This window comes from Streptomyces sp. NPDC111744 (assembly GCF_055634995.1).
Window position 1 is genome coordinate 56,732 of record NZ_JBVKCG010000003.1, and the last position, 56,548, is coordinate 113,279.

Genomic DNA, 56,548 nt, shown 5'->3' on the forward strand with positions numbered 1-56,548 from the left:
CAGGAAGCGGCGTGCGGTCGCGCCGCCGATGCCCGCCCCGGCCGCGGCGGTGACGACGGCGGTGCGTCCCTCAAGGAGCCCGTGCCCGGGCACGTACTCCGGACTCTCGACGCCTGTCATAGGCCCACGCTAACCTACCAAACACTTGTTAGGGAAGGATGGTGACGACGGCCGTGGACCTGACCCACACCCCGGCGGACGAGGAGTTCCGCGCCGAGGCCCGCGCCTGGCTGGCGGAGCACGTACCCGACCCGCCGCTACCCTCCCTGGAGACCGCGGAGGGCTTCGCGGCGCACCGCGCGTGGGAGGCCGAACTGGCCGCGGACCGCTGGTCGGTGGTCTCCTGGCCGGAGCGGTACGGCGGCCGGGACGCGGGGCTGATCCGCTGGCTGGTCTTCGAGGAGGAGTACCACGCGGCGGGCGCGCCGGGCCGGGTCGGCCAGAACGGCATCAGCCTGCTCGCGCCGACCCTCTTCGACCACGGCACGGAGGAGCAACGCGCGCGTGTGCTGCCGCCGATGGCCACCGGCGAGGTGGTCTGGGCGCAGGCCTGGTCCGAACCCGGGGCCGGGTCCGATCTGGCCTCCCTGACCTCCAGGGCGGTGCGGACGGACGGCGGCTGGCTGATCGGCGGCCAGAAGACCTGGTCGTCCCGGGCCGCGTTCGCCGACCGCGCGTTCGGCCTGTTCCGCAGCGACCCGGACGCCCCCAAGCCGCATCAGGGGCTCACCTATCTGATGTTCGACCTGCGTGCGCCCGGTGTCACGGTCCGCCCGATCGGCCGCCTCGACGGAAAGCCGGCGTTCGCGGAGGTGTTCCTGGACGAGGTGTTCGTCCCCGACGAGGACGTGATCGGTGAGCCGGGCCAGGGCTGGCGGACAGCGATGTCGACCGCGGGCAACGAGCGGGGGCTGAAGCTGCGGCCGCCGGGCCGGTTCCTGGCCGCCGCCGGCCGACTGGCGGACCTCTGGCGGGACCAGGGCGCCCCGGAGTCCATGGCGGGCCGGGTGGCCGACGCCGTCATAGGCGCCCGCGCCTACCAGCTCTTCACGTACGCGGCCGCCTCCCGCTTCCTGGACGGCGAGTCGCTCGGCCCCGAGTCCAGCCTGAACAAGGTGTTCTGGTCCGAGCTGGACCTGGCCCTGCACGAGACGGCACTCGATCTGCTGGGCTTGAACGGCGAGTCGGCGGACACGGCGTGGTCCGAGGGGTACGTCTTCTCGCTCGCCGGTCCCATCTACGCGGGCACCAACGAGATCCAGCGCGACATCATCGCCGAGCGCCTGCTCGGCCTGCCGAAGGGACGACGCTGAAATGCGTTTCCTCCTCGACACCGAGCAGCTCGACTTCGCGGACTCGCTGCGGGCGCTGCTGACGGCGGCGGACACTCCGACGGTGATACGGGAGTGGAGCCGCGGCGAGCATGCGAGTGGGCGGGCGTTGTGGGGACGTATCGGCGCGGCGGGGGTGTTCGGTCTTGCGGTGCCCGAGGAGTACGGAGGGGAGGGGCGGCGGGCTGTGGAACTCGCGATCGCCTTTGCGGAGTTGGGGCGGTATGCGGTGCCCGGTCCGTTGGTGGAGACGGTGGCGGCCGCGGTGCTGCTCGGTGAGCGTGCCGACCTCGCGAAGCGGTTTCTGCCGGGGATCGCGTCGGGACAGACCCTGGCGACGGTGACGGTCGCCGAGCACGGGTACGGGTACGCGCTGGACGGGGACGCGGCGGATGTGCGGATCGCCGCGACGCCGGAGGGTTTGCGGATGTCCCCGGGTGCCGGTGCGGTACGGCGGTCCATGGACCCCGCGCGCCGGCTCACACCGCTCGCGCCGGTCGGTGAGCTGATCAGCGCGGAGCCGGCGTGGGCGGATGCGCTGACCTGGGCTCGGCTGGCGGTGGCCGCGCAGGCGCTGGGGGTGGGGCTTGCGTTGCTCGACAGAACGGTGACCTATGTCAAGCAGCGGAGTCAGTTCGGTGTGCCCGTCGGCTCGTTCCAGGCGGTGAAGCACCGGCTGGCCGATGTGAAGATCGCGCTGGAGTTCGCCCGGCCGGTGGTCTTCGGGGCGGCGGTGACGATGACTCCGTCGGATGTGGCCGCGGCGAAGCTCGCCGCGTGCGAGGCCGCGTACCTCAGCGCACGGGCCGCGCTCCAGTTGCACGGGGCGATTGGTTATACGGCGGAGTACGACTTGTCGCTCTGGTTGGCCAAGGCACGGGCATTGAGGGGCGCCTGGGGGACGCCTCAGGAGTGCAGAAACTCGGTTCTCTGTGGTCGTGCGTGAACTGCGGGCCGGTGGGGGCTCGTCGCGCAGTTCCCCGCGCCCCTTTCGGGGCGCTGTACCTCGGGGCGACTAGTGGTGATCCCCGCTCGTGACTTCCCGGTACTCCTCCTGCGTCGGCTTCGGGATGTGCGTGTCGGGGCCGAACATCGCCTTGGCCAGGCCTGCCCGGAGCCGCTGGGGGCCCGTGACCCTCCGGCGTACCCCGTTCGCGTCCTGAAGTGCGCCGAGTTCGTACGGCGGGTTCTGTTCGTGCTGGGTGAGGACGAACAGGCCTTCCTGGGTGAGGGGTTCGTGGACCTCGATGTACTCGCCGTGCGGAAGCATCTTGATGAGGCCGGTCTCCCTGCCGTGCAGCACCTTGTCGCGGTCGCGGCGCTGCAGGCCTAGGCAGATCCGCTTGGTGGTGATGAAAGCGAGGACGGGGACGACGAAGACGGAGATCCGCACGAACCAGGTGATCGAGTTGATGGAGAGATGGAGATGGGTGGCGACGATGTCGTTGCCGCCACCGATCAGCAGGACGAAGTACACGCTCAGCCAGGCCACGCCGAGGCCGGTACGGACGGGGACGTTGCGCGGCCGGTCGAGGATGTGATGCTCGCGCTTGTCGCCGGTGATCCACGCCTCGATGAACGGATAGACGCCGATGGCCAGCAGGAAGAGCGGGAAGAGCGAGAAGGGGATGAAGACACCCAGGTTCAGGGTGTGACCCCAGGCGTTGATCTCCCAGCCGGGCATCACCCGGATCAGCCCCTCGGAGAAGCCGAGATACCAGTCGGGCTGGGCGCCGGTGGTCACCAGGTCCGGGCGGTAGGGACCGAAGGCCCACACCGGGTTGACGGTGGCGATACCGCCGATGACCGCCAGAATGCCGAAGGTGAGGAAGAAGAAGCCGCCGGCCTTGGCCATGTAGACGGGCAGGAAGGGCATGCCGATGACGCTCTTCTGGTCGCGTCCGGGCCCGGGGTACTGGGTGTGCTTGTGGTAGAAGACCAGGATCAGATGGGCCACCACCAGCCCGAGCATGATCCCGGGGAGCAGCAGTACGTGGATCGGGAAGAACCGCGAGATGATGTCGTGGCCCGGGAACTCCCCGCCGAACAGGAACATCGAGATGTACGACCCGACGATCGGGATCGACAGGATCGCCCCGTCGGCGAACCGGACGCCGGTGCCGGAGAGCAGGTCGTCCGGGAGCGAGTAGCCGGTCAGTCCGGTGAGGATGGCCAGGAACAGCAGGGTCCAGCCGAACAGCCAGTTGACCTCGCGCGGCTTGCGGAAGGCGCCGGTGAAGAAGACCCGCATCATGTGGACGAGCATCCCGGCGACGAAGACCAGCGCCGCCCAGTGGTGGATCTGCCGGATCAGCAGTCCGCCGCGCACGTCGAAGCTTATGTGCAGCGTCGACTCGTACGCCTTGGTCATGATGATGCCGTTCAACGGCTCGTAGGAGCCGTGGTAGACGACCTCGGCACCGCTGGGCTCGAAGAAGAGGGTGAGGTAGATGCCCGTGAGGATCAGGATGAGGAAGCTGTAGAGACAGACCTCGCCCAGCATGAAGGACCAGTGGTCCGGGAACACCTTGCGCATGTTGGCCTTGGCCAGGGCGTAGATCCCGAGCCGCCCGTCGGCCCAGTCCGCGAGCTTCTCACCCTTGCCCGGCGGGTTCTCCCTGGCCGCCGAACTCCCAACCCGTGCCGTGCCGTTAACCGTTCGTGCCGCGTCGTCCATACGTCGCGTCGCCTCCCCGCCGGATCACCCCTCAGGGTGGCATGACAGGACCCCGACAGCCAACGGTGCCGCGTGAAGTCGATCGGCTCAGTCGGTCCGTACGATGCCCGCCGCCCGCGCCGCCGCCAGCCACTGCGGGAACTCGCCGACGAGACGGTCGTACAGCTGTCCGTCCGGCACCTTCAGCGGGTCCGAACCGGCGTGGAAGAAGCCCGCGTTGTCCACCGCCCGCTTGCCCGGCACCGCCAGCTCGTCGAGCTTGCGCAGAAAGTCGAACTGTTTGCTGTGCGGGTCGCCGAAGCCGACGAACTGCCAGAACAGCGGCAGCTTCGCCGCCTTGCACAGGTAGCGTTCGGCGGCGAGCTTGTTGATCGGGCCGCCGTCGGTCTGGAAGACGACCAGGGCGGGCGCGGTGGCGCCGCTGTCGAGGTAGTGGTCGATGACGGCGTCCATGGCCAGGTGGTAGCTGGTCTTGCCCATGTGCCCGAGCCCGGCCGCGATCTTCTCGATACGGCCCTGGTGCTCGGCGAGTTCGATGTCGATGACCGCGTCGATGCCGGTGGAGAAGAAGACGACGGGGACCCGGCCGTCGTCGTCCAGGTGCGCGGAGAGGCCCAGCACCCGGTCGGCGAGGGACTGCACACTGCCGTCGGCGTAGTACGGCTTCATGGAACCGGAGTAGTCGACGACCAGGTAGACGGCGGCCCGGAGTCCGTCGAGTCCGTGCTTGGTGAGGGAGATCCCGGCCGACCGGTAGGAGCCGACCAGCGCGGGCGCGGACTCCTGCACCTTGCTGAGACTGATCGCGGCCATCCCCTGCTCCCCCTCGATTCATGGTCAGGAGGCCGAGATTACTTGATCACGGAAATGCTGCGGCACCTGCCCAGTCGTCCGGTCGGGGACTGCGGGCAGGCGCCGCATCGGGGGGTCTGGGGGGATATCCCCCCAGATAACCCGCCCGTACGCCGTTGTACGGGACGTTCTTCGGGGTCGGTCAGACCATCAGCGAGCGGTCCGTCGGGCGGATCGGGGCCGGGAGTTCGCTCGCTCCGGTCAGGAAGCGGTCGACGCCCTTGGCGGCCGAGCGGCCCTCCGCGATCGCCCAGACGATCAGGGACTGGCCGCGGCCCGCGTCACCGGCGACGAAGACACCCGGCACATTGGTCTGGAAGTCGGCGTCGCGGGCGATGTTGCCCCGCTCGTCGAGGTCCAGGCCGAACTGCTCGACCAGGCCGTTGACCCGGTCGGTGCCCGTGAAGCCCATGGCCAGCGTCACCAGCTGGGCCGGGATCCTGCGCTCGGTGCCCGGCTTCGGGGTCAGCTTGCCGTCGACGAACTCCACCTCGGTGAGGTGCAGCCACTGGACGTTGCCGTCCTCGTCGCCCTCGAAGTGGGTGGTGGAGACGGAGTAGACCCGCTCACCGCCCTCCTCGTGCGCCGAGGTGACCTTGTAGAGCATGGGGAAGGTCGGCCACGGCTGGTGCGGCGCCCGGTCCTCGCCCGGCCTGGGCATGATCTCCAGCTGGGTGACCGAGGCCGCGCCCTGACGGTGGGCGGTGCCCACGCAGTCGGCGCCGGTGTCGCCACCGCCGATGACGACCACGTGCTTGCCCTCGGCCGAGATCGGGGAGGTGACGTAGTCGCCCTCCTGGACCTTGTTCGACAAGGGCAGGTACTCCATCGCCTGGTAGACGCCCTTCAACTCCCGCCCGGGAACGGGGAGATCACGGGCGGTCGTGGCGCCGGCGGCGATGACGATCGCGTCGTACCGCTTCTTCAGGTCGGTCGCCTTGAGGTCGCGGCCGATCTCGATACCGGTACGGAAGCGGGTGCCCTCCGCGCGCATCTGCTCGATACGGCGGTTGATGTGCCGCTTCTCCATCTTGAACTCGGGGATGCCGTAGCGGAGCAGGCCGCCGATGCGGTCGGCGCGCTCGTAGACGGCGACCGTGTGGCCGGCCCGGGTGAGCTGCTGGGCGGCGGCGAGGCCGGCCGGGCCCGAGCCGATCACGGCGACGGTCTTGCCGGACAGGCGCTCGGGGGCCTGCGGGGCGACGGTGCCCGCGTCCCACGCCTTGTCGATGATCGAGACCTCGACGTTCTTGATGGTGACGGCCGGCTGGTTGATGCCGAGCACACACGCCGACTCACAGGGAGCCGGGCACAACCGTCCCGTGAACTCCGGGAAGTTGTTGGTGGCGTGCAGGCGCTCCGAGGCCGCCGTCCAGTCCTCGCGGTAGGCGAAGTCGTTCCACTCGGGGATCAGGTTCCCGAGCGGACAGCCGTTGTGGCAGAACGGGATGCCGCAGTCCATGCACCGGCTGGCCTGCTTGCTGATGATCGGCAGCAGCGAGCCCGGGACGTAGACCTCGTTCCAGTCCTGGACGCGCTCGGTGACGGGACGGGTCTTGGCGACCTCACGGCCGTGGTTCAGGAAGCCCTTCGGGTCAGCCATTGATCGCCGCCTCCATCATCTTCTCGGTGATCTCGGTCTCGGAGAGACCCGCTCGCTCGGCGGCGTCCTTGGCGGCGAGCACTGCCTTGTACGTGCTGGGGATGATCTTGCTGAACCGCTGCACGGCCGCGTCCCAGTCGGCGAGCAGCTTCTCGGCGACCGTGGAGCCGGTCTCCTCGGCGTGGCGGCGCACCACGTCGTGCAGCCACTGCTTGTCCGCGTCGTCCAGGGCCTCGACGGCTTCGATGTTGCCGACGTTGACGTTGTCGCGGTTCAGGTCGATGACGTACGCGATGCCACCGGACATACCGGCCGCGAAGTTGCGGCCCGTCTCACCGAGGACCACCGCGTGACCGCCGGTCATGTACTCGCAGCCGTGGTCGCCCACGCCCTCCGCGACCACCAGCGCACCGGAGTTGCGGACACAGAACCGCTCGCCCGTACGACCGCGCAGGAACAGCTCGCCGCCGGTCGCACCGTAGGCGATGGTGTTGCCCGCGATCGTGGAGAACTCGGCGAGGTGGTCGGCGTTGCGGTCGGGACGCACGATGACACGGCCGCCGGAGAGGCCCTTGCCGACGTAGTCGTTGGCGTCGCCCTCGAGGCGCAGGGTGACACCGCGCGGCAGGAAGGCGCCGAAGGACTGGCCGGCCGAGCCGGTGAAGGTGATGTCGATGGTGTCGTCGGGCAGACCCGCGCCGCCGAACTTCTTCGTCACCTCGTGGCCGAGCATGGTGCCGACCGTGCGGTTGATGTTGCGCACCTTGATCTGGGCGCGGACCGGCTGGGCGTCGGTGGCGCTGGATGCGCCCAGGGCGTCCGAGGCGAGCTTGATCAGCTCGTTGTCCAGGGCCTTCTCCAGGCCGTGGTCCTGCGGGACGGTCTGGTGCAGCGCGGCGCCCTCGGGCAGCTCGGGCACATGGAAGAGCGGGGACAGGTCCAGGCCCTGTGCCTTCCAGTGGTCGACGGCACGGGTGACGTCGAGCGCCTCCGCGTGGCCGACGGCCTCCTCGATGGAGCGGAAGCCCAGCTCGGCGAGGATCTCGCGGACCTCCTCGGCGATGAACCGGAAGAAGTTCACGACGTACTCGGCCTTGCCGGTGAAGCGGTCGCGCAGCACCGGGTTCTGGGTGGCGACGCCGACCGGGCAGGTGTCGAGGTGGCAGACGCGCATCATGATGCAGCCGGAGACGACGAGCGGCGCGGTCGCGAAACCGAACTCCTCGGCGCCGAGCAGCGCGGCGACGACCACGTCACGGCCGGTCTTCAGCTGGCCGTCGGTCTGGACGACGATCCGGTCCCGCAGGCCGTTGAGCAACAGGGTCTGCTGGGTCTCGGCGAGGCCGAGCTCCCAGGGACCGCCCGCGTGCTTCAGCGAGGTGAGCGGGGAGGCGCCCGTACCGCCGTCGTGACCCGAGATGAGCACGACGTCCGCGTGCGCCTTGGACACACCGGCCGCGACCGTGCCGACGCCGACCTCCGAGACCAGCTTGACGTGAACCCGCGCCTGCGGGTTCGCGTTCTTGAGGTCGTGGATCAGCTGGGCCAGGTCCTCGATGGAGTAGATGTCGTGGTGCGGCGGCGGGGAGATCAGGCCGACGCCCGGGGTGGAGTGCCGGGTCCTGGCGATCCACGGGTAGACCTTGTGGCCGGGCAGCTGGCCGCCCTCGCCGGGCTTGGCGCCCTGGGCCATCTTGATCTGGATGTCGTCCGCGTTGACCAGGTACTCGGAGGTCACGCCGAACCGGCCGGACGCCACCTGCTTGACGGCGCTGCGCCGCGCCGGGTCGTAGAGACGGTCCGGGTCCTCGCCGCCCTCACCGGTGTTGGACTTGCCGCCCAGCTGGTTCATGGCGATGGCGAGGGTCTCGTGGGCCTCGCGCGAGATGGAGCCGTACGACATGGCGCCGGTGGAGAAGCGCTTGACGATCTCGGAGACGGGCTCGACCTCGTCGACGGAGATCGGCTGACGCCCCTCGACGCCGGACTTGAAGGCGAAGAGCCCGCGGAGCGTCATCAGGCGCTTGGACTGCTCGTTCACCCGGTCCGTGTACTTCTTGAAGATGTCGTAGCGGTTGGCACGCGTCGAGTGCTGGAGGCGGAAGACCGTCTCCGGGTCGAACAGGTGCGGCTCGCCCTCGCGGCGCCACTGGTACTCGCCGCCTATGTCGAGGGCGCGGTGGGCCGGCGCGATGCCGGAGGCCGGGTACGCCTTGGCGTGGCGGGCGGCGACCTCCTTGGCGATGACGTCGATGCCGACGCCCCCGATCTTGGAGGCGGTGCCGCTGAAGTACTTGTTGACGAAGCCCTCTTCGAGACCGACGGCCTCGAAGACCTGGGCGCCCCGGTAGGAGGCGACCGTCGAGATGCCCATCTTCGACATGACCTTGAGAACGCCCTTGCCGAGGGCGTAGATCAGGTTGCGGATGGCCTGCTCGGAGTCCATGCCCGGCAGGAAGGTGCCCGCGCGGGTGAGGTCCTCGACGGACTCCATGGCGAGGTACGGGTTGACCGCGGCGGCGCCGAAGCCGATCAGCAGAGCTACATGGTGGACCTCGCGGACGTCACCGGCCTCGACGAGGAGGCCCACCTGGGTGCGCTGCTTGGTGCGGATGAGGTGGTGGTGGACGGCCGCGGTGAGCAGCAGCGACGGGATCGGCGCGTGCTCGGCGTCCGAGTGCCGGTCCGACAGGACGATGAGGCGGGCGCCGTTCTCGATGGCCGCGTCGGCCTCGGCGCAGATCTCGTCGATCCGGGCGGCGAGGGCGTCACCGCCGCCGGAGACGCGGTACAGGCCGGACAGGGTCGCGGCCTTGAAGCCGGGCATGTCGCCGTCGGCGTTGATGTGGATGAGCTTGGCCAGCTCGTCGTTGTCGATCACCGGGAAGGGCAGCACGACGGAGCGGCAGGACGCGGCGTTCGGCTCCAGCAGGTTGCCGGACGGGCCGAGCGAGGAGCGCAGGGAGGTGACCAGCTCCTCGCGGATGGCGTCCAGCGGCGGGTTGGTGACCTGCGCGAACAGCTGGGTGAAGTAGTCGAAGAGCAGCCGCGGGCGCTCGGAGAGCGCGGCGATCGGCGAGTCGGTGCCCATGGAGCCGATCGGCTCGGCGCCGGCCTTGGCCATCGGCGCGAGGATGACGCGCAGCTCTTCCTCGGTGTAGCCGAAGGTCTGCTGGCGGCGGGTGACCGAGGCGTGGGTGTGGACGATGTGCTCGCGCTCGGGCAGATCGCTCAGCTCGATCTCGCCGGCCTCCAGCCACTCGGCGTAGGGCTGTGCGGCGGCGAGGGTCGCCTTGATCTCGTCGTCCTCGATGATCCGGTGCTCGACGGTGTCCACGAGGAACATCCGGCCGGGCTGCAGCCGGCCCTTGCGGACGACCCTTGCGGGGTCGATGTCGAGGACGCCGACCTCGGAGCCGAGGACGACCAGGCCGTCGTCGGTGACCCAGTAGCGGCCGGGGCGCAGACCGTTGCGGTCGAGAACGGCGCCGACCTGGGAGCCGTCGGTGAAGGTGACACAGGCCGGGCCGTCCCAGGGCTCCATCATCGTGGCGTGGTAGCCGTAGAAGGCGCGCCGGGCCGGGTCCATGGAGTCGTGGTTCTCCCACGCCTCCGGGATCATCATCAGCACGGAGTGCGGCAGCGAACGCCCGCCCAGGTGCAGGAGTTCCAGCACCTCGTCGAAGGACGCCGAGTCGGAGGCGTCGGGTGTGCAGATCGGGAAGACGCGGTCCAGCTTCTCCTGCGGGCCGAACAGGTCGGAGACCAGCTGGGACTCGCGGGCGACCATCCAGTTGCGGTTGCCCTTGACGGTGTTGATCTCACCGTTGTGCGCGACGAACCGGTACGGGTGCGCGAGCGGCCACGACGGGAAGGTGTTCGTGGAGAACCGGGAGTGCACGAGCGCGATCGCGGACGCGAAGCGGCGGTCGGACAGGTCCGGGAAGAAGGGCTCCAGCTGGCCGGTGGTCAGCATGCCCTTGTAGACGATGGTCCGGGCGGACAGCGAGGGGAAGTAGACGCCCACCTCGCGCTCGGCGCGCTTGCGCAGCACGAACGCCCTGCGGTCCAGCGCGATGCCCTCGCTGACGCCGTCGGTCACGAAGATCTGCCGGAAGACCGGCATGGTGGAGCGGGCGGTGGCGCCGAGCAGCTCCGGGGCGACCGGAACCTCGCGCCAGCCGAGGACGGTGAGGCCCTCCTCGCCCGCGATCGTCTCGATCCGCGAGACGGCGTCCTGGATGCCGTCCTCGGAGAGGAAGGCGGTACCGACGGCGTACGAGCCGGCCGCCGGCAGTTCGAATCCGGCCACCTCGCGGAGGAAGGCGTCGGGCACCTGGGAGAGGAGACCGGCGCCGTCGCCGGAGTCGGGCTCGGAGCCGGTCGCGCCGCGGTGCTCCAGGTTGCGCAGAACCGTGAGCGCCTGCTCGACCAGCGCGTGGCTCGCCTCGCCGGTGAGGGTGGCCACAAAGCCGACGCCACAGGCATCGTGCTCGTTGCGGGGGTCGTACATACCCTGGGCAGCAGGGCGAGCATCCATGAACGACCAGTTCTGGCCATTCGTGGAGTGCTGGGACGGCTGGCGCGGCGTACGCATCGGCTCTCCCGTCGTCGTCAGTGGCGTATAGCAGGTGCCGAGGGACGACGCTGGCCCTCTGCGTTATTGTTGCGAAATTTCACGCAGGTTACATGATGGAGCGGTTCTCGGGAACTGGATACACCGTTCCAACATGCGGACGCCGCAGGGGTGTACGGCGAGGTACCGCTGATGCGGTGAAGGTGGTGGGGGACCTATCCGGACAGATCCGTGTCCATCGGTCCGCAGGGGGCGAGGGTGAGCGTCGTCGTCACCCCACAGGTGCACGACAGGCGTCCTTGCCTGCGGTGCTTACGGCTCATGCCCAGTGGTTAAGCGTTCGAAACCAGTGAGTAACGGGTACTTATGCGGCCCAACGCATAGGTACCAGTCGCACTATCCTACGGCGGTTCCGAACAGGCTGCCCAGGGCGTACGTCACACCGGCCGCCGCGCCACCCAGCGCGAGCTGCCGCAGGCCGCTGAACCACCAGGTCCGCGCGGTGACCCTGGCCACCACGGCACCGCAGCCGAACAGTCCGAAGAGCGCGAGCAGCAGGGCGGGCCAGAGCGTGGTGGCGCCGAGCAGGTACGGCAGCACGGGCAGCAGCGCGCCCAGCGCGAACGAGCCGAAGGAGGACACGGCGGCGACCAGCGGCGAGGGCAGGTCACCGGGGTCGATACCCAGCTCCTCGCGGGCGTGTATCTCCAGCGCCCGCTCCGGGTCGACGGACAGCTGCCGGGCGACCTCCCGGGCGAGCGACGCCTCGACCCCTCTGGCCTCGTACAGTGCGGCAAGCTCGGCTTCCTCGTCCTGCGGGTGCCTGCGCAGCTCCCTCCGCTCCACGTCCAGCTCGGCCTCGACCAGCTCACGCTGCGAGGCGACGGAGGTGTACTCGCCGGCCGCCATGGAGAAGGCGCCGGCGGCGAGTCCCGCGAGCCCGGTGATGACGATGGTCTGGTGGCTGACGGCCCCGCCCGCGACACCGGTGATCAGGGCGAGGTTGGAGACGAGCCCGTCCATGGCGCCGAAGACGGCGGGCCGCAGCCACCCTCCGTTGACATCCCGGTGGGTGTGGTTGTCGCGGTGCGCCTCGTGCAGTGTCGCCCGGGTCTCGATGACGGCCATGTGGGTCCCCCAAGAGGTCTTGAACAAGCCCCGAATAAGCTGAGGCAAAGCTAAGTTTGGACTGATTCCATCTTTCGACAACATGGACACTACGCCCCGACATTCCCCGTCGCCAGCAAGGAAAGGCTGGGCTAACCTGCGGCTTTGCCTTTTTACGCTCACTTGTGCGATGCACTGCACAAATGTCGACCGGGTGATGTGGAGGCCACTCAGGCTGCGGTCAACCGCCGTTGGTGGGACACATCCGCAAACGGTTCCGCGCCCCGGCGTGAAACCCCTCCCGGAGAGGCCCGCCCATGTCATCGATCGTCTGTACGCCGTCGGTCCCCGCCCCCGACGAGCGCGCCTCCCAGCTGCACGACCGGGCGCGGGGCGCGCTGCTGGGCCTGGCCGTGGGCGACGCGCTCGGGGCGCCGGCGGAGAACATGAAGCCCTCCGAGATCCGCGCCCGCTGGGGCCGCATCACGGGGTACGTCACCGACACCCCGGCCGGCACGGACGACACCGAATACGCGATCTTCTCCGGCCTCCTCCTCGCCCGCCACGGCTCGGCACTCACCCCGGCCCATGTCGAGGCGGCCTGGCACGAGTGGATCGCCGACCGCGCCGAGGGCCCCTTCAAGGGCGCCGGTTTCAGCGAGCGCGGCACCCTGGAGAACCTCCGCCGGGGACTCGCCGCCCCCATCTCCGCCCAGCACCGGCACGCCTGGAGCGACGGCCTGGCCATGCGGGCGGCCCCCTTCGGCGTCTTCGCGGCGGGGCGGCCCGCCGAGGCGGCCCGGCTGGTCGCGATCGATGGCTCGGTGAGCCACGAGGGCGAGGGAATCTACGGCGGCCAGGCGGTGGCGGCGGGCGTGGCGGCGGCGATGGCGGGAGCGCCTCCGACGGCGGTGGTGGCGGCCGCGCTGGCGGTGGTACCGGACGACTCGTGGACGGCACGCTCCCTGCGCCGGGCGGTCGCGGTGGCTCACGGGGGCGAACGGGCGGTCCGCTCGGCGGTCGTCATCGGCGGATACCCGTGGACCGACCTGGCCCCGGAGGCGGTGGCCCTGGCCTTCGGGGCGTACGCGGCGGCGGACGGCGACTTCCGGGACGCGGTGCTGACGGCCGTCAACATGGGGCGCGACGCGGACACCACGGCCGCGGTGGCCGGCGCGCTGGCGGGGGCGACACAGGGAGAGGGGGCGATCCCGGCGGAGTGGGGCGCGGCGATCGGGCCGGCCCGGGGAAGCTGCCTGCCGTCGATGGCGGGCCAGCATGTACTGGAGGTGGCGGAGCTGCTGACGGGGGCGGTGACACGGACCCAGCCGCGACCCCCGACGCCGGCCCCTCTGCCGACCGAGCGGCTCTTCACCACGGCCGCCCTGCCGACCGAGCCGCGACGTTACAGCGAGGTCCAGCGGTGAACCGGCGTCGTATCGAGGGGCTTCTGCTCGGCCTCGCCGCGGGCGACGCCGCCGGCTGGCCCGCCGCCCGGCACCGCGCCGCCCGCATGCCGGAGTGGACCCGCCGTCTCACCCGGGAGCTCGACACCTTCGCCGAGCAGAACGCCACCACCACCCTCCCCGTCCCCATCGCCCTCAACCAGCCCCCCGAACCCCTCCGTCTCGGCCCCTCGGACGACGCCGAGTGGGCTGCCTTCGCCGCGGAAGCCGTCCTGCGCGCCGGCGACGACACCGCCCTCGCCGACCTCAGCCGTGAGCTCCGTACCCGCGCCGCCATCGACCTCACCTGGACCGCCGTCGCCTCCGAGGTCGCCGCCGCCGCGCAACGCGCCCCCGAGATCGAGTCGGCCGTCCTCCCCCTGCGCGCCCGTATCTCCGTCCGCGCCGGCCTCGGCAACCTCGCCACCGGTCTGCGCCCGCCCGCCACCGGCCACGACAACCCGCACTACTTCGACGACGCCGCCTGCGTCCGTGCCTGCGCACTGGCCGTCGCCCACCGCGGTGACCCCCAACGCGCCGCCGACCTCGCCGAGTTCGACGCCCGCTACACCCAGGACGGCGACGGAGTGCACGGCGCCCGTGCCATGGCGGCGGCCCTCGCGCTCGCCCTCGTCGGCGCCGAGGTGGAGACCTGCGTGGCCGCAGCGCTCACCGAACTCCCCGAGGCCACCGAGATCGGCCGCAACGCCCGCCACGCCCTGACCCTCACCGGCACAGCCGACACGGCATTCGCCCTCGTCCCGCTCCTCGAACACCAAATCGTCGACCACGTCTACAGCTACGGCATCGCCGCCGCCGAAACCGTCCCGGTCGCCCTCGCCCTCGCGACCGCCGCGCGCGGCCGGATCGCCGAGGCCGTCCCCGCCGCCGCCTGTCTCTCCCGGGTCGCCGACTCGGCCCCCGCCCTGGCCGGTGCGCTCACCGGCGCCCTCGGCGGCGGCGACTCGATCCCGTCGCCCTGGCGGGACGCCTGCCGCACCCTCTCCGGCTGCGCCCTGCCCCGCCTCACCGGCACCGACCTCGTGGAACTCGCCGAACTCCTGGAAGCCACACAACCGGCCCATCCAGGTGGATGATTCGGTGCATGACGCCCAAAGTACAAGAAAGCACCGGATCTTCACTGGACGAACGGATCACCGGAGCCCTCGTCGGGGCCGCTGTCGGCGACGCTCTCGGCGGCCCGGTCGAGGGCTACTCCCCCGAGCAGATCCTCGAACGCCACGGCGGCCGCGTCCACGGCATCGTCGGCCCCTGGAACGGCGACGCCTGGCGCACCGCCCGCCCCATCGCCCCGTACCACAAGGGCGACGGGCACGTCACCGACGACACCTTGATGACCCATGCGCTGGTACGGGTGTACGACCGCGTCCGCGACCACCTCGACGCCTACGCGATCGCCGACCACCTGGTCCCCGATCTGATGACCACCCCCCGCTGGATCCCCGAGCTGGAGACCGAGACCATCCCTCTCCACCGGATCTTCCTCGCCGAGAAGTGGCTGGCGACCCGCCTCCACTACGGTCATGTCGACCCCCGCGAGGCCGGCGCCGGCAACATCGTCAACTGCGGCGCGGCGATGTACATGGCCCCGGTCGGCCTGGTCAACGCGGCGAACCCGCGCGCCGCCTACGCCGAGGCCCTGGACATCGCGGGTGCCCACCAGTCGTCGTACGGCAGGGAGGCGGCGGGCGTCTTCGCCGCGGCGGTGGCGGCGGCGGCCACGCCCGGGGCGACACCGGACTCCGTCGTCAGCGCGTGCCTGTCCCTGGCGAAGGACGGCACCCGAACGGCGATCGAAGCGGTCTGTGAAGTGGCCGCACACCACACCGACTTCGAGTCGGCGCTCACCCCGCTCCGCGAGGCGGTCACCCCCTACGACACCGTCGGCCCCGACTACCGCGCCCCCTCCCTCGGCGCCCGCCGCCCCTCCCGCCTCCACGCGATCGAGGAACTGCCCGTGGCGCTCGGCATGTTGCTGGTGGCCGACGGCGACTACCGCCAGGCCGTCCTCGGGTCCGTCAACTACGGCCGCGACTGCGACTCGATCGCCACGATGGCGGGCGCGATCGCCGGTGCGCTGGGCTCCGCCGTGCCGGCGGAGTGGTCGAAGCGGGTCGCCGAGGCAAGCCGTCTCGACCTCTGGGAGCCGCCCCGCACGCTGACCGCCGTGACCAGGGAGATCTTCACCCGCGACACGGGCCTGCGGCGCGCCCACGAGGAGTCCTTCGCTCGCCTCGGGGGCGCGGGATGCTCCGCCTGACCTGGGTCCAGCCGGAGGACCTGCTGGGACATGAGATCCGCCAGGCCCGGCAGGACGGCCGGGAGCCCGGCGCCGTCGAGGCGCGCTGGCGGGCGGCGGGCGGCGCGGAAGCGCCGAGCCGCGCGGGCGCGTCACCAAACCGGGCGTCGCGCTATCTCCGGCAGCTGGCGGAGGACCTGCTGGACGAACTGGCGGACCTGCCGAGCCGGTTGAACGAGCCTACGGATCTGGACGAGATCAAGGCGCTGTGTCCCAAGTGGCCGACCGCGCGAGAGGGAGGGCCCTGCGACCCGTCGTGCGCCTGCGGGCACGATGTGGCTGGTCACGCAGTTCTTCGCGCCCCTGACGGGGCACCTCCCACCCGCGCCTACGAAGCCGCCTGGCTCGGCCGAGCCGTCGGTTGCCTCCTCGGCAAACCCGTCGAGAAACTCCCCCTCCACGCCATCCGCGAACTCGCCCGTTCCGCCGGCAACTGGCCCTTGAACCACTACTTCACCGCCCGCGGCGTCCCCGCCGCCCTTCTCTCGGCCCACCCCTGGAACCGCCGCTCCGCCGCCACCTCCCTCGTCGAGAACATCGACGGCATGCCCGAGGACGACGATCTCAACTACCCCCTCCTCAACCTCCTCCTGCTCCAACGTCACACCAGAGGCTTCACCACCACCGACGTAGCCGCCCTCTGGCTCGACGAACTCCCCGCCGGCCGGACCTTCACCGCCGAGCGCATCGCCTACCGCAACCTCCTCACCGGTATCGAACCCCCGCACACCGCCCGCCACCGCAACCCCTTCCGCGAGTGGATCGGCGCCCTGATCCGCGCCGACGTGCACGGCTGGACCAACCCCGGCGACCCGGCCGCCGCGGCCGAGCAGGCCCATCGCGACGCCGCTCTCACGCACACGGCCAACGGCGTCTACGCGGCGATGTTCACGGCGGCCACCATCGCCACCGCCGCCACCGGAGCCCACGACATCCACGCCTGTCTGCGCTCCGGCCGCTCCGTCGTCCCGCCCCGTTCCCGGCTCGCCGAGGCCGTCGACCACGCCATCCGCATCGCCGGCGCCCACGAGGACTTCGACACCGTCGTGGACGAACTCCACGCCGTCCACTCCCCCACCCACCACTGGGTGCACGCCATCCCCAACACCGCCCTGATCGCCGCCGCCCTCACCCACGCGAACGGCGACTTCACCGGCTCCGTCTGCCGTGCGGTGAGCGGCGGTTGGGACACCGACTCGAACGGCGCGACGACCGGCTCCGTCGCCGGGCTGCTCACCGGCGACCCCGACGCCCTCCCCGACCGCTGGACGGCCCCGCTCAAGAACCGACTCGCCACCTCCGTCGCCGGATTCGACAGCACCAGCTTCGACACCCTCGCCCACCTCACCCAACTGGAGGCGACCCGCCCATGACCCATATCGCCGTACTCGGCAGCGCGAACATGGATCTCGTCGCGTACGTCGAGAAGGCCCCGCAGCTCGGCGAGACCGTGACCGGACGGGAGTTCCGTACGGTCCCCGGTGGCAAGGGCGCCAACCAGGCGATCGCCGCCGCCCGCGCCGGCGCCACCGTCTCGATGATCGGCGCGGTCGGCCATGACGCCTACGGCACCCGGATGCGGGAGACCCTCGAACACTCCGGTGTGGACACCGACTCGCTGCGCACGATGGAGGGCCCCTCCGGCACCGCGCACATCGTCGTGGACGACGAGGGCGGCAACGCGATCGTCGTGATCCCCGGCGCGAACGGCACCGTTGACCATCTCGCCCCCGGCGACGAGGGCGTCATCGCCTCCGCCGACACCCTCCTCCTCCAGCTGGAGATCCCGTTGCCCGCGGTCGTCGCCGGTGCGCAGGCCGCCCGCCGGCATGGCGTCCGGACCATCCTCACCCCGTCTCCCGCCCGCCCTCTTCCCTCCGAACTCCTCGACCACATCGACCTGTTGGTGCTCAACGAGCGCGAGGCGGCCGCCCTCACCGACCACACCGACCCGCGCGACGCGGCCGCCGCCCTGCTCGGTCTGGTGCCGCAGGTCGTGCTCACCCTCGGCGCGGCCGGCAGCCTCTACCTCACCCGTGACGCCGCGCCCCTGGTCATCCCCGCGCCCCGGGTGACCGCCGTGGACTCGACGGGCGCGGGCGACACCTTCGTCGGCGCCCTCGCGGTCGCCCTCGCCGAGGAGAAGCCGGTCCGGGAGGCCCTGTCCTGGGCGGTGGCCGCGGCCGCGCTCGCCGTGCAACGGGCGGGGGCGTCGACGTCCATGCCGTACCGTCCGGAGATCGAGGCCCAGTACACCGCATGAGTACGACAACACAGCCCCAGCCCCTCGCCGGCCTGCGCGTCCTCGACCTGGCCACGCTCTTCGCCGGCCCCCTCGCCGCAACCCTGCTCGGTGACTTCGGCGCCGAGGTCGTCAAGGTCGAGCACCCCACCAAACCCGACCCGTCCCGGGGGCACGGCCCGGCCAAGCAGGGCGTCGGCCTGTGGTGGAAGGTGCTCGGCCGCAACAAGCGCACCATCACCCTCGACCTTTCCAAGCCCGGTGGCCGCGCCACGCTGCTCCGGCTCGCCGCCACCGCCGACGTGATCGTGGAGAACTTCCGGCCCGGCACCCTGGAGAAGTGGGACCTCGGCTGGGAGGAACTCTCCGCCGCCAACCCCCGGCTGATCCTGACCCGGGTCACCGCCTTCGGCCAGTTCGGCCCCTACGCCCACCGGCCGGGCTTCGGCACCCTCGCCGAGGCGATGAGCGGCTTCGCGGCGATCACCGGCGAACCGGACGCCCCGCCCACGCTGCCGCCGTTCGGGCTCGCCGACTCCATCGCGGCGCTGGCGACCGCGTACGCCGTGATGACCGCGCTCGCCGCCCGGGACCGCACCGGCGAGGGCCAGGTCGTCGACCTGGCGATCATCGAACCGATCCTCACCGTCCTCGGCCCCCAGCCCACCTGGTACGACCAACTCGGTTACGTCCAGAAGCGCACCGGCAACCGCTCCGCCAACAACGCCCCGCGCAACACCTATCGCACGGCGGACGGGACCTGGGTCGCCGTCTCCACCTCGGCCCAGTCGATCGCGGAACGCGTACTGCGGCTGGTCGGGCGCCCGGAGCTGATCGACGAGCCGTGGTTCGCCACCGGCGCCGACCGGGCCGCGCACTCCGACGTCCTCGACGCGGCCGTCGGTGACTGGATCGCCACCCGCTCCCGCGCCGAGGTGCTGGCCGAGTTCGAGAAGGCGGAGGCGGCGGTGGCCCCCATCCAGGACGTCCGGGACGTGATGGACGACCCGCAGTACCTGGCGCTGGACACGATCACCGCCGTCCCCGACCCCGAACTGGGGCCGCTGCGCATGCAGAACGTCCTCTTCCGGCTCTCCTCCACCCCCGGCGCGATCCGCTGGACCGGCCGTCCGCACGGCGCCGACACGGAGGAGGTCCTCACCGAACTGGGCCTGACCCCGGCCGAGTTGCGGGCCCTGCGCGAGGAGGGCGCCGTATGACCACCGCCCCCTTCCCGCTGACCTGGCTGTACGCCCCCGGTGACCGGCCGCATGTCGTCGCCAAGGCGCTGGCGTGCGGCGCGGACGTGGTGGTGATCGACCTGGAGGACGCCGTCGCCCCCGACCGCAAGGACTGCGCCCGCGCCGCCACCGCCGACCTCCTCGGCGACCCCCAGGCGGTCCCGGTCCATGTCCGGATCAACGGCCTGGACACACCCTGGGCCGCGGCCGACCTCCAGGCCCTGCTCGGCCTCCCCGGCCTGGCCGGTGTGCGTCTCCCCAAGGTGACCGGTCCCGACGACATCCACCACATCGCGGCCCGGAGCGCCGCCCTTCCCCTCTACGCCCTCCTCGAATCGGCCCTCGGCATCGAACACGCCTACGCCATCGCCACCGCTCACCCCGCCCTGCGGGGCATCTCGCTCGGGGAGGCGGACCTCCAGGCCGACCTGGGGGTACGCGACGACACCGGCCTCGACTGGTCCCGTTCCCGGATCGTGGTCGCCGCCCGGGCCGCGGGCCTCGCCCCACCGCCCCAGTCGGTCCACCCCGACACCCGCGACCTCAAGGGCCTCGCCGCCTCCTGCGCCCACGGCCGCGCCCTGGGCTTCCTGGGCCGCGCCGCCATCCACCCCCGCCAGCTCCCGATCATCGAACGGGCCTATCTCCCCACGCAGGCCGAACTGGAACACGCCGAGAAGATCCTCAAGGCGGCCACCACGGAACAGGGTGCCCAGGCCCTCCCGGACGGCAGCTTCATCGACGCGGCGGTGGTGGCAACGGCCCGCAGAACCCTGTCCCTGAGCACCCGCCGCTGATTTCTCCCCGCACACGAAGAGGGCGCCCGGTTCGATCCCGGGCGCCCTCTTGGTCGTATCGGCAGGTCAGCTCTTCTTGGTCGCTGACCCGGCCTCGTCCTTGGCTTCGGCCTCATGCTCGGCCTCGCTCTCGGACGCCTCCCCGTGGTTAGCCTCCTTGGCTTCGACAGCCTCAGCGGTGTCAGAGGACTCAGTGGCCTCACCAGTACCGTCCGCCTCGGTGTCACCGTCCAAGACGCCCGGCTCGACCACCGCCTCCCGGCCCGGCCGCTTCTTCGCGGACAGCACCATGTACAGCACCGCGAGCAGGAACACGATCATCGCGGTCCAGTCGTTGAGCCGCAGGCCGAGGATGTGGTGGGCGTCGTCGACGCGCATGTACTCGATCCAGCCGCGGCCCACGCAGTACGCGGCGACGTACAGCGCGAACGCCCGCCCGTGCCCCAGCTTGAAGCGGCGGTCGGCCCAGATCACCAGGAAGCCGACGCCGATGCACCACAACGACTCGTAGAGGAAGGTCGGGTGGTAGTAGCCGGGGACCCGGCCGCCCTCGGAGGAGGTGATGTGCAGGGCCCACGGCAGATGTGTCTCGCGACCGTACAGCTCCTGGTTGAACCAGTTGCCCCAGCGGCCGATCGCCTGGGCGAAGGCGATGCCGGGGGCGATGGCGTCGGCGTAGGCGGGCAGCGGGATGCCCCGGCGCCGGCAGCCGATCCACGCGCCGACCGCGCCGAGCGCGATCGCGCCCCAGATGCCGAGGCCGCCCTGCCACACCTTGAACGCGTCGACCCAGTCACGGCCCTCGCTGAAGTACAGCTCGTAGTCCGTGATCACGTGGTAGAGACGCCCGCCGACCAGGCCGAACGGTACGGCCCAGACGGCGATGTCGGCCACGGTGCCGGTCCGGCCGCCCCGGGCGATCCAGCGCCTGTTTCCGAGCCAGACGGCTACGAAGACACCGATGATGATGCAGAAGGCGTAGCCACGCAGCGGGATGGGACCGAGGTGGATCACTCCGCGCGAAGGGCTGGGAATGTAGGCAAGTGTTTCCATGGCAGGGTCGACGCTACCGTGCCGGACCGGGCCGACGGCAACAAGCCCGGCTACGGCTCCATAACAGGGGCGTGAGGATTGCTCGTCCCGCTCACCCCTTGTTGGCGTCCTCCACCAGTTGCTTCAGCCTGGCCGGGGTCATGGTCCGGTCCTGGTAGATGTTCTTGCCGTCGAGCAGCACGGTCGGGGTGCCGCCGAACTTGCCGGCCTGGAAGGCCTTGTTGGACTTCACGACCCAGGCGTTGTGCTTGCCGTCCTTGACGCACTTCTGGAACGTCGGCGTGTTCAGGCCCTGGACCTTGCCGGCCAGCTCGATCAGCTTGTCGTTGTTCGAGAAGGCGTCGTCGGTTTCCTCGGGCTGGTTCTCGTACAGCACGTCGTGGTAGTCGCGGAACCTGCCCGCGTCCTGGGCGCAGGCCGCCGCGTTGGCCGCGTTCCGGGAGCCGCTGCCGCCGAGGTTGCCGTCGATCAGTGTGGCCAGGTGGTATTCGATTCTGAGCTTGCCGGAGTCGGTCAGCTCGTGGAGCGTCGGGCGGTACGCCGTCTCGAAGGCCTGGCAGGCCGGGCAGCGGAAGTCCTCCCAGACGGTGAGCGTCGCCTTGGCGCCGTCCTTGCCGACCGGGATCGCGAGGCTGTCCTTGCCCTGCGCGCCCGAGGGCGCCACGACCGGGCCCGAGCTCTCGCTCTTCTTGTCCTTGCCCGCGTTCGCGGCGACGACACCGATCACCGCCGCCAGGCCGAGGACGCATACGACGCTCGCGCCCACGATCAGTCCGCGCCGTCGCTTCTCCGCGGCCTTCTGCTTCTCGCGGTCGGCCGCGATCCGCTCGCGGGCCGTCCGCTTTCCGTCACGATTCTTCTCGCTCACACCACCAGAACGAACCGGGGAGGCGCACCGCGCCTCCCCGGTCCCAGGTCCACCCGTTCGAGTGACCGGACGTTCCGCGGTGTGCAGTTACGCCTGTCCGCGCACGCCCCTCGCCAGGTCACCGGCGAGTTCCCGGACGGCCGTCACGCCGGCCGCGTCGTCCGGCGCGTCCAGCATCCGCTTCACGAAGGCCGAGCCGACGATCACGCCGTCGGCGAAGCCGGCGACCTCGGCGGCCTGGGCCGCGTCGGAGACACCGAGGCCGACGCAGACGGGCAGCGCGGTGCCGGTGGCCCGGGTGCGTTCCACCAGGTCCTGGGCCTGCGCGCCGACCGACGCACGCGTGCCGGTGACGCCCATCAGGGAGGCCGCGTAGACGAAGCCGCTGCCCGCCGCGGTGATCTGCGCGAGCCGCTCGTCCTTGCTGCTCGGCGCCACGACGAAGATCGTCGCGAGGCCGTGCTTCTCGGCGTGCTCCCGCCACAGGGCGGACTCCTGGACGGGCAGGTCGGGCAGGATGCAGCCCGCGCCGCCGGCCTCGGCCAGCTCCGCGGTGAAGCGCTCGACGCCGTAGCGGTCGATGGGGTTCCAGTACGTCATGACGAGGATCGGCTTGCCGGTGGCCGCGTAGGCCTCCTTGACCGTGCGCATGACGTCCGCGATCTTGACGCCGCCGCGCAGGGCGATGTCGTCGGCGGTCTGGATGACCGGACCGTCGAGCACCGGGTCGCTGTGCGGCAGCCCGACCTCCACGACATCGGCTCCGCCGTCCAGGACGGCCTTGATCGCCTCGATACCGCCGGTCACGGTCGGGAACCCGGCCGGGAGGTAGGCGATGAGCGCGGAGCGTCCCTCGGCCTTGGCACCGGCGAGGGTGTCGGACAGCAGATGAATGTTCCCGCTCACTTGGCGTCCCCCTCGATCTCGGCGGTGTCGGTGGCGTCGGCGGCGACCTCGGCATCGGTGTCGTACAGCCCGAAGTAGCGCGCGGCGGTGTCCATGTCCTTGTCGCCGCGGCCGGACAGGTTGACGACGATCAGCCCGTCCTTGCCGAGTTCCCTGCCGACCTCCAGGGCGCCGGCGAGGGCGTGGGCGCTCTCGATGGCCGGGATGATGCCCTCGGTGCGGGACAGCAGGCGCAGGGCCTGCATGGCCGCGTCGTCGGTGACCGCGCGGTACTCGCCGCGGCCCGAGTCCTTGAGGTAGGAGTGCTCCGGGCCGATGCCCGGGTAGTCCAGACCGGCCGAGATCGAGTACGGCTCGGTGATCTGGCCCTCCTCGTCCTGGAGGACGTAGGACCGGGAGCCGTGCAGGATGCCGGGCTCGCCGGCGGTGAGGGTGGCGGCGTGCTCGCCGGTCTCGATGCCGTGCCCCGCGGGCTCGCAGCCGATGAGGCGGACGCCTTCGTCGGGGATGAAGGCGTGGAAGAGGCCGATGGCGTTGGAGCCGCCGCCGACGCAGGCGATCGCGGCGTCGGGGAGGCGGCCGACCCGCTCCAGGAGCTGGCGGCGGGTCTCGACGCCGATGACCCGGTGGAAGTCGCGGACCATGGCCGGGAAGGGGTGCGGGCCTGCGACCGTACCGAAGAGGTAGTGGGTGTGGTCGACGTTCGCCACCCAGTCACGGAACGCCTCGTTGATGGCGTCCTTCAGGGTGCGGCTGCCGGACTTCACGGCGATGACCTCGGCGCCGAGCATACGCATCCGGGCCACGTTGAGCGCCTGGCGCCTGGTGTCGATCTCGCCCATGTAGATGGTGCAGTCGAGGCCGAACAGGGCGCAGGCCGTGGCCGTCGCCACGCCGTGCTGGCCGGCGCCGGTCTCCGCGATCACCCGGGTCTTGCCCATGCGCCTGGTGAGCAGGGCCTGGCCGAGCACGTTGTTGATCTTGTGGGAGCCGGTGTGGTTGAGGTCCTCGCGCTTGAGGAAGATCCGGGCGCCGCCCGCTTCCGCGGCGAAGCGGGGGACCTCGGTGAGGGAACTGGGGCGGCCGGTGTAGTTGACCAGGAGGTCGTCGAGTTCCCGGGCGAACTCGGGGTCGTGCTTGGCCTTGTCGTACTCGACGGCGACCTCGTCCACGGCGGCGACGAGGGCCTCCGGGATGAACTTGCCGCCGAAGGTGCCGAAGTAGCCTTCGGCGCTGGGGACTTGACCGTCGGGATCAGGGAAGAAGTAGTCGCTGGGCATGCGGAAACCTCACGGTGAGTGCGTGTGAAGAGACACTGTTCGCCGTGGGGCGACGGGGTTGTCTGTCGGCTGTACGCCGTCAGTGGTTGCTCGCGCAGTTCCCCGCGCCCCTGGAGGGGCGCTGCCATCGCCGTCCGTTTACCTGGCCCGGCTCGTCTCCGATGACGTACCGGACCCGACGACCGTGCACACGCCGTGCAGGCGCGCGGCATCCACGCGGCCGGCAGCCTCGTGCCAAGCCGGCGTGCCGGTCCTCGGTCGTCACGGTGAAAGTCATCGGTCCAACCCTACCCGGTGATCAGGGGCGGCCGTGGCGCAGTGCCGGGTGTTCGCCCGCCGCCACCAGGTCGGCCACCGCCGACTTGGGGTCGCGGCCCGTCACCAGGGACTCGCCGACCAGGACCGCGTCGGCGCCCGCGTTGGCGTAGGCGATCAGGTCGTGCGGGCCGCGGACGCCGGACTCGGCGACCTTGACGACGGTGTCGGGGATGTCCGGGGCGATCCGCTCGAAGGTGGAGCGGTCGACCTCCAGGGTCTTCAGGTTGCGCGCGTTGACGCCGATCACCTTGGCGCCCGCGTCCACCGCGCGCTCGATCTCGTCCTCGTCATGGACCTCGACGAGCGGGGTGAGGCCGATGGAGACCGCGCGTTCGATCAGCGACTCCAGGGCCGGCTGGTCGAGGGCGGCGACGATCAGCAGCGCGAGGTCGGCGCCGTACGCCCGGGCCTCCCACAGCTGGTACGACGTGACGATGAAGTCCTTGCGCAGGACCGGGATGTCCACGCGGCCCCGGACCGCCTCCAGGTCCGCCAGCGAGCCGCCGAAGCGGCGCTGCTCGGTCAGGACCGAGATGACGGCCGCGCCTCCCGCCTCGTAGTCCGCGGCGAGCCCGGCCGGGTCGGCGATCGCGGACAGCGCGCCCTTGGACGGGCTGGAGCGCTTGACCTCGCAGATCACCTTGACGCCGTCGCCGCGCAGTGCGGCCACGCCGTCCTTCGCGGCGGGCGCCTTCGCCGCGCGCTCCTTGAGCTCGTCGAGGCTGACGCGCGCCTGCCGCTCCGCGAGGTCGGCACGGACTCCGTCGATGATCTCGTCGAGCACACTCACGCGAGCGGTCCCCTTCCGGTTCCGGACGGTTCTTCCAGGCGGGTCAAAACCCATGGTCACATCGATGGTATCCGCAGGATGGCCCAGTCCTCGCATCCAGCTGACGGCACTCCCTCCACCTGGGACGTTCGCCGGCTGATCAAGGATGCGACCAGCCGGCGAAGGGCAGGTTCCGGACGACGGTGAAGACCAGCAGCAACGCACCGAGGGTCCACATCGGCACCGGCCTGAGCTCGATCCGGAAGGGCCGGCCGCGTACCGCGCGCACCACCCAGACCGTCCACACCACGGCGAAGGCCAGGTAGGCGGCCACTCCCGCCGCGTTGTCCCGCAGCGCGGCCAGGAAGTCGCCGTGGATGAACGCGTGCGCGCTGCGCAGGCCGCCGCAGCCGGGGCAGTACAGGCCGGTGAGCCGGTAGAGCGGGCAGACCGGGTAGTGGCCGGGCTGGTTGGGGTCGACCGTGCCGACGTAGGCGAAGGCCCCGACGACGGCGGCCATCACCCCCGCGGGCACGGCCAGCCGCCCTCGCAGGGAGGGCAGCGCCGGGGCGGCTGCGCTGGGAGTGTCGGCGTTCACGCCTCGCATTGTGCCCCGTACGGTCGGCACACGCGCGCGAGGGGCGGCCCGATGTCTCGGAACGCCCCTCGGGAAGTGCTGCCGGTCAGCTCTCGGCGGTGACCGGCTCGCGGGGGGTGGCCGGAGCGGCGGCGTGCGTCACCGGGGCGGACTGCTTCGGCATGCCGAGGCCCATGGCACGCATGATCATGCCGACCACGCCACCGAGGAGCACGATCACCATGCCGGCCCAGAACCCCACCGGCTGCGCCATCACCATGAAGGCGCCCGCGACGCAGAAACCGATGAAGGCGATGGTGACGCCGGTCCAGGCGGCCGGGGTGTGACCGTGGCTGCTGCCCGCCATGACTTGCTCCTCGTTAGCTGGTGCGTGTCGTACGTGCCGTCCGTGGCCGCGCTCGTACGGGTCCGTTCCGGACGCTCGTCCTCCATTGTCCCGTACGCGCACGCGTGCCGTGAGCGGGGGTGGCGTCTGATGCGCCACATCGGACACAGCGCCCCGGCAGGGACGCGGGGCCGTGGCCGGTGTGCGGCTGCACCGCGTGGGCGCGCGCAGCCACGGCGGCGCCGCAGACATCCGACGGTCCGTCGCGGCACTCACAGCACGGCGGAACCCTCACGCACCGGTGGGGTCCTCGCCGCGGTCCAGGGCCTTCCAGATGTCCTCGGGGCGGTCCGGGTCGACCGGCTTGGGTGCGCGGCGGGGCCGCTCCGCTCCGGTGCCGCGCTCGTAGCGGCCGGACATGGCGGGCCAGAGGCGGCCGTAGCGCAGCGCGAGGAGTCCGGCGACCAGGATGAGCGCGCCGCCGACCGCGGCGACGTACGGCCAGCCGGTGTGGCTGAGGGCGGCGACCGTGGCGGAGCTGTCGCCGCTGGCCTCGGCGGCCTTCTCGTCCAGCGCGGAGCCGTCGGAGGCGCCCGCCAGGGCGGCGGCGACGATGCCGGCACCGGAGAGCGCGAGGAGCCCGGAGACCAGGAAGCGGCCGGCCTTGCGGACGGCGAAGACGGCGACGAGCGCGGCGAGGCCCACTATGGCGAGGGCCGCGGGGACGCCCGTGACGTCACTGCCCCTGGCGGTCAGTGGGAAGGCGCCACCCGCCACCGTCGCGGTCCCCTCCGCCCAGCGCTGCCGGCTGGACAGCAGGGCCACGGCCGCGCCGAGTGCACCGAACAACAGTGCGACGGCAAGGCTGCGGCGGCCGGACCCGGCGGGTGCGGCGGCTTCGGAACGGGGGTGAGGAACAGCAGTCACGTACTCCACTATGGCCTGAACCCCGGGCGAACTGTCACCCGGGGTTGAGTGAGAAGCGCCCTACTTTCCCAGTCTGTTGGCCGTGTGCACCGCGCGCAGGACCGCCGCCGCCTTGTTGCGGCACTCCTGGTCCTCCGCGACCGGGTTCGAGTCGGCGACGATGCCCGCGCCCGCCTGGACGTACGCCGTGCCGTCCCGCAGCAGGGCCGTGCGGATGGCGATGGCGGTGTCGGAGTCGCCGGCGAAGTCGAGGTAGCCGACGCAGCCGCCGTACAACCCCCTTCTGGACGGCTCCAGTTCGTCGATGATCTGCATCGCCCGGGGCTTGGGGGCGCCGGAGAGGGTGCCGGCCGGGAAGCAGGCGGTGAGGACGTCGAAGGCGGTGCGGCCCTCGGAGACCTTTCCGGTGACCGTGGAGACGATGTGCATGACGTGCGAGTACCGCTCGACGGACATGAAGTCGACGACCTCTACGGAGCCCGGTTCGCAGACCCGGCCCAGGTCGTTGCGCCCGAGGTCGACGAGCATCAGGTGCTCGGCGCGCTCCTTGGGGTCGGCCATCAGCTCGTCGGCGAGGTCCTGGTCCTCCCGCGGGGTGGCCCCGCGCGGCCGGGTGCCGGCGATGGGGTGGACCATGGCCCGCCCGTCCTCGACCTTGACCAGGGCCTCCGGGGACGAGCCGACGACGTCGAAGCCCTCGAAGCGGAAGAGGTACATGTACGGCGAGGGGTTGGTGGCCCTCAGCACGCGGTAGACGTCCAGCGCGCTGGCCGTGCAGGGGGTTTCGAAGCGCTGCGAGGGAACGACCTGGAAGGCCTCGCCCGCGCGGATGCGCTCCTTGATGTCCTCGACGGCGACCTGGAAGTCGGGGCCGCCCCACAGGGCGGTGTACTCGGGGAGTTCGGAGGGGGGCAGGGCGGCCGGGGGCTGGGCGACCGGGCGGGAGAGGTCGGCCTCCATGGCGTCGAGGCGGGCGACCGCGTCGGCGTGGGCCTCGTCGACGCCGGTGTCGAGGTCGTTGTGGTTGATCGCGTTGGCGATCAGCAGGACCGAGCCCTCCCAGTGGTCCATCACCGCGAGGTCGCTGGTGAGGAGCATGGTCAGCTCGGGCAGCTTGAGGTCGTCCCGCTCCCCCGGACCGATCTTCTCCAGGCGGCGCACGATGTCGTACCCCAGATAGCCGACCATGCCGCCGGTGAACGGGGGCAGATCCTCCGCGCGCGGGGTGTGCAGGGCCTCGATGGTGGCGCGCAGGGCGGCCAGCGGGTCACCGTCGACGGGCACGCCGACGGGCGGGACGCCGAGCCAGTGGGCCTGGCCGTCACGGGTGGTGAGGGTGGCCGAGGAACGCACGCCGATGAACGAGTAGCGAGACCATTGGAAGGCCGTGCGGCCGTTCTCGGCGGACTCCAGCAGGAAGGTGCCGGGGCGCTCGGCGGCGAGCTTGCGGTAGAGCGCGACCGGGGTGTCGCCGTCGGCGAGGAGCTTGCGGGTGACCGGGATGACACGCCGGTCGGTCGCCAGCTTGCGGAAGGTCTCTAGGTCCATGGCGGCAGACCTTACTGATCGGAGGCCGGGACGGCGGGACCGGCGCCGTCCTTGAGCAGCACGTCGGCGTCGAAGCAGGTGCGGTCGCCGGTGTGGCAGGCGGCACCCACCTGGTCGACCTTGACCAGCAGGGTGTCGGCGTCGCAGTCGAGGGCGACGGACCTGACCCACTGGAAGTGGCCGGAGGTGTCGCCCTTGACCCAGTACTCCTGGCGGCTGCGCGACCAGTACGTGCAGCGGCCGGTGGTGAGGGTGCGGTGCAGGGCCTCGTCGTCCATCCAGCCGAGCATCAGTACCTCGCCCGTGTCGTACTGCTGGGCGATGGCGGGCAGGAGGCCGTCGGCGCTGCGCTTGAGGCGGGCGGCGATCTCCGGGGCGAGGCCGCTGGGCGGGGGCGTACCGGTCGTACTGGTCATGGGTGCCATTGTGCCGCGCGGCACCGACAGTCACGGACCGTGTCCACTGTCCGGACCGTGCGTGGGGCCGTAGGCTGGGTGCATGTCGACCTTCGCCAAGCGTGAACGGCTTCTGCTCGCCGACCTCTTGGAGACCGCCGGTCCCGAGGCGCCGACCCTCTGCGAGGGCTGGGTGACCCGTGATCTGGCCGCGCACGTGGTGGTGCGCGAGCGCCGGCCGGACGCGGCCGGGGGCGCACTGATCAAGCAGCTCGCGCCGCGCCTGGAGAAGGTGATGGCCGAGTTCGCCGCGAAGCCGTACGAGGAGCTGATCCAGCTGATCCGTACCGGCCCGCCGCGGTTCTCGCCGTTCCAGCTCAAGCAGGTCGACGAGGCGGCCAACACGGTGGAGTTCTACGTCCACACGGAGGACGTCCGCCGCGCCCAGCCGGACTGGGCGCCTCGCGAGCTGGACCCCGTCTTCCAGGACGCCCTGTGGTCCCGTCTGGAGCGCACCGCCCGGCTGCTGGGCCGGGGGGTGCCGACGGGCCTGGTGCTGCGCCGTCCGGACGGCCAGACGGCCGTGGCCCATCGCGGCGCCCCGGTGGTGACGGTGACGGGCGAGCCCTCCGAGCTGCTGATGTTCGCCTTCGGCCGGCAGAGCGCGGCGAAGGTCGTGGTGGAAGGCGACGAGAACGCGATCGCCAAGCTGCACGAGTCCAAGCAGCTGGGCATCTGAGGACCCGCCATGATCAAGGTCGCGATGACGAACGTGTACGTGGACGACGTCTCGAAAGCGCACGCCTTCTACACGGACGTCCTCGGTTTCGAGACCCGCACCCACCTCGACCTGGGCGGCGGCACCCTGTTCATCACGGTCGGCGCGCCCGGCGGTGCCCAGCCGGACCTCCAGCTGCTCCTGGAACCCGGCCAGGGCCCCATCGCGGAGCCGTACCGCAAGGCCGTGTACGAGGCGGGCCTGCCGGCCATCGTCTTCTCGGTCGACGACATCGAGGCGGAGTACGACCGCCTGCGCGCCCTGGGCGTCCGCTTCACGCACGAGCCACAGGAGCAGGGCCCGGTGATCGCGGCCGTCCTCGACGACACGGTCGGCAACCTGGTCCAGCTGGCCCAGCCGAAGGGCTGAGAAGCCTCAGCGGGGCAGTTCGGCCCGTCGCAGTCCCGGTACGGCGAGGGCGACGACCCCACCGAGCCCGCAGACGGCGGCACTGAGGACGTACACCGGGCCGGGGCCGAAGCGCCGATGGCGGCGGCCGTGAAGGGCATGCTCAGCGGGGTGAGGCCCAGGCTGATCAGGCCGGCGACGGCGGTGACCCGGCCGGGGTAGGCGGCGTCGGCCTGGGTCTGCAGCAGCGCGGAGCACATCGCACCGCTGACGCCGGCGAGCAGGCCGATCAGCAGCGCCACGCCGACGGCTCCGGCGAGGCTCGGCACGAAGGCGAGGGAGCCGATCGCGACCGATCCGGCGAGAATGGCGTACCCGGCGACCAGCCCGGCGCACGGCAGCCGGCCCCGGACGGTGAGCAGGAGCGAGGCGGCCCCGGCGCCGGTCCCGAACCCGGCGAGCACCCAGCCGACCCCGGCGGCGCCCCAGCCGCGCCGGTCGGCGAGCAGGGTGAGCCCGACGTCGAGGGGGCTGACGAAGCCGAGCCGAGGGCGATGGCCGGCATCAGCGGGGCCAGGACGCGATGGCGGCGGATGTGGCCGAGACCGCCCGCAGGTCCTGCCAGGGGGTGGCGCGTATCTGGGGTGTGCAGCAGAAGGCCCCGGTACCGAGGGGCACCGGGGCCAGGACTCGGGCACAGCGTCACCGCACGGGGTGTCCCGCCTCCCGCAGGGCCTGCTTCACCTCGCCGATGCGCAGGTCGCCGAAGTGGAAGACGGAGGCGGCGAGGACCGCGTTCGCGCCCGCTCCGACGGCCGGGGCGAAGTCGGCCAGTTTGCCGGCGCCGCCGGAGGCGATGACCGGGATGGTGACGTGCTTGCGGACAGCCGTGATCATCTCCAGGTCGTAGCCGTCCTTGGTGCCGTCCGCGTCCATCGAGTTGAGCAGGATCTCCCCCGCGCCCAGCTCGGCGGCCCGATGCGCCCACTCGACCGCGTCGATGCCGGTGCCGCGACGGCCGCCGTGGGTGGTGACCTCGAAGGTGCCTTCGGGGGTGCGGCGGGCGTCCACCGACAGGACCAGGACCTGGCGGCCGAAGCGTTCCGCGATCTCCCGGATCAGGTCCGGGCGGGCGATCGCGGCCGTGTTGACGCCCACCTTGTCGGCGCCCGCCCGCAGCAGCTTGTCGACGTCCTCGGCCGTGCGCACCCCGCCGCCGACGGTCAGCGGGATGAAGACCTGCTCGGCGGTGCGGCGCACCACGTCGTAGGTGGTCTCGCGGTCGCCGGACGACGCGGTGATGTCCAGGAAGGTCAGCTCGTCGGCGCCCTCCGCGTCGTACACCTTGGCCATCTCGACCGGGTCGCCCGCGTCGCGCAGGTTCTGGAAGTTGACGCCCTTGACGACCCGGCCGTTGTCCACGTCCAGGCAGGGGATGACTCGGACCGCCAGGGTCATGAATCCACGGCTCCTCGGTATGCCTCCAGCTCTGCCTCGACCAGGATGCGCGGGTCGACGAAGCCGGTCACCACGACGAACGTGGTCACCGGGCGTACCGAGCCGAAGATCTCCTTGTGGGCGCGTCCCACCGCGTCCATGTCGCGCGCGTGGGTGAGATACAGCCTGGTGCGGATCACCGACTCGGGTCCGAGCCCGAACTCGGCGATCGCCTCCAGGGCCGTACCGAAGGCCACCTTGGCCTGTTCGTACGGGTCGCCCTCCCCGTACAGCACGGTGCCCTTGAAGGACGTCGTGCCGCCGACCACCACTCGGTCGCCCGCCGCAACGGCGCGGGCGATACCGAAGGGCTCTTCCCAGGGACTTCCGCTCTGTACACGCCGCACGGCTTCTGACGTCATCGGGACACTGCCTCCAGTGCTTCTTCCAAGGTGAACGCCTTGGCGTACAGGGCCTTTCCGACGATGGCGCCCTCGACACCGAGGGGTACCAGTTCGGCCAGCGCGCGGAGGTCGTCCAGCGACGACACGCCACCGGAGGCCACGACCGGCCGGTCCGTCGCCGCGCAGACGTTCTTCAGGAGCTCCAGGTTCGGGCCCTGGAGGGTGCCGTCCTTGGCGATGTCGGTGACGACGTACCGCGCGCAGCCCTCCTGGTCGAGCCGGGCCAGCGTCTCGTAGAGGTCGCCGCCGTCGCGGGTCCAGCCGCGGCCGCGCAGGGTGGTGCCCTTGACGTCCAGGCCCACCGCGATCCGGCCGCCGTGCTCGGCGATGACCTTGGCGACCCACTCCGGGCTCTCCAGGGCGGCCGTGCCGAGGTTCACCCGGCGACAGCCGGTGGCGAGGGCGGCCGCCAGCGAGGCGTCGTCCCGGATACCACCGGACAGCTCCACCTTGATGTCCATCGCCCCGGCGACCTCGGTGATCAGCTCGCGGTTGTCGCCGGTGCCGAACGCGGCGTCCAGGTCGACCAGGTGCAGCCACTCGGCGCCGGACCGCTGCCAGGCGAGGGCGGCCTCCAGGGGGGAGCCGTAGGAGGTCTCGGTTCCCGACTCGCCGTGCACGAGGCGGACGGCCTGGCCGTCGCGGACGTCGACGGCGGGGAGGAGTTCGAGCGTGCTCACAGTGTTCCGATCCAGTTGGTGAGGAGCTGGGCGCCGGCGTCGCCGGACTTCTCGGGGTGGAACTGGGTGGCCCACAGGGCGCCGTTCTCCACGGCGGCCACGAACGGCTTGCCGTGCGTCGACCAGGCCACCTTGGGGGCGTGCAGGACCGGGTTGTGCGCCTCCAGCGCCCAGTCCTGGACGGCGTAGGAGTGCACGAAGTAGAAGCGGGCGTCGGCGTCCAGGCCCGCGAACAGCTCCGAGCCGGCCGGCACGTCCACGGTGTTCCAGCCCATGTGGGGCACGATCTCGGCCTGGAGCGGCTCGACCGAGCCGGGCCACTCGTCGAGGCCCTCGGTCTGAACGCCGTGCTCGATGCCGCGCGCGAACAGGATCTGCATGCCGACGCAGATGCCCATCACCGGCCGCCCGCCGGACAGCCGGCGGTCGATGATCCAGTCCCCGCGGGCCGCCTTCAGGCCCTGCATACAGGCGGCGAAGGCGCCGACGCCCGGCACCAGCAGCCCGTCCGCGTTCATGGCCTTGTCGAAGTCACGGGTTATCTCGACGTCGGCCCCGGCGCGGGCGAGCGCCCGCTCGGCGGACCGGACGTTCCCGAAGCCGTAGTCGAAGACGACGACCTTCCTGGCGGATCCGCTCAATTCCACACCTCCAGCCTCATGACGCCCGCCACCAGGCACATCGCGGCGCCGATCGAGAGCAGCACGATCAGGCTGGTGGGCATCTTCTGCTTGACGAAGGAGATGATTCCGCCGACCAGGAAGAGGCCGACGACGATCAGTAGGGTGGAGAGCCCGGTCATGGCTTTACAGCGCGCCCTTCGTCGAGGGGAGGATGCCGGCCGCGCGCGGGTCGCGCTCGGAGGCGTAGCGCAGCGCCCTGGCGAGCGCCTTGAACTGGCATTCCACGATGTGGTGCGCGTTGCGCCCGTAGGGGACGTGCACATGCAGGGCGACCTGGGCCTGGGCGACGAAGGACTCCAGGATGTGCCGGGTCATGGTGGTGTCGTACTCGCCGATCATCGGGGCCATGTTCTCCGGCTCCGTGTGCACGAGGTACGGACGGCCGGACAGGTCCACCGTGACCTGGGCGAGGGACTCGTCGAGGGGAACCGTGCAGTTCCCGAATCGATAGACCCCCACCTTGTCGCCGAGGGCCTGCTTGAAGGCGGCGCCGAGGGCGAGGGCGGTGTCCTCGATGGTGTGGTGCGAGTCGATGTGCAGATCGCCGTCGGTCTTCACGGTGAGGTCGAACAGGCCGTGCCGGCCGAGCTGGTCGAGCATGTGGTCGTAGAAACCGACGCCGGTCGCGATGTCGGTCTTCCCGGTGCCGTCGAGGTCGATCTCGACCAGGACCGAGGTCTCCTTGGTGGTGCGCTCCACGCGCCCTACGCGGGTCATGCGTCCAGCTCCTTCTTGACTTCACGTGCCGCGTCGAGGAACGCGTCGTTCTCTTCGGGGGTTCCGGCGGACACCCGCAGGAAACCGGGCACGCCGTTGTCCCGGACGAGGACCCCGCGGTCGAGGATCTTCTGCCAGGCCCGGTGGGGGTCCCCGAACCGCCCGAACTGCACGAAGTTGGCGTCGGACTCGGTGACCTCGAACCCGGCCGCCCGCAGCTCGCTCACCAGCCGGTCCCGCTCGGTCTTCAGCTGCTCGACGTACCCCAGCAGCGTATCCGTGTGCTCCAGGGCGGCGAGCGCGGTCGCCTGGGTGATCGCCGACAGGTGGTACGGCAGCCGTACGAGCTGCACGGCGTCCACCACCGCCGGGTCCGCGGCGAGGTAGCCGAGGCGCAGGCCGGCCGCGCCGAAGGCCTTCGACATGGTCCTGGAGACGACGAGATTCGGCCGACCTTCGAGCAGCGGCAGCAGCGAGTCGCCGTGGCTGAACTCGATGTACGCCTCGTCGACGATCACCATGGACGGCCGGGCTGCCTGGGCCGCGTCGTACAGCGCGAGGACCGTCTCGGGCGGGACCGCGTTACCGGTGGGGTTGTTGGGGGTGGTGATGAAGACGACGTCGGGCTTGTGCTCGGCGATCGCGCGGGTGGCGGCTTCGGTGTCGATCGTGAAGTCGTCGTTGCGGGGGCCGGAGATCCAGCCGGTGCCCGTGCCGCGCGAGATGAGCGAGTGCATCGAGTACGACGGCTCGAAGCCGATAGCCGTACGACCCGGTCCGCCGAAGGTCTGCAGCAGCTGCTGGATGACCTCGTTGGAGCCGTTGGCCGCCCAGACGTTCTCGACGGAGAGCGGGTGGTTGCCGGTCTTCGTCAGGTACTTGGCCAGCTCGGTGCGGAGCCGGACCGCGTCCCGGTCGGGATAGCGGTTCAGGTTCCGGGCGGCCTCGCGCACCCGCTCCACGATCCGCTCGACCAGCGGCTCGGGCAGCGGGTAGGGGTTCTCGTTGGTGTTCAGCCGTACGGGCACGTCCAACTGAGGCGCGCCGTAGGGGGACTTGCCGCGAAGCTCGTCCCGTACGGGGAGATCGTCGATGCCTGTCACTTGCCCTCGGGTACCTTCCAACCGAACCTTGCCTTGATCGCCGCGCCGTGTGCCGGCAGGTCCTCCGCCTCCGCCAGCGTCACCACGTGGTGCGCGACCTCGGCCAGCGCGTCCTTCGTGTAGTCGACGATGTGGATGCCGCGCAGGAAGGACTGGACGGACAGGCCGGAGGAGTGGCAGGCGCAGCCGCCGGTGGGCAGCACGTGGTTGGATCCGGCGGCGTAGTCACCGAGGGAGACCGGTGCCCAGGGGCCGACGAAGATTGCGCCCGCGTTCTTGACGCGCCCGGCCACCTCGGAAGCCTGAGCCGTCTGGATCTCCAGGTGCTCGGCGCCGTACGCGTCGACGACCCTGAGGCCCTCCTCGACGCCGTCGACCAGGACGATCGCGGACTGCCTGCCCGCGAGCGCCGGGACGATCCGGTCGCCGATGTGCTTGGTGGCCGCGACCTGCGGCTCCAGCTCCTTCGCCACCGCGTCCGCCAGCTCGACCGAGTCGGTGACCAGGACGGCGGCGGCCAGCGGGTCGTGCTCGGCCTGGCTGATCAGGTCGGCGGCGATGTGCACCGGGTCGGCGGTGGCGTCCGCGAGGACCGCGATCTCGGTGGGGCCGGCCTCGGCGTCGATGCCGATCCTGCCGGTGAAGTAGCGCTTGGCGGCGGCGACCCAGATGTTGCCGGGGCCGGTGACCATGTTGGCGGACGGGCAGGACTCGGTGCCGTAGGCGAACATCGCGACGGCGGTGGCGCCGCCGGCCGCGTACACCTCGTCGACGCCGAGCAGGGCGCAGGCGGCGAGGATCGTCGGGTGCGGCAGGCCACCGAACTCGGCCTGCGCCGGGGAGGCGAGCGCGATGGACTCGACGCCGGCCTCCTGCGCGGGCACGACGTTCATGATCACGGAGGACGGGTAGACCGACCGGCCGCCGGGCGCGTAGAGCCCGACCCGCTCGACCGGCACCCACTTCTCGGTGACCGAGCCGCCGGGCACGACCTGGGTCGTGTGGGTCGTACGACGCTGCTCGCGGTGGACGAGACGGGCGCGCCGGATGGACTCCTCCAGGGCCGCGCGCACGGCCGGCTCGAGCTCCTCCAGCGCCTTGGCCAGGGCCGCGGCGGGCACCCGCACCTGCTCCAGGGTGACCCCGTCGAACCTCTCGGCGAAGTCGATCAGCGCCGCGTCGCCCCGATGATGCACGGCCTCGCAGATCGGACGCACCTTCTCCAGGGCGGCCGAGACGTCGAAGTCGGCTCGGGGCAGCAGGTCGCGCAGAGCGGGGCCCTCGGGGAGGGCGTCGCCGCGCAGGTCGATTCGGGAGATCACGTGCTCAATTCTCTCAGACGGCACTCGGGGCCCGTCCGCGCGTATCAATGGCTGATACAGAACGTGAGGCAACGACCGGTACATAGCCTGGCCGGAACCCGGAAGATCACCTTCACGTGTGGTGTTCGAGGGGTGACGGACCGGGCATCACCGCTGCGCGAGTACATGACTGACGAGTAGCTGAGGAAGAAGGAAGAGCCGTGACCGAGGGGGTCCGGGACGGGGAACTGCCGGACGATCTGACCGCGGCCGAGGCCGGGATGTGGCAGGCCTTCCGCAACGGCAGTGTGTACGACCTGAGCAGCGGCGACGCGCAGGTGGACGATCCGCACGGCGGCCATCCCTGGGGGCCCGAGCGGACCGTGCGGGCGCGGATCGTCTGCTGGCTGCTGCTCGACGGGCCGCCGGCGCTCGCGGGCCGGGTGGCCGCGCTGAAGCTGGCGGGTGTGCGGATCACCGGCGCGCTGGACCTGGCGGGCGGCGCGGTCACCCCGTATGTGGAGCTGAGCGGCTGCCGGTTCGACGACGAGGTCCTGCTGCCGGAGGCGCACTTCACGACCGTGCGACTGGTCGACTGTGCGGTGCCGCGCCTTGAGGCGGCCCGGGTGCGCACGGAGGGTGATCTGCATCTGCCCCGCTGCCGCTTCCTGGGCGGGGTCCGGCTGACCGACGCGCACATCGGCACCGACCTGCTGCTGAACCAGGCGGTGGTGTACCGGGACCGCAGCGGACGGTCGATCGCGGCGGACGGCCTGAGCGTCGGGCAGGATCTGCAGGCCGACCTGCTGGAGTCGTACGGGGAGCTGAGCCTGCGCAGCGCCAAGGTGGGTGTCTCGCTGAGCCTGCGCGGGGCCCGGCTGCGCAATCCCCACGGGCGGTTCGCGCTGAACGCGCCCCAGCTGACCGTCGGCCGCACCCTGTACCTGACCCCGGCCGGGGTGGGCGGCCCCTGGCGGAGCGGCACGACCCCGGCGCGCGGGACCCGGATCCAGCGGTTCGAGTGCCAGGGCGGGATACGGCTGGACGACGGGCGGTTCGGGGACGCCGTCGACCTGGAGCGGGCCCGGTTCACCTTCACGGACGACCAGGAGCTGTCGTTGCGCCGGGCGCAGGCGCCGGAGGTGCGGTTCCTCGGGGAGGAGCCGCAGCGCGGCCGGGTGGTGCTGTCGGGCGCCCGGACCGTGAACCTGGTGGACCGGGCGACCAGCTGGCCGGGCCCCGGGCGGCTGCACATGGGCGGCTTCGCCTACGAGAACCTGGTCCCGCAGGGCCCGTTCCCGCTGACCCGGCGGCTCGACTGGGTGGCGGCGGCGACCGCCGAGTACAACCCGGAGCCGTACGAGCGGCTCGCGACCGTGCTGCGGGCCGCCGGTGAGGACGAGGACGCGCGCGAGGTGCAGCTCGCCAAGCAGCGCCGGCGCCGCGAGACGCTGCCGGTCGCCGCCAAGCTCTGGGGCTACGTGCAGGATCTGACCGTGGCCTACGGCTACCGGCCGGGCCGGGCGGCGGTGTGGATGGCGGTGCTGTGGGCTGCGGGCACGCTCGCCTTCGCACACGCCCCGCACCCGCCGATGACCTCCGGCGGGCACCCGGTCTGGGACCCGGCGCTGTTCGTCCTCGATCTGCTGCTGCCGGTGATCGACCTGGGCCAGGCCGGCCAGTGGCGCCTCAGCGGGGGCTGGCAGTGGGCGGCCGCCGTGATGGTCCTGCTGGGCTGGATCCTGGCGACGACGGTGGCGGCGGGGGCCACGCGGCTGCTGAGGCGCGGTTAGGCAGGCGGGCGCGGCTGGTTCCCGCTGGTCGCGCCTGGCAGGTACCCAACAGATGAGCAACAGTCACCTTTTACCTTCCCTTGGCCTGGGACCGTACAACTTTCACGGAAATCGCCAGGCGGTCTGGCGCATGCTCGACCTGCGGACTTTCAATGGCGACACCATGGCTTCGCTGCGCACGCTGTTCCGTTCCGCACGGACGGCAACGACCACCCAGCGCCCCGCCCTCGGCCCGCTGCCGGCCGACGACGAGGTGTTCCTCGACGCGCCCGACGAGCAGCTCGCCCCCGCGCTGGTCGCGGCCGGCCGGGGCGAGTACCAGCCCGCGGCGCGTCTGCTGGCCGACACCAGGGCCGCGGCCGAGTGGGAGGCACGGGACCGGTATGTGCACCGGCTCGCCCTCTTCGCCCGCTCGCGGGCCGAATGGCTGGGCGACTGGTCCACGGCCGCCCCCAACGACCCGGACCTGCTGCTGCTGCGGGCCCAGCTGGCGGTGGACCAGGCCTGGCCGTCCCCGGCTCGGACCGAGTTGCTACGCGCGGTGAGTCCGCTGATCACGGCCGCCGCACGCGGCGACGACCGCGACCCGGTTCCGTGGCGGGTGGCGCTGGACCACGCACGCGGCTCCAACGCCGGTCACAAGTACTTCGAGGAGCTGTGGGAGGCGGCGGTCCGCCGCGCCCCGCACCACTACGGCTGCCATGTGGCCGCCCTGCGCTATCTGGGTACGTACTGGCACGGCTCGCACGGCGAGTGCTTCGACTTCGCCGACCTGGCCGCCCAGGACGCCCCGGCCGACTCCCTCGTACAGGCCCTTCCGGCCCGCGCGGCCTTCGCCTACCTCACCGACGGCTGCGGCCCCACGGTGCCGCAACCCCGCCTGGACGCTGCGGCCGACCGGGCGATCGCCCTCTCCGCCCGGTTCCCGGCGGCCGACCCCTGGCCGGCCGAGGTCCGCAACAAGCTGATGTACCTCCTGGTCCGCCTGGAACGCTGGGAGGCCGCCCGCACCCAGCTGCACCTGATCGGCCCGTACGTCACCTCGTTCCCCTGGGACCGCCTGTCCGACGACCCGCTGGGCCATTTCGTACGGCTGCGCGCGCACCTGCTGGCCGGTACGGAACCGCCCCCCGGGACCGGGCTTGTCCCCTCGCCGAGGGGCGCGGGACGCCCACGGGCCGAGCACGGCGGACATGTTCCCGCCGATGACCACTAGGCTGTGGCGCCGTGACCACCGTCCGTCTTCCCCTCTTCCCGCTGAACTCGGTGCTGTTCCCGGGGCTCGTGCTGCCACTGAACATCTTCGAGGAGCGTTATCGCGCCATGATGCGCGATCTGCTGAAGACCCCCGAGGAGGAACCGCGCCGGTTCGCCGTCGTGGCGATCCGCGACGGCCACGAGGTGGCACCGAGCGCACCTGGCATGCCTGATCCGACGGCCCAGCCCGAGCGGGGCCCGGCGGCCGGCTTCGGGCCCGACCCCCTCAAGTCCTTCCACCGGGTGGGCTGTGTGGCGGACGCGGCGACGATCCGGGAGCGGGCGAACGGCACGTTCGAGGTGCTGGCGACGGGGACGAGCCGGGTACGACTGCTCTCCGTCGACACGTCCGGGCCGTTCCTGACGGCTGAGCTGGAGGAGCTGCCGGAGGAACCGGGCGACGAGGCGGGCGCGCTGGCGGAGGGGGTGCTGCGAGCCTTCCGCCAGTACCAGAAGCGGCTGGCGGGGGCGCGGGAGCGCTCGCTGTCCACGGGCGTCGACCTCCCCGACGAACCGTCCGTGGTCTCCTACCTGGTCGCGGCGGCGATGATGCACGACATCCCCACCAAGCAGCGCCTGCTCCAGGCCCCCGACACGGCGTCCCGCCTGCGCGACGAACTGAAACTGCTTCGCGCCGAGACGGCGATCATCCGTAACCTGCCGTCACTGCCCGCGGCGGAGCTGACGCGGGCGCCGACGAGCCTGAACTGAGCCGGGGTCCTGCCATGCCGAAGAAGCCGAACAAGAAACAGCAGCAGTCCGCGGGCACGCCGGCGACAGTGGCCCTGACCGCGGCGGGCGTGGACTTCACCGTCCACTCCTACGACCACGACCCCTCCCACCCGTCCTACGGCGAGGAGGCGGCGGAGGCGACGGGCGTGTCCCCCGACCGGGTCTTCAAGACCCTGGTCGCGGACGTGGACGGCACGCTCACGGTCGCGGTGGTGCCGGTGGCCGGCAGCCTGGACCTGAAGGCCCTGGCGGCGGCGGTCGGCGGCAAACGCGCGGCGATGGCGGACCCGGCCCTGGCCGAGCGCACGACGGGCTATGTCCGGGGCGGTATCTCCCCGCTGGGCCAGCGCAAGAAGCTCCCCACGGTCCTGGACGCGTCGGCGTCGTCCCACACCACGATCTGCGTCTCGGCGGGCCGCCGGGGCCTGGAGGTCGAGCTCTCCCCCGGCTCCCTGGCCACACTGACCGGGGCGACCCTGGCACCCATCGGACGTGCGTGACCACTCGGCGAAACCCCCGTCCTCGGTCACGTACGGGAGACATGTCGAGGGACCGTCAGGGGCGGCGGGGGCGAAACCCTACGCCTGCGGAACCGCGTACGGCCCCTCCTCGTACGGCCCCTCCTCGTACGGCGGCTCCGGGTCCCGCGGGCCGAACAGCGCCGTCAACCCCAGGTGCACCAGCAACGCCGACAACGACCACGCCAGCAACGCCCCCTTCGCCCCCAACTTCAGCGGCGCCGAGAACGTCACTCCCTTCCCGACGGCCTTCGCGTGCGCGATCACGTCCTGCTCCGGCCCCAGCCACGTCCCCAACCGCCACGCCAGCAGCGAGCCGAGCAGCCCGCCGACCCCCAGCGCCACCACCAGCGGGACACCCCCGCGCCGCTGCCACAGGAACACCACGACCGCGCTCACCGCACCGAACGCCAGCGCCAGCAGCGTGAACGTCCCGTCCACCCCCGCCGCCTGCTCGCCCTCGGTGTCCTTGAGATAGACCACCCAGCTCTTGCCGGAATGGTCCCCCACCAGGGGGACATGCGGCGCCAGCCACAGCCACAGCAGCCCGAGCAGCGCACCGCTCACCGCCAGCGCGAGAGCGATCACGGCGGCCTGACGCAGTTCGGTCTTCATCCCAGGACCGTCCTGTCCGTACTCTGCTCCGAACTCTCCTGCGACCGTCCCGGCAGGCGGCGGCGCCTGCCAGGCCTGGTGCGAGGACTGGTCGTGCGGCGGCGGAGGCGGCGTCAACGGTGCGGTCACTCTGACATCGTGCCAGGTCGGCCTGTGCGGCGCGTCACCGGACGGCGGCCCGGCGGTACGCCCAGGTGGCGACGGCCAGCGAGGCGACCCCGACCCCGGCGCACACACCCAGGTCAGCGAGGACGACGGCCCAGTCGGGCCGCGCCCCGAACGTCCGGGCGTAGGCCTCCACGCCGTACGTCGAAGGCAGCAGGTCACGGGCGAGCTGAATGATCCCCGGCATCCGGTCCGGCGGCAGCACACCGAGCAGCAGGGCCGCCGACATGCCCAACTGCCCGAGCAGCGTGGCGAGTTCGGGCCGGGGCGCGAGCAGCCCGCAGGCGGCGCCGAGCCCGGACAGGGCCGCCCCCGCCAGCGGGATCACGGCGAGGAGAATCCACAGGTTGCTCAGCGGCAGCCCGAACAGCACACACCCGAAGACGGCCGTCACCAGCGTCCCCGGCACGGTGAAGGAGGCGTACGCCGCGGCCGCCCCGAGCACCACGGAGGCCGGCGGCACCGGCAGCGTGGCGTAGTGGTCGAGGCCGCCGCTCGCCCGCAGCTGCCCGAAGTACTGCGCGAGCAGGTTCAGGGCCACATAGGCGACGACGACCACCGACGACCCCGCCACCACGGACTGGGCCTCGCCCCGGCTGTCCACCACCCCCCGCATCATGATCATGATGCCGACGGACTGGAAGGTCGCGACGAACAGCAGCGGGATCCGCGCCACCCGGGCACGGGACAGCTGCGCCCGGTAGACGGCCACCAGCGACGGCCACAGACGCGCACGCGGGCCCAGCTCGGCCGCCGGGCGCGGCACCGACTCCTCCAGGGCCAGGGCACCGCCCGGCAGAACCTCCGCGGGTACGACACTCACGTCGCGCAGCTCCTCTTCCCAACGGCATCCACGGCACGTACGGCCGCCGCGCCTTCCCGTACGGGCCCGGTCGCCCCGGCGTTCACGCTCACGCTCATGCCTTCACCAGCCCCTGCCGTGCGGCGCCGCCCAGCGCCAGATAGACGTCCTCCAGGCTGGGCGTGGCGAGCGTGAAGTCGTCGAGGGCGGCGAAGGCCGTCCCGCCGGTCACCGTGGCGACCACGGCACGTGCCTCCTCGGGCGCGAGCCGCAGCGTCCAGCGCCGGCCGGACTCGACGGCACGTTCCCGCAGGACGGCCACCTCGGGCACGTCCAGCGGGGCCCGCTCCCGCCACACCAGTTCGACCCGCACCTCTCCGGCGACCCGTTCCTTGAGCCCGGCCGGGGTGTCACAGGCGATGACCCGTCCCTGGTCGAGCACGGCGACCCGGTCCAGGACCGTCTCGGCCTCGATCACGTTGTGGGTGACCAGGACGACGGTCGCGCCGTGCTCGGCCCGCCGCCGGTCGACGGCGGCCCACACGGCCCGCCGGGCCACCGGATCCATCCCGGTCGTCGGTTCGTCGAGCACCAGCAACGGCCGCTCCCCGACCAGCGCCGCGGCGAAGCAGGCCAGCCGCCGCTGCCCTCCGGAGAGCTTCCTGATCGCCCGCCCGGCGAGCGGCCCGAGCCCCAGCTCCTCGACCACGGCGTCCCGCTCGGCGCGGGCCTGCCGTACGTCCAGGCCGCGCAGCCGCCCGGTGGTCTCGGCGGCGAGGGACACGGTCAGCTCGTCGAGAGCGCTGGACTCCTGACCGAGATAGGCGAGGATCCGCGCGGCCCGCTCCGGATGCCGCACGATGTCGTGCCCGAGGATCTCGACAGTGCCGGCGTCGGGCCGCAGCAGCCCGGTGAGCTGCCGTACGAGGGTCGACTTGCCGGCCCCGTTCGGCCCGAGCAGCCCGAAGATCTCCCCGCGCCGGACATCGAGGTCCACCCCGTCAGTGGCCCGGACCTCGGGCACCGCGGGAACACCGCGCCGCCCTTTGACCGCGGCGTAGGTCTTGGTCAGCCCACGCACGGCACACACCACGTCGCTCTGCTGCCGAAGTGCCTGACCCACGCCCGTACTCACAAGGGACGAGACTACGGGGTCGGCCCCGTTTACTCGCCTTTGGGGCAGTCGTCTTCGCACCCCCGGGGCTCACTCATTCGGCCGGCGCATGCTCGGCCGCCCCCGCCGGCACATCGATCTCTCTCCAGAACCCCGCCCGGATGGCGTACCGGTCGTGCTCGTCGATCTGGTCGTCCTTGTGCGCCAGCAACCCGAACCGGGCCGCGTACCGCAGCAGCTCCCCGTCGATCCGATGCGGAATCCGCGGATACATCCCGGACAGCTTCTGCACATGGTTCTGTTCGCCCAGCCGCGAGATCCACCGCCGGGCGAACACCTGGCCGACCTCGTACGGATCCCCGCCGACGGTCGTGATGTCCTCCTCCCGGTCGGCCCATCGCTGCTCCGCGGTCGTCAGCTGCGCCAGCGTCGGCATGGAGGCGGCCTCCGCCGGTTCCGCGACGGCCCCCGGCCGGTCCACCCACCCCTTGTCGGAGGACCACCGCAGGGTCGCGGTGGTCGCTGGATGCTGCACCACCGGCTGCGCGCCCGGCGCCCGCAGCGCGGCCAGGTCCTTCGGCGTGGGCACCCCCTTGGGCGCAGGCACCCGCTCGGCCGACCCGTTCTCCGCCGCGCTCGCCGCGGGCGCCCGCTCGGCCTCTTCGGCCCCCGACTCGGCCGCGCCCGCCAGCCCCGAGTCGGGCAGCGGCGCGGAGAGGATCGCGGCGATCTCCGGCCGCGGCGCCGGCGGCGGGGCACAGACCGCGGTCAGCTCCTTCGCCCGTACGGCCTGGGTGATCCACACGCGGTCCAGGACCCGCCGCTCGTCGGCCTCCGCGACCAGGTCCTCGGACTGGTTGTAGTCCCCGTCGGCGGCCTGCACGGCCCACAGGTGTACGGCGACCCCGTGCTCCTTCGCGGCCATCATGCCCGGCAGCAGATCGCCGTCGCCGGTCACCAGCACGACGTCGGAACAGGCGCGGTTGCGGGCCAGCTCGGTCAGCTCGGCGTGCATGGCCGCGTCCACGCCCTTCTGGGCCCAGCGTCCGTCGCTGCGGGTCAGCGCGCCGAGCCGGACGGTCACCCGGGGCATCACACGCAGCCGCCGGTGTTCGGGCTGCGGGACGCGGTCGGGGGCGCCGTCGAACCAGTAGATGCGCAGCAGTGGACGCTCGGTGTCAGATTCCGCGCGGTCGCGCAGCGCCTGGATGAGCGCGGCGTGGTCGACGGTGATCCGGGATCGGGAGGGCTCACCGGCGAGGAGACTGGCGGCGGCACCCAGCAGATACCCGGCGTCCACCAGGACGATGCAGCGGTCCACGCGACTCACCCTCTTTCCGGGAGGTTTGCTTTCGGGGCTTCCTTCGAGTCTGCCCGACGGCGCGGGGGTTAACGGCCCGAACTCGATCTTCGGCGTGGCGTTTCGGCACCTTGCTCTCCGACAAACCCTGTCACACACGGTAATTATCCGAAATGCGTCCGTTGTCAGCCTATGTGAATCTGAATTCGGCCCCTAGATCCCCCACAGGAGGCAGATCACCATGGCCAAGAACAAGAACCGCAAGCAGGGTGGCTCTCAGAACCGCGCGCCGCAGGCCGAGCAGGCCCACGAGCACGCGCAGCGTACGTCGATGGAGTCCCACGACTCGCCGGTGTCGCACATTCAGGGCAGCCCCGCGGATGTTGCCCGTAAGCAGCAGAAGCGCTTCGGCCACAACTGAGCGGACCACCCAGGTCCCTCAGGGCTGTTGAAGCCCAGCACACAGAAGGGGCGCACCCGTTGCGGGTGCGCCCCTTCCGCGCGCGGACGGCAGGGCCTAGCCGGCCAGGCAGGACGGGCCGAGCAGCACCTTCAGGTCGCCGAACAGGGCCGGATCGGGCTTCACCCGGTGCCGGTCGAGGCGCAGCACGGTCGTCTTGGTCGGGCCCTGGAGCTTGATCCGGACCTCGCTGTCGCCCTTGTGGTGGCTGAGGATCTCGCCGAGGCGGCTGACCATGGGCGGGGTGACCCGGGTGGCGGGGATGGTGAGGATCACGGGCGCGTTGGCGCCCGCGGCGGACAGGTCGGGGATCGTCAGCTCCATCGCCACCAGGCGGGGCACGTCCTCGCGCTTGTCGAGGCGGCCCTTGACGAACACGACCGCGTCCTCGACGAGTTGGGTCGAGATGAGCTGGTAGGTCGCGGGGAAGAACATGCACTCGATGGAGCCGGCGAGGTCCTCGACGGTGGCGATCGCCCAGGCGTTGCCCTGCTTGGTCATCTTGCGCTGGAGACCGGAGATGATCCCGCCGATGGTGACCACCGCGCCGTCGGCGTGCTCGCCGCCGGTGAGCTGGGCGATGCCCGCGTCGGCCTTGTCGGAGAGCACATGCTCCAGACCGAAGAGCGGGTGGTCGGAGACGTACAGACCGAGCATCTCCCGCTCCTGGGCGAGCAGATAGGTCTTGTCCCACTCCTCGGTGGTGAACTCCACGTCGAGGCCGAACCCGGGCTCGCTGCTCTCCTCCTCGCCCATCCCGCCGAAGAGGTCGAACTGGCCCTCGGCCTCCTTGCGCTTGACCGCGACCACGTTGTCGATCATCGGCTCGTACTGGGCGGTGAGGCCCTTGCGGGTGTGCCCGAGCGCGTCGAAGGCGCCCGCCTTGATGAGGGATTCCGTGGTCCGCTTGTTGCAGGCGGTGGCGTCGACCTTGTCCAGGTAGTCGGGGAAGGAGGCGAACTTCCCCTTCGCCCTGCGGGCCTTGATGATCGACTCGACGACGCCCGTGCCGACGTTGCGTACGGCCTCCAGGCCGAAGAGGATCACGTCGTCGCCCTGGGCGGCGAAGTTGTGCACCGACTCGTTGACGTTCGGCGGGAGCACCTTGATGCCCATGCGGCGGCACTCGTTGAGGTAGACGGCCGACTTGTCCTTGTCGTCCTTGACCGAGGTGAGCAGCCCGGCCATGTACTCGGCGGGGTGGTTCGCCTTGAGGTACGCGGTCCAGTAGGAGACCAGTCCGTACGCCGCCGAGTGGGCCTTGTTGAAGGCGTAGCCGGCGAACGGGACCAGCACGTCCCACAGGGCCTGGATGGCCTCGTCGCTGTAGCCCTTGTCGCGGGCGCCCTTCTGGAAGAGGACGAAGTTCTTGGCCAGTTCGTCGGGCTTCTTCTTGCCCATCACGCGGCGGAGGATGTCGGCCTCGCCGAGCGAGTAGCCGGCGACGATCTGGGCGGCCTTCTGCACCTGCTCCTGATACACGATCAGGCCGTAGGTGACGTCCAGGACCTCCCTGAGCGGCTCCTCCAGCTCGGGGTGGATCGGGGTGATCTCCTGGAGCTTGTTCTTGCGCAGCGCGTAGTTGGTGTGCGAGTCCATGCCCATCGGGCCGGGACGGTAGAGCGCCGACACGGCGGAGATGTCTTCGAAGTTGTCGGGCTTCATCAGGCGCAGCAGCGAGCGCATGGGGCCGCCGTCGAACTGGAAGACGCCGAGGGTGTCGCCGCGCTGGAGGAGTTCGAAGGTCTTCGGGTCGTCGAGCGGCAGGGCCAGCAGGTCGAGGTCGATGCCCTTGTTGGACTTCACCATCTTGACGGCGTCGTCCATGATCGTCAGGTTGCGCAGGCCGAGGAAGTCCATCTTCAGCAGGCCGAGCGACTCGCACTGCGGGTAGTCCCACTGCGTGATGGTCACGCCGTCGGTGTGCCGCACCCAGATCGGGGCGTGGTCGACGATGGGCTCGCTGGACATGATCACGCCGGCCGCGTGCACACCCATCTGCCGGACCAGGCCCTCTACGCCCTTGGCGGTGTCGATGACCTTCTTGACGTCCGGTTCGTTCTCGTACATCCCGCGGATCTCGCCCGCCTCGTTGTAGCGCGGGTGCGAGGGGTTGGTGATGCCGTCCAGGTCGATGCCCTTGCCGAGGACGTCGGCGGGCATCGCCTTGGTGAGGCGGTCGCCCATCGCGTACGGGTAGCCCAGCACGCGCGCGGAGTCCTTGATGGCGTTCTTGGCCTTGATCTTGCCGTAGGTGCCGATCATGGCGACCTTGTCGGCGCCGTACTTCTCCGTCACGTACCGGATCACCTCGACGCGCCGGCGCTCGTCGAAGTCGATGTCGACGTCGGGCATGGAGACACGCTCGGGGTTGAGGAACCGCTCGAAGATCAGACCGTGCGGGATCGGGTCGAGGTCGGTGATGCCCATGGCGTAGGCGACGATCGAACCGGCCGCGGAGCCTCGGCCGGGGCCGACCGCGATGCCATTGTTCTTGGCCCACATGATGAAGTCGGCGACCACGAGGAAGTAGCCGGGGAACCCCATCTGGATGATGACGTCCATCTCGTAGTCGGCCTGCTTCTGGCGGTCTTCGGGGATGCCACCGGGGAAACGGCGCTCCATGCCGCGGCGGACCTCCTCCTTGAACCAGGTGACCTCGGTGTAGCCCTCGGGGATGTCGAACTTGGGCATCAGGTCGCGCTTCTCGAACATGCCGGTGGTGTCCACCATCTCGGCGACGAGGAGCGTGTTGGCGCAGCCCTGCTGCCAGGCGTCCGAGGAGTCGATGGCGTACATCTCGTCCGTGGACTTCAGGTAGTAGCCGGTGCCGTCGAACTTGAAGCGGTCCGGGTCGGAGAGGTTCTTGCCGGTCTGGATGCACAGCAGGGCGTCGTGGGCGGTCGCCTCGTGCGCGTACGTGTAGTGCGAGTCGTTGGTGACCAGCGGGGGGATGCCGAGCTTCTTGCCGATCTCCAGGAGGCCGTCGCGGACCCGGTGCTCGATCTCGATGCCGTGGTCCATCAGCTCCAGGAAGTAGCGGTCCTTGCCGAAGATGTCCTGGTAGTCGGCGGCCGCCTTCAGGGCCTCGTCGTACTGGCCGAGGCGGAGCCGGGTCTGGAGCTCGCCGGAGGGGCAGCCGGTGGAGGCGACGATCCCCTCGGACCACTGGGCGATGGTCTCCTTGTCCATCCGGGGCCACTTCTGCAGCCAGCCCTCGGCATAGGCGTCGGAGGAGAGCCGGAAGAGGTTGTGCAGGCCGGTCTTGTTCACCGCCCACATCGTCTTGTGGGTGTAACCACCGGAACCGGAGACGTCGTCCCGCTTCTGGTGCGGCTGGCCCCACTGGATCTTGCGCTTGTTGCGCCGGGACTCGGGGGCGACGTACGCCTCGATCCCGATGATCGGGGTGACTCCGGCCTTCTGTGCGGAGTGGAAGAAGTCGTAGGCCCCGTGGAGGTTGCCGTGGTCGGACATGGCGATGTGGGTCATGCCCATCTCGTTGCAGGCGTTGAACATGTCCTTCAGCCGCGCGGCACCGTCCAGCAGCGAGTACTGGGTGTGGACGTGCAGGTGCGTGAACGGCGGCTTTGACACGGTTTCGGCCTCCAGAGGAAACGGGCGTCGACGATCTTCCGACCGGCTGCGGACAGTCTGGTGGGACGGCGAAATCCTATGCCTCGGCACTGACAATCCGCCCGCCACCCCGCGTACCTTCAGGCGAAGAAAGCGGGCACTCCCCCGGACCTTCGCACGTTGGTCCGACGGGGAGATCCGCCCCACACGTCACGCACCACCCGTACCAGGAGGCACCCAGCGATGTCGGTCCCCCAGCTCAACGGCGAGCAGCGCGGCGAGGAGATCCTCGCCGTCTTCGACACCGCCTTCGGCGAGCTCCTGGCCGCCGACCCGGCCGCGTTCCGCGTGAAGTTCCGGAAGATGGCGGCCTCGGCCTTCGCCTTCTACCGGGGCACGGCGGCGCTCTTCTACCACGACGTGGACGCAGAGAAGCGCGGCGGCCCGTTCCTGGACGAGCGCACCTCGCGCGTGTGGATCCACGGCGACCTGCACGCGGAGAACTTCGGCACGTACATGGACTCCAACGGCCGCCTGGTCTTCAACGTCAACGACTTCGACGAGGCCTACGTCGGCCCCTTCACCTGGGATTTGAAGCGCTTCTCCGCCTCCGTCGCGCTGATCGGGTACGCGAAGGCGCTCAGCGACGAGCAGATCACCGAGCTGGTCGAGGTGTACGCGGGCGCGTACCGGGAGCGGATCCACGCCCTGGCGACCGGCGCGAAGAGCGACGAGGTGCCGCCGTTCACCCTGGACTCCGCCGAAGGCCCTCTGCTCGGCGCGCTGCGCGCGGCCCGCTCGCTGACCCGCTTCGAGCTGCTGGACTCGATGACCGAGATCCGTGACTTCGAGCGCCGCTTCGCCTCCGGCGGCGGCTCGATCGAGCTGGACGCCGCCACCCGCTACAAGGTGCTGGCGGCCTTCGACGGCTATCTGGAGACGCTTCCGGAGTCGTCCCTGTCCCGCCCGGACTCCTACCGCGTCAAGGACGTCGTCGGCCGGCGTGGCATCGGCATCGGTTCGGCCGGTCTGCCGTCGTACAACATCCTCCTGGAGGGCTCCACGGACGCCCTGGAGAACGACGTCGTCATCTACATCAAGCAGGCCCAGACCCCGGCCGTCTCCCGGCACATCACGGACCCGGCGATCCGGGACTACTTCCAGCACGAGGGCCACCGCACGGTGATCTCCCAGCGCGCCCTGCAGGCGCACGCCGACCCGTGGCTGGGCTGGACCGAGCTGGACGGCTCCGGGCAGCTGGTCGCCGAGGTGTCGCCGTACGCGGTGGACCTGGACTGGAGCGACATCGACGACCCGGAGGAGATCGCGGCGGTCGTCGCGGACCTCGGCCGGGCCACGGCGTCGATGCACTCGGCGGCCGACGACCAGTCCGGTGAGTCCCTGGTGCCGTTCTCCACCGAGCGGGCCATCGACGCGGCGATCGCGGCGGACCCCGATGAGGGCGCGGGCTTCGATCAGCTCCTTGTGGACTTCGCGCACACCTACGGCGCACGCGCGCGTGCCGACCACCAGATCTTCGTCGACCTGTTCCGCAACGGCCGCATTCCAGGCCTGTAACCTTCGCGGATTCTCAGGGCTCTTTTAGGGGTCCCCTACATGAGTACGTGACAGACTCTCCACCGCTATGGACATATCCGGGACCCAGCTCAGAGCCGTGCGCGCGGCGCTGTTCACGGCCTTCGTCGTGACGCTCAGCACCGCGTCGCACGTGCTGCTGTCCCGGGCCCCGCTGCCGTTCACCACGGTGGCCGCGGTCGCCGCCGGCGTGTTCGTCACGGCGTACGCGCTGGCGGGCCGCGAGCGCGGCTTCGGCCGGATCGCGGCCCTGCTGGTCCCGCTGGAGCTGGCCGCCGACACGGTCTTCACCACCGGCCAGCACGCCTGCTACGGCCGAGCCGGCGGCCCCATCGCGGGCCCCCTGCGCGCGGTCGGCTTCGACGTGCTGTGCCGGGGCGGCACGGTGGGCACCCCGCTGGCCCAGATGACCGGCGGCTCCCGGGCCGCCGCGGCGCTCGCCCACGCCGACCCGACCGCGGCCTGGCTGCTGCTCGCCGCGCACATCGGCGTCGGCCTGCTGGCCGCCGCCTGGCTGCGCCGCGGCGAGCGCGCCCTGACCCAGCTGCTGCGCGCGATCGCCGCCACCACCTTCCGCCCGCTGCTCCTCGCGGTCGCCGCGGGCACGGTCCGGCTGGCTCCGGTACGACGGCTGCCGCGCCCGGCGCCGCGTACGGCCGCCGCCCGCGACCTGGTCCTCGTGCACTCCCTGGGACGGCGTGGACCGCCGTGCTCCCGGGCGCTCGCCCTGCCCTTCGCCTGAGCGCCCCTGCGCGCGAGCACACCCCTCGTCCGAGCAGACGAGTCCCCCACACGTATCCCGCGCACGCCATGTGCGCGTCCCCTATGGAGATCACCGACATGAGCAAGCGGAACAGCCAGACCGCCAAGAACGCGGCCCGGGAGCGGCTGCGCGTCGAGCGCGAGAAGCAGGCCAAGCGGGCCAAGGTCAAGCGCCAGGTCATCGTGGCCTGCTCGGTCGTGGCCGTGCTGGCCGCGGCGGGCGGCATAGGCTACGCCGTCGTCCAGGCCAACAAGCCCGGCTACTGGGAGGACGAGAAGTCCGCCAAGGTCGTCGCCCCGGCCAACACCACGGGCACCGACGGCACCACCGTCGTCATCGGCAAGTCCACCGCCAAGAAGACCCTCAAGGTCTACGAGGACCCGCGCTGCCCGATCTGCGCCCAGTTCGAACAGACGGTCGGCTCGACGGTGAAGAAGGACATCGACGACGGGAAGTTCAAGATCCAGTACGTCGGCGGCACGTTCATCGACGGCGACTCGCTGGGCAAGGGCAAGATCGGCACCAACGGCGAGGGTTCCAAGAACGCGATGAGCGCCATGGGCGCCGCGCTGAACGTCAGCCCGGAGGCGTTCCTGGAGTACAAGACCGCGCTGTACTCCACGAAGTGGCACCCCGAGGAGACGAACGACAAGTTCAAGAACGACAGCTACCTCATCCAGGTCGCCGACACCGTCCCGGCGCTGAAGAACAACAAGACCTTCCAGGACGCGGTCAAGTCCGGCAAGTACGACGCCTGGGCGCTGGCCATGTCGAAGACGTTCGACACCAACAAGGACGGCGTGACGGGCACCCCGAGCTTCGTCATGAACGGCAAGATGCTGACGGCCGACTCCAGCGGCAACCCGCCGATGACGGTCGCGGCCTTCAACTCCCTGGTGGACGCGGCGCTCAAGGCGTAACCCGGCCTCTGTGCACAGGTGCAGCACCAGCTCCACGTGAAGAGCAGGCGAACTTTCACTGGTTCGCCTGCTCTTGTCCATACTGGTCAGTAACCTGATCGGCCGTGACCAGTCGATACAGATCAACTCAGGCCTCCGAGGGCGCCAACTCCCTCTCCCCCCGCCGCCGTACGGTCGTCAAGGCCGCGGCGGCGACCGCTGTCCTGGCCGCCCCGCTCGCCGCCGCGCTGCCGGCCCGCGCCGCCTCGGACGCCCCCGCCTTCCTGCACGGCATCGCCTCCGGCGACCCGCTGCCCGACGGCATCCTGCTGTGGACCCGGGTGACGCCGACCGCCGATGCCGTACCCGGCTCCGGTGTCGGCGCCGACACCGAGGTCAGCTGGGTCGTCGCCACCGACAAGGCGCTGACGAACGTCGTCTCCCGCGGCTCCACCACCGCGACCGCCGCCTCCGACCACACCGTCAAGGCGGACATACGCGGCCTGGCCCCGGCCACCGACTACTGGTTCCGCTTCTCGGCCGGCGGCACGGACTCCTCGGTGGGGCGCACCCGCACCGCCCCGGCGACCGACGCAACCGTCTCCGGCCTGCGCTTCGGTGTGGTCTCCTGCGCCAACTGGGAGGCCGGTTACTTCGCCTCCTACCGTCATCTGGCCGCCCGGGGCGACCTCGACGCCTGGCTGCACCTCGGCGACTACATCTACGAGTACGGCACCGGCGAGTACGGCACCCGTGACACCGTGGTCCGCCAGCACGCGCCCACCCACGAGATCACCACCCTCGCCGACTACCGCACCCGGCACGGCAAGTACAAGACCGACACCGACCTCCAGGCCCTGCACGCCAAGGCGCCGGTCATCGCGATCTGGGACGACCACGAGTTCGCCAACGACTCCTGGTCCGGCGGTGCCGAGAACCACACCGAGGGCACCGAAGGCACCTGGACGGCCCGTCAGGCCGCCGCCAAGCAGGCCTACTTCGAGTGGATGCCGGTCCGCCCGGCCATCGCCGGGACCACCTACCGCCGGCTGCGCTTCGGCAAGCTCGCCGACCTCTCCCTGCTCGACCTGCGCTCCTTCCGCTCCCAGCAGGTCTCGGCGGGCAGCGGCTCGGTCGACGACCCGGACCGCACCATCACCGGCCGCGCCCAGCTCGACTGGCTGAAGGCCGGGCTGAAGGCCTCCGACACCACCTGGCGGCTGGTCGGCAACTCGGTGATGATCTCGCCGTTCGCCATCGGCTCGCTCTCCGCCGACCTGCTCAAGCCGCTCGCCAAGCTGCTCGGCCTGCCGCAGGACGGCCTCGCCCTCAACACCGACCAGTGGGACGGCTACACCGACGACCGCCGCGAACTCCTTGCCCACCTGCGCTCCAACGCAATCGGCAACACGGTGTTCCTGACCGGCGACATCCACATGGCCTGGGCCAACGACGTGCCGGTGGACGCCGGGACCTACCCGCTCTCCGCCTCGGCCGCCACGGAGTTCGTGGTCACCTCGGTGACCTCCGACAACCTGGACGACATCCTCAAGGTCTCCCCGGGCGTCGTCTCCACCGTCGCCGCGCCGATCATCCAGCTGGCCAACCGCCATGTGCACTGGGTCGACACCGACCGGCACGGCTACGGCGTCCTGGACATCACCGCCGCCCGGGCACAGATGGACTACTACGTCCTCTCCGACAAGACGAAGGCCGACGCGACCTCGTCCTGGGAGCGTTCGTACCGCACCCGCAGCGGCACCCAGAAGGTCGAGCGCACCTACGACCCGGTGTAGCCGTCACCTACAGCATGTCGAGGAAGCCGAGCGCCACCCGCCAGGTGGCCTCGGCGGCCTCCTCGTCGTAGTCCGGCAGCCCGGGGTCGGTGTAGAGATGGCCGGCGCCCGCGTACCGGTAGATCTCCACATCGGCGCCGGCCCGGCCCATCTGCAGATACCAGGCGCTCAGCCAGTCGTCCGTCTCGAAGGCGTCCGGCTCGGCCACGTGCAGCTGCACCGGCAGCTCGTCGACCGAGGCGTTCGGCGCGATGTCCGACGTGCCGTGCAGAAGCAGCAGCCCACGCGCCCGCTCGTCGCCCAGCGCCAGCGTCTGCGCGATCGAGGCGCCCAGCGAGAACCCCGCGTACACCAGCCCGCGCTCCGAGTACGGCGCCGCCGCCAGCACGGCCCGCCTCAGCAGCTCGTCCTTGCCGATCGAGTCGTTGAACTCCATGCCCTCCTCGACCGTGTCGAACGTGCGCCCCTCGAAGAGGTCCGGCGTCCACACCTCGTGCCCCGCGGCACGCAGCCGGTCCGCGGCCTCGCGCACCGCGGGCCTGAGGCCATAGGTCGAGTGAAAGAGCATGATGTTCATGAGCCCATGGTGCCAGCCGGACCGACAGCGGTTGTGACGCCCCCGACACCGATCCGCATGTTCAGGACCCCCCTGATCTGGTTACGTTCGGCCCCATGGAGATGGAGAACGTACTCCGCCCGCTGATCGTGGTCGGCGGCTCGGTCGTCCTCACCCTGCTGATCGGCTGGGCGACCGACCTGCTGCTGCGCAAGGCCGACGCGCGACACAGCGAGACACCCCTGTGGGACCTGCTGCGCCGTGCCCGCATCCCCTACCAGCTGGTGCTGTGCTCGGCCATGCTCAGAGGTTCCTACGATCAGGCCGAGGTGCTGCTGGGACACCGGTTCGCCGTCGGCCAGATGCTGGCCCTGGTGCTGATCGGGTCGACCGCGTGGCTGGTGGTGCGGATCGCGGCGGCGATCGTCGAGACCTCGTACACCCGCTACGCCCGCGCCCACACCGACGCGGCCCGGGTCCGCCGGGTGCGCACCCAGGTGTCGCTGATCATGCGGGTGGTGGCGGCGATCGTCGGCGTGGTGGCCGTGGCGGCGATGCTGCTGACCTTCCCGGCGATGCGCGCGGCCGGCGCCTCACTGCTGGCCTCCGCCGGAATCCTCGGCATCGTCGCCGGTGTGGCCGCCCAGTCCACGCTGGCGAACATGTTCGCGGGTCTGCAGATCGCCTTCGGCGACATGGTGCGCCTCGGCGACACGGTCGTGGTCGACGCCGAGTGGGGCACGGTCGAGGAGATCACCCTGACCTTTCTGACGGTACGGACCTGGGACGAGCGCCGGATCACGATGCCGGTGTCGTACTTCACCTCCAAATCATTCGAGAACTGGTCCCGGGGCACCCCGCAGATGACAGGGATCGTCTACTGGCACCTCGACCACTCGGCGCCGATCGAGTCGATGCGCGAGAAGCTCCGGGACATCCTGCGCGAGTGCCCCGCCTGGGACGGGCGGGACTACGGCCTGGCGGTCACCGACTCCACCCCGAACACCATCCAGGTGCGAGCCCTGGCGACCGCCAAGGACGCGGACGACATCTGGACGGTCCGGGTGACGGTCCGCGAACAGATGATCACCTGGCTGACCGCCGAGCACCCCTACGCCCTGCCCCGGGTCAACACGGCCGACGCGGTCCTCCCGCCGGGCGGGATCATCCCCTCCCAGGACGGGGCGGCGGGCCGGCGCCTGCACGAGCCGCCCCGCACCGGCCGCGGCTGACCGCCCCCGTCAGTGGCCGCGCTCGGCGCCGCCATTGACCTGGACGATCTGCGAGGTGATGTGCCCCGCGGCCGGGGAGGCCAGCCAGTGCAGGGTGGCGGCGACGTCACCCGGTATGCCGGCCCGCCCGGTCGACGTCTCGGCGACGAGGCCCTCCCGCCGTGTCTCCTCGACCGGGCCGCCGAAGAACTCGGTGTCCTCGATGTACCCGGGGGCGACCACGTTCACGGTGACCCCGCGCGGCCCCAGCTGCCGGGCAAGATCGTGGGCGTACGGATGCAGGGCGGCCTTGGCGGCGGCGTAGGACCCGGTGCCCGAGCCCCGGTAGGCGGCGATGGAGCTGAGGAACAGCACCCGCCCGCCGGGGTCGGCGAGCCGGTCCTTCAGCGCCTCCGTGAGCAGGACGGCGCTCAGCGTGTTCTGCCGGAAGTTGCCCGTCCAGGTGCGGGCGACTGCGTCGAGCGGATCTCCGGCCTCCGCGTCGGGCGCGAACGCCGCGTTCCCTCCGGCGCTGTGGACGAGCACGTCCACGGTCCCGATCTCGTCGGCGACGTACTGTGCCACGCTCCGTACGTCGGCCGGCTCGGTCAGATCGGCGGCGTACCAGACCGCCCCCGGCACCCCTGCCTTTTCCAGCACCGCTCTGCGCCGCCCGAGCAGCAGCACCCGATCCCCGTCGGCGGCG

The 56,548-nt window shown here is 71.1% G+C and carries 53 protein-coding genes and 1 pseudogene (2 of these 54 cut by a window edge); 21 read left to right on the forward strand and 33 right to left on the reverse strand.

What is annotated here, in order from left to right; genetic code table 11:
• Positions 1-120 carry the beginning of an SDR family oxidoreductase gene (locus ACZ7OO_RS07480; protein WP_471502471.1) on the reverse strand. The gene continues 669 nt to the left of window position 1, outside the view, so 120 of the gene's 789 nt are visible here — the first part of the coding sequence; the start codon lies at positions 118-120; its stop codon lies beyond the left edge, outside the window.
• A gap of 53 nt (positions 121-173) precedes the next feature.
• Between ACZ7OO_RS07480 and ACZ7OO_RS07485 the strand changes: the two genes are divergently transcribed.
• Together ACZ7OO_RS07485 and ACZ7OO_RS07490 are read left to right on the forward strand one after the other, a co-directional pair.
• Positions 174-1,313: an acyl-CoA dehydrogenase family protein gene (locus tag ACZ7OO_RS07485; protein WP_471503376.1), complete on the forward strand. Its 1,140-nt coding sequence runs from the start codon at positions 174-176 to the stop codon at positions 1,311-1,313.
• A gap of 1 nt (position 1,314) precedes the next feature.
• A complete protein-coding gene (locus ACZ7OO_RS07490; protein WP_471502473.1) occupies positions 1,315-2,277 on the forward strand; it encodes an acyl-CoA dehydrogenase family protein in 963 nt (320 codons plus the stop codon).
• Positions 2,278-2,346: 69 nt separating this feature from the next.
• On the opposite strand, the gene qcrB is transcribed toward ACZ7OO_RS07490, so the two are convergent.
• The 5 genes from qcrB to ACZ7OO_RS07515 all read right to left on the reverse strand — a co-directional run bounded on the left by qcrB (position 2,347) and on the right by ACZ7OO_RS07515 (position 12,167).
• Positions 2,347-4,008, reverse strand: a complete 1,662-nt coding sequence (qcrB, locus tag ACZ7OO_RS07495; protein WP_471502475.1) for a cytochrome bc1 complex cytochrome b subunit — start codon at positions 4,006-4,008, stop codon at positions 2,347-2,349.
• Positions 4,009-4,095: 87 nt separating this feature from the next.
• Positions 4,096-4,821 (reverse strand): vWA domain-containing protein, encoded by a 726-nt coding sequence (locus ACZ7OO_RS07500; protein WP_471502477.1) that lies wholly within the window; start codon positions 4,819-4,821, stop codon positions 4,096-4,098.
• A gap of 181 nt (positions 4,822-5,002) precedes the next feature.
• Positions 5,003-6,463, reverse strand: coding sequence for a glutamate synthase subunit beta (locus tag ACZ7OO_RS07505; protein WP_471502479.1), 1,461 nt, complete (start codon positions 6,461-6,463; stop codon positions 5,003-5,005).
• Positions 6,456-11,060, reverse strand: coding sequence for a glutamate synthase large subunit (gene gltB, locus ACZ7OO_RS07510; protein WP_471502481.1), 4,605 nt, complete (start codon positions 11,058-11,060; stop codon positions 6,456-6,458). The genes ACZ7OO_RS07505 and gltB overlap by 8 nt, the downstream gene beginning before the upstream one ends.
• Positions 11,061-11,435: 375 nt before the next feature.
• A complete protein-coding gene (locus ACZ7OO_RS07515) occupies positions 11,436-12,167 on the reverse strand; it encodes a VIT1/CCC1 transporter family protein (protein WP_471502484.1) in 732 nt (243 codons plus the stop codon).
• Positions 12,168-12,463: 296 nt separating this feature from the next.
• Here ACZ7OO_RS07515 and ACZ7OO_RS07520 point away from each other — a divergent pair, with 296 nt between their 5' ends.
• Genes ACZ7OO_RS07520 through ACZ7OO_RS07550 form a run of 7 tightly spaced genes read left to right on the forward strand, consistent with a single transcriptional unit; the run spans position 12,464 to position 20,191 of the window.
• Positions 12,464-13,573, forward strand: a complete 1,110-nt coding sequence (locus tag ACZ7OO_RS07520; RefSeq protein WP_471502486.1) for an ADP-ribosylglycohydrolase family protein — start codon at positions 12,464-12,466, stop codon at positions 13,571-13,573.
• Positions 13,570-14,688 (forward strand): ADP-ribosylglycohydrolase family protein, encoded by a 1,119-nt coding sequence (locus ACZ7OO_RS07525; RefSeq protein WP_471502488.1) that lies wholly within the window; start codon positions 13,570-13,572, stop codon positions 14,686-14,688. The genes ACZ7OO_RS07520 and ACZ7OO_RS07525 overlap by 4 nt, the downstream gene beginning before the upstream one ends.
• Before the next feature lie 8 nt (positions 14,689-14,696).
• The gene (locus ACZ7OO_RS07530; protein WP_471502490.1) at positions 14,697-15,872 is read left to right on the forward strand and encodes an ADP-ribosylglycohydrolase family protein; all 1,176 of its coding nucleotides are present in this window, start codon (positions 14,697-14,699) and stop codon (positions 15,870-15,872) included.
• Positions 15,860-17,284 (forward strand): ADP-ribosylglycohydrolase family protein, encoded by a 1,425-nt coding sequence (locus ACZ7OO_RS07535; protein WP_471502492.1) that lies wholly within the window; start codon positions 15,860-15,862, stop codon positions 17,282-17,284. The genes ACZ7OO_RS07530 and ACZ7OO_RS07535 overlap by 13 nt, the downstream gene beginning before the upstream one ends.
• Positions 17,281-18,174: a ribokinase gene (gene rbsK, locus ACZ7OO_RS07540; protein ID WP_471502494.1), complete on the forward strand. Its 894-nt coding sequence runs from the start codon at positions 17,281-17,283 to the stop codon at positions 18,172-18,174. Before ACZ7OO_RS07535 ends, rbsK begins: the two co-directional genes overlap by 4 nt.
• On the forward strand, positions 18,171-19,373 hold the full coding sequence (locus ACZ7OO_RS07545) for a CaiB/BaiF CoA transferase family protein (RefSeq protein ID WP_471502496.1): 1,203 nt from the start codon (positions 18,171-18,173) through the stop codon (positions 19,371-19,373). Before rbsK ends, ACZ7OO_RS07545 begins: the two co-directional genes overlap by 4 nt.
• Positions 19,370-20,191 (forward strand): HpcH/HpaI aldolase/citrate lyase family protein, encoded by an 822-nt coding sequence (locus ACZ7OO_RS07550; RefSeq protein WP_471502498.1) that lies wholly within the window; start codon positions 19,370-19,372, stop codon positions 20,189-20,191. The genes ACZ7OO_RS07545 and ACZ7OO_RS07550 overlap by 4 nt, the downstream gene beginning before the upstream one ends.
• 66 nt (positions 20,192-20,257) lie before the next feature.
• Here ACZ7OO_RS07550 and lgt read toward each other — a convergent pair whose 3' ends face one another.
• From lgt to hisI, 11 genes are all read right to left on the reverse strand, one after another.
• Complete coding sequence (gene lgt, locus ACZ7OO_RS07555) at positions 20,258-21,244, reverse strand: prolipoprotein diacylglyceryl transferase (protein ID WP_471502500.1); 987 nt, start codon at positions 21,242-21,244, stop codon at positions 20,258-20,260.
• 91 nt (positions 21,245-21,335) lie between these two features.
• Positions 21,336-22,112 (reverse strand): DsbA family protein, encoded by a 777-nt coding sequence (locus ACZ7OO_RS07560; protein ID WP_471502502.1) that lies wholly within the window; start codon positions 22,110-22,112, stop codon positions 21,336-21,338.
• An 87-nt stretch (positions 22,113-22,199) separates the two neighbouring features.
• A complete protein-coding gene (gene trpA, locus ACZ7OO_RS07565) occupies positions 22,200-23,018 on the reverse strand; it encodes a tryptophan synthase subunit alpha (protein ID WP_471502504.1) in 819 nt (272 codons plus the stop codon).
• The gene (gene trpB / locus ACZ7OO_RS07570) at positions 23,015-24,298 is read right to left on the reverse strand and encodes a tryptophan synthase subunit beta (RefSeq protein ID WP_471502506.1); all 1,284 of its coding nucleotides are present in this window, start codon (positions 24,296-24,298) and stop codon (positions 23,015-23,017) included. The genes trpA and trpB overlap by 4 nt, the downstream gene beginning before the upstream one ends.
• A gap of 79 nt (positions 24,299-24,377) precedes the next feature.
• Positions 24,378-24,575, reverse strand: a complete 198-nt coding sequence (gene trpM, locus ACZ7OO_RS07575; RefSeq protein WP_471502508.1) for a tryptophan biosynthesis modulator TrpM — start codon at positions 24,573-24,575, stop codon at positions 24,378-24,380.
• 21 nt (positions 24,576-24,596) lie between these two features.
• A complete protein-coding gene (gene trpC / locus ACZ7OO_RS07580; protein WP_471502510.1) occupies positions 24,597-25,406 on the reverse strand; it encodes an indole-3-glycerol phosphate synthase TrpC in 810 nt (269 codons plus the stop codon).
• Positions 25,407-25,545: 139 nt separating this feature from the next.
• On the reverse strand, positions 25,546-25,992 hold the full coding sequence (locus ACZ7OO_RS07585) for a DUF2752 domain-containing protein (protein ID WP_471502512.1): 447 nt from the start codon (positions 25,990-25,992) through the stop codon (positions 25,546-25,548).
• A 76-nt stretch (positions 25,993-26,068) separates the two neighbouring features.
• Positions 26,069-26,329, reverse strand: a complete 261-nt coding sequence (locus ACZ7OO_RS07590; RefSeq protein WP_471502514.1) for an HGxxPAAW family protein — start codon at positions 26,327-26,329, stop codon at positions 26,069-26,071.
• A gap of 270 nt (positions 26,330-26,599) precedes the next feature.
• Positions 26,600-27,244: a TIGR02234 family membrane protein gene (locus ACZ7OO_RS07595; protein WP_471502516.1), complete on the reverse strand. Its 645-nt coding sequence runs from the start codon at positions 27,242-27,244 to the stop codon at positions 26,600-26,602.
• Positions 27,245-27,295: 51 nt separating this feature from the next.
• Positions 27,296-28,783, reverse strand: a complete 1,488-nt coding sequence (locus ACZ7OO_RS07600; RefSeq protein WP_471502518.1) for an anthranilate synthase component I — start codon at positions 28,781-28,783, stop codon at positions 27,296-27,298.
• A gap of 11 nt (positions 28,784-28,794) precedes the next feature.
• Positions 28,795-29,199 (reverse strand): phosphoribosyl-AMP cyclohydrolase, encoded by a 405-nt coding sequence (gene hisI / locus ACZ7OO_RS07605; protein ID WP_471502520.1) that lies wholly within the window; start codon positions 29,197-29,199, stop codon positions 28,795-28,797.
• An 82-nt stretch (positions 29,200-29,281) separates the two neighbouring features.
• Here hisI and ACZ7OO_RS07610 point away from each other — a divergent pair, with 82 nt between their 5' ends.
• A complete protein-coding gene (locus tag ACZ7OO_RS07610) occupies positions 29,282-29,917 on the forward strand; it encodes a TIGR03085 family metal-binding protein (protein ID WP_471502522.1) in 636 nt (211 codons plus the stop codon).
• Between the two features lie 9 nt (positions 29,918-29,926).
• Entirely contained in the window at positions 29,927-30,325 is a 399-nt protein-coding gene (locus tag ACZ7OO_RS07615) for a VOC family protein (protein WP_471502524.1), read from the forward strand.
• A gap of 6 nt (positions 30,326-30,331) precedes the next feature.
• Here the strand turns inward: ACZ7OO_RS07615 and ACZ7OO_RS07620 are convergent.
• The 9 genes and pseudogenes from ACZ7OO_RS07620 to hisD form a co-directional block, all read right to left on the reverse strand.
• Positions 30,332-30,934 (reverse strand): annotated as a pseudogene (locus ACZ7OO_RS07620) (MFS transporter); the annotation flags it as partial.
• A gap of 72 nt (positions 30,935-31,006) precedes the next feature.
• Entirely contained in the window at positions 31,007-31,762 is a 756-nt protein-coding gene (gene hisF, locus ACZ7OO_RS07625; protein ID WP_471502526.1) for an imidazole glycerol phosphate synthase subunit HisF, read from the reverse strand.
• Positions 31,759-32,163, reverse strand: coding sequence for a RidA family protein (locus ACZ7OO_RS07630; RefSeq protein WP_471502528.1), 405 nt, complete (start codon positions 32,161-32,163; stop codon positions 31,759-31,761). The genes hisF and ACZ7OO_RS07630 overlap by 4 nt, the downstream gene beginning before the upstream one ends.
• Positions 32,160-32,885: a bifunctional 1-(5-phosphoribosyl)-5-((5-phosphoribosylamino)methylideneamino)imidazole-4-carboxamide isomerase/phosphoribosylanthranilate isomerase PriA gene (priA, locus tag ACZ7OO_RS07635; RefSeq protein ID WP_471502530.1), complete on the reverse strand. Its 726-nt coding sequence runs from the start codon at positions 32,883-32,885 to the stop codon at positions 32,160-32,162. Before priA ends, ACZ7OO_RS07630 begins: the two co-directional genes overlap by 4 nt.
• Complete coding sequence (gene hisH, locus ACZ7OO_RS07640; RefSeq protein WP_471502532.1) at positions 32,882-33,532, reverse strand: imidazole glycerol phosphate synthase subunit HisH; 651 nt, start codon at positions 33,530-33,532, stop codon at positions 32,882-32,884. The genes priA and hisH overlap by 4 nt, the downstream gene beginning before the upstream one ends.
• The gene (locus tag ACZ7OO_RS07645; RefSeq protein ID WP_039655927.1) at positions 33,523-33,687 is read right to left on the reverse strand and encodes a hypothetical protein; all 165 of its coding nucleotides are present in this window, start codon (positions 33,685-33,687) and stop codon (positions 33,523-33,525) included. The genes hisH and ACZ7OO_RS07645 overlap by 10 nt, the downstream gene beginning before the upstream one ends.
• A 4-nt stretch (positions 33,688-33,691) precedes the next feature.
• The gene (gene hisB / locus ACZ7OO_RS07650) at positions 33,692-34,285 is read right to left on the reverse strand and encodes an imidazoleglycerol-phosphate dehydratase HisB (RefSeq protein ID WP_471502534.1); all 594 of its coding nucleotides are present in this window, start codon (positions 34,283-34,285) and stop codon (positions 33,692-33,694) included.
• Positions 34,282-35,388: a histidinol-phosphate transaminase gene (locus ACZ7OO_RS07655; protein ID WP_471502536.1), complete on the reverse strand. Its 1,107-nt coding sequence runs from the start codon at positions 35,386-35,388 to the stop codon at positions 34,282-34,284. Before ACZ7OO_RS07655 ends, hisB begins: the two co-directional genes overlap by 4 nt.
• Entirely contained in the window at positions 35,385-36,710 is a 1,326-nt protein-coding gene (hisD, locus tag ACZ7OO_RS07660; protein WP_471502538.1) for a histidinol dehydrogenase, read from the reverse strand. Before hisD ends, ACZ7OO_RS07655 begins: the two co-directional genes overlap by 4 nt.
• Positions 36,711-36,910: 200 nt before the next feature.
• On the opposite strand from hisD, the gene ACZ7OO_RS07665 reads away from it, so the two are divergent.
• The 4 genes from ACZ7OO_RS07665 to ybaK all read left to right on the forward strand — a co-directional run bounded on the left by ACZ7OO_RS07665 (position 36,911) and on the right by ybaK (position 40,971).
• Positions 36,911-38,482, forward strand: coding sequence for an oxidoreductase (locus ACZ7OO_RS07665; protein WP_471502540.1), 1,572 nt, complete (start codon positions 36,911-36,913; stop codon positions 38,480-38,482).
• A 163-nt stretch (positions 38,483-38,645) separates the two neighbouring features.
• Entirely contained in the window at positions 38,646-39,698 is a 1,053-nt protein-coding gene (locus ACZ7OO_RS07670) for a hypothetical protein (RefSeq protein ID WP_471502542.1), read from the forward strand.
• Positions 39,699-39,709: 11 nt separating this feature from the next.
• Complete coding sequence (locus ACZ7OO_RS07675) at positions 39,710-40,450, forward strand: LON peptidase substrate-binding domain-containing protein (RefSeq protein WP_471502544.1); 741 nt, start codon at positions 39,710-39,712, stop codon at positions 40,448-40,450.
• Positions 40,451-40,464: 14 nt separating this feature from the next.
• A complete protein-coding gene (gene ybaK, locus ACZ7OO_RS07680) occupies positions 40,465-40,971 on the forward strand; it encodes a Cys-tRNA(Pro) deacylase (RefSeq protein WP_471502546.1) in 507 nt (168 codons plus the stop codon).
• Positions 40,972-41,049: 78 nt separating this feature from the next.
• Here ybaK and ACZ7OO_RS07685 read toward each other — a convergent pair whose 3' ends face one another.
• The 4 genes from ACZ7OO_RS07685 to ACZ7OO_RS07700 all read right to left on the reverse strand — a co-directional run bounded on the left by ACZ7OO_RS07685 (position 41,050) and on the right by ACZ7OO_RS07700 (position 45,006).
• On the reverse strand, positions 41,050-41,733 hold the full coding sequence (locus tag ACZ7OO_RS07685) for an AAA family ATPase (protein WP_471502548.1): 684 nt from the start codon (positions 41,731-41,733) through the stop codon (positions 41,050-41,052).
• A gap of 34 nt (positions 41,734-41,767) precedes the next feature.
• On the reverse strand, positions 41,768-42,592 hold the full coding sequence (locus ACZ7OO_RS07690) for an ABC transporter permease (RefSeq protein ID WP_471502550.1): 825 nt from the start codon (positions 42,590-42,592) through the stop codon (positions 41,768-41,770).
• A gap of 94 nt (positions 42,593-42,686) precedes the next feature.
• On the reverse strand, positions 42,687-43,706 hold the full coding sequence (locus ACZ7OO_RS07695) for an ABC transporter ATP-binding protein (RefSeq protein WP_471502552.1): 1,020 nt from the start codon (positions 43,704-43,706) through the stop codon (positions 42,687-42,689).
• 73 nt (positions 43,707-43,779) lie between these two features.
• On the reverse strand, positions 43,780-45,006 hold the full coding sequence (locus tag ACZ7OO_RS07700) for an NYN domain-containing protein (protein WP_471502554.1): 1,227 nt from the start codon (positions 45,004-45,006) through the stop codon (positions 43,780-43,782).
• Between the two features lie 220 nt (positions 45,007-45,226).
• Between ACZ7OO_RS07700 and ACZ7OO_RS07705 the strand changes: the two genes are divergently transcribed.
• Positions 45,227-45,406: a hypothetical protein gene (locus tag ACZ7OO_RS07705; RefSeq protein ID WP_471502556.1), complete on the forward strand. Its 180-nt coding sequence runs from the start codon at positions 45,227-45,229 to the stop codon at positions 45,404-45,406.
• Between the two features lie 96 nt (positions 45,407-45,502).
• Here ACZ7OO_RS07705 and dnaE read toward each other — a convergent pair whose 3' ends face one another.
• Entirely contained in the window at positions 45,503-49,042 is a 3,540-nt protein-coding gene (gene dnaE, locus ACZ7OO_RS07710; RefSeq protein WP_471502558.1) for a DNA polymerase III subunit alpha, read from the reverse strand.
• Positions 49,043-49,264: 222 nt separating this feature from the next.
• Between dnaE and ACZ7OO_RS07715 the strand changes: the two genes are divergently transcribed.
• The 4 genes from ACZ7OO_RS07715 (at position 49,265) to ACZ7OO_RS07730 (ending at position 54,075) form a co-directional block, all read left to right on the forward strand.
• On the forward strand, positions 49,265-50,599 hold the full coding sequence (locus ACZ7OO_RS07715) for a DUF2252 domain-containing protein (RefSeq protein ID WP_471502560.1): 1,335 nt from the start codon (positions 49,265-49,267) through the stop codon (positions 50,597-50,599).
• A 67-nt stretch (positions 50,600-50,666) separates the two neighbouring features.
• Complete coding sequence (locus ACZ7OO_RS07720; RefSeq protein ID WP_471502562.1) at positions 50,667-51,359, forward strand: hypothetical protein; 693 nt, start codon at positions 50,667-50,669, stop codon at positions 51,357-51,359.
• Positions 51,360-51,457: 98 nt separating this feature from the next.
• Entirely contained in the window at positions 51,458-52,300 is an 843-nt protein-coding gene (locus tag ACZ7OO_RS07725) for a thioredoxin domain-containing protein (protein ID WP_471502564.1), read from the forward strand.
• A 104-nt stretch (positions 52,301-52,404) separates the two neighbouring features.
• Entirely contained in the window at positions 52,405-54,075 is a 1,671-nt protein-coding gene (locus tag ACZ7OO_RS07730; RefSeq protein ID WP_471502566.1) for an alkaline phosphatase D family protein, read from the forward strand.
• 7 nt (positions 54,076-54,082) lie between these two features.
• On the opposite strand, the gene ACZ7OO_RS07735 is transcribed toward ACZ7OO_RS07730, so the two are convergent.
• Complete coding sequence (locus ACZ7OO_RS07735) at positions 54,083-54,652, reverse strand: dienelactone hydrolase family protein (protein WP_471502568.1); 570 nt, start codon at positions 54,650-54,652, stop codon at positions 54,083-54,085.
• A 101-nt stretch (positions 54,653-54,753) separates the two neighbouring features.
• Here ACZ7OO_RS07735 and ACZ7OO_RS07740 point away from each other — a divergent pair, with 101 nt between their 5' ends.
• Positions 54,754-55,863 (forward strand): mechanosensitive ion channel family protein, encoded by a 1,110-nt coding sequence (locus ACZ7OO_RS07740; protein WP_471503378.1) that lies wholly within the window; start codon positions 54,754-54,756, stop codon positions 55,861-55,863.
• 9 nt (positions 55,864-55,872) lie between these two features.
• On the opposite strand, the gene ACZ7OO_RS07745 is transcribed toward ACZ7OO_RS07740, so the two are convergent.
• Positions 55,873-56,548, reverse strand: partial view of an SDR family NAD(P)-dependent oxidoreductase gene (locus ACZ7OO_RS07745; RefSeq protein WP_471502570.1) — the 3' portion only. Its footprint extends 65 nt past the window's final position; only the last 676 of its 741 coding nucleotides appear in the window; its start codon lies off the right edge, out of view; its stop codon occupies positions 55,873-55,875.

Coding starts and splice junctions, on each gene's coding strand:
- ACZ7OO_RS07490 (WP_471502473.1), top strand. CDS start 1,315: ATGCGTTTCCTCCTCGACACCGAGCAGCTCGACTTCGCGGACTCGCTG.
- qcrB (WP_471502475.1), bottom strand. CDS start 4,008: ATGGACGACGCGGCACGAACGGTTAACGGCACGGCACGGGTTGGGAGT.
- ACZ7OO_RS07500 (WP_471502477.1), bottom strand. CDS start 4,821: ATGGCCGCGATCAGTCTCAGCAAGGTGCAGGAGTCCGCGCCCGCGCTG.
- ACZ7OO_RS07505 (WP_471502479.1), bottom strand. CDS start 6,463: ATGGCTGACCCGAAGGGCTTCCTGAACCACGGCCGTGAGGTCGCCAAG.
- gltB (WP_471502481.1), bottom strand. CDS start 11,060: ATGCGTACGCCGCGCCAGCCGTCCCAGCACTCCACGAATGGCCAGAAC.
- ACZ7OO_RS07515 (WP_471502484.1), bottom strand. CDS start 12,167: ATGGCCGTCATCGAGACCCGGGCGACACTGCACGAGGCGCACCGCGAC.
- ACZ7OO_RS07520 (WP_471502486.1), top strand. CDS start 12,464: ATGTCATCGATCGTCTGTACGCCGTCGGTCCCCGCCCCCGACGAGCGC.
- ACZ7OO_RS07530 (WP_471502490.1), top strand. CDS start 14,697: ATGACGCCCAAAGTACAAGAAAGCACCGGATCTTCACTGGACGAACGG.
- ACZ7OO_RS07535 (WP_471502492.1), top strand. CDS start 15,860: ATGCTCCGCCTGACCTGGGTCCAGCCGGAGGACCTGCTGGGACATGAG.
- rbsK (WP_471502494.1), top strand. CDS start 17,281: ATGACCCATATCGCCGTACTCGGCAGCGCGAACATGGATCTCGTCGCG.
- ACZ7OO_RS07545 (WP_471502496.1), top strand. CDS start 18,171: ATGAGTACGACAACACAGCCCCAGCCCCTCGCCGGCCTGCGCGTCCTC.
- ACZ7OO_RS07550 (WP_471502498.1), top strand. CDS start 19,370: ATGACCACCGCCCCCTTCCCGCTGACCTGGCTGTACGCCCCCGGTGAC.
- lgt (WP_471502500.1), bottom strand. CDS start 21,244: ATGGAAACACTTGCCTACATTCCCAGCCCTTCGCGCGGAGTGATCCAC.
- trpB (WP_471502506.1), bottom strand. CDS start 24,298: ATGCCCAGCGACTACTTCTTCCCTGATCCCGACGGTCAAGTCCCCAGC.
- trpM (WP_471502508.1), bottom strand. CDS start 24,575: ATGACTTTCACCGTGACGACCGAGGACCGGCACGCCGGCTTGGCACGA.
- ACZ7OO_RS07585 (WP_471502512.1), bottom strand. CDS start 25,992: ATGCGAGGCGTGAACGCCGACACTCCCAGCGCAGCCGCCCCGGCGCTG.
- ACZ7OO_RS07590 (WP_471502514.1), bottom strand. CDS start 26,329: ATGGCGGGCAGCAGCCACGGTCACACCCCGGCCGCCTGGACCGGCGTC.
- ACZ7OO_RS07600 (WP_471502518.1), bottom strand. CDS start 28,783: ATGGACCTAGAGACCTTCCGCAAGCTGGCGACCGACCGGCGTGTCATC.
- hisI (WP_471502520.1), bottom strand. CDS start 29,199: ATGACCAGTACGACCGGTACGCCCCCGCCCAGCGGCCTCGCCCCGGAG.
- ACZ7OO_RS07610 (WP_471502522.1), top strand. CDS start 29,282: ATGTCGACCTTCGCCAAGCGTGAACGGCTTCTGCTCGCCGACCTCTTG.
- ACZ7OO_RS07615 (WP_471502524.1), top strand. CDS start 29,927: ATGATCAAGGTCGCGATGACGAACGTGTACGTGGACGACGTCTCGAAA.
- hisF (WP_471502526.1), bottom strand. CDS start 31,762: ATGACCCTGGCGGTCCGAGTCATCCCCTGCCTGGACGTGGACAACGGC.
- ACZ7OO_RS07630 (WP_471502528.1), bottom strand. CDS start 32,163: ATGACGTCAGAAGCCGTGCGGCGTGTACAGAGCGGAAGTCCCTGGGAA.
- ACZ7OO_RS07645 (WP_039655927.1), bottom strand. CDS start 33,687: ATGACCGGGCTCTCCACCCTACTGATCGTCGTCGGCCTCTTCCTGGTC.
- hisB (WP_471502534.1), bottom strand. CDS start 34,285: ATGACCCGCGTAGGGCGCGTGGAGCGCACCACCAAGGAGACCTCGGTC.
- ACZ7OO_RS07670 (WP_471502542.1), top strand. CDS start 38,646: ATGGCTTCGCTGCGCACGCTGTTCCGTTCCGCACGGACGGCAACGACC.
- ybaK (WP_471502546.1), top strand. CDS start 40,465: ATGCCGAAGAAGCCGAACAAGAAACAGCAGCAGTCCGCGGGCACGCCG.
- ACZ7OO_RS07705 (WP_471502556.1), top strand. CDS start 45,227: ATGGCCAAGAACAAGAACCGCAAGCAGGGTGGCTCTCAGAACCGCGCG.
- ACZ7OO_RS07715 (WP_471502560.1), top strand. CDS start 49,265: ATGTCGGTCCCCCAGCTCAACGGCGAGCAGCGCGGCGAGGAGATCCTC.
- ACZ7OO_RS07720 (WP_471502562.1), top strand. CDS start 50,667: ATGGACATATCCGGGACCCAGCTCAGAGCCGTGCGCGCGGCGCTGTTC.
- ACZ7OO_RS07725 (WP_471502564.1), top strand. CDS start 51,458: ATGAGCAAGCGGAACAGCCAGACCGCCAAGAACGCGGCCCGGGAGCGG.
- ACZ7OO_RS07735 (WP_471502568.1), bottom strand. CDS start 54,652: ATGAACATCATGCTCTTTCACTCGACCTATGGCCTCAGGCCCGCGGTG.
- ACZ7OO_RS07740 (WP_471503378.1), top strand. CDS start 54,754: ATGGAGAACGTACTCCGCCCGCTGATCGTGGTCGGCGGCTCGGTCGTC.